50 protein-coding genes and 1 pseudogene (2 of these 51 only partly in view) are annotated in these 57671 nt (G+C 58.5%); 31 read left to right on the top strand and 20 right to left on the bottom strand.

The window, feature by feature from the left end:
• The 4 genes from lon to GFER_RS05200 all read left to right on the top strand — a co-directional run.
• On the top strand, positions 1-899 hold the 3' portion of the coding sequence (gene lon, locus GFER_RS05215) for an endopeptidase La (protein WP_052445979.1). It extends 1573 nt beyond the left edge of the window; only the last 899 of its 2472 coding nucleotides appear in the window; its start codon lies beyond the left edge, outside the window; the stop codon is at positions 897-899.
• Positions 900-1035: 136 nt separating this feature from the next.
• On the top strand, positions 1036-1263 hold the full coding sequence (locus GFER_RS05210) for a hypothetical protein (protein ID WP_040096672.1): 228 nt from the start codon (positions 1036-1038) through the stop codon (positions 1261-1263).
• Between the two features lie 64 nt (positions 1264-1327).
• On the top strand, positions 1328-2293 hold the full coding sequence (gene trpS / locus GFER_RS05205) for a tryptophan--tRNA ligase (protein ID WP_040096670.1): 966 nt from the start codon (positions 1328-1330) through the stop codon (positions 2291-2293).
• Positions 2294-2389: 96 nt separating this feature from the next.
• Positions 2390-2569, top strand: coding sequence for a hypothetical protein (locus GFER_RS05200; protein WP_040096668.1), 180 nt, complete (start codon positions 2390-2392; stop codon positions 2567-2569).
• Here GFER_RS05200 and GFER_RS05195 read toward each other — a convergent pair.
• On the bottom strand, positions 2557-2745 hold the full coding sequence (locus GFER_RS05195) for a hypothetical protein (protein WP_040096665.1): 189 nt from the start codon (positions 2743-2745) through the stop codon (positions 2557-2559). The two genes, GFER_RS05200 and GFER_RS05195, sit on opposite strands and share 13 nt — an antisense overlap.
• A gap of 30 nt (positions 2746-2775) precedes the next feature.
• Between GFER_RS05195 and GFER_RS05190 the strand changes: the two genes are divergently transcribed.
• The 5 genes from GFER_RS05190 to GFER_RS05170 all read left to right on the top strand — a co-directional run bounded on the left by GFER_RS05190 (position 2776) and on the right by GFER_RS05170 (position 7597).
• On the top strand, positions 2776-3045 hold the full coding sequence (locus GFER_RS05190) for a hypothetical protein (protein ID WP_040096662.1): 270 nt from the start codon (positions 2776-2778) through the stop codon (positions 3043-3045).
• Positions 3046-3655: 610 nt separating this feature from the next.
• Positions 3656-3922, top strand: coding sequence for a DUF485 domain-containing protein (locus GFER_RS05185; RefSeq protein ID WP_040096660.1), 267 nt, complete (start codon positions 3656-3658; stop codon positions 3920-3922).
• Between the two features lie 15 nt (positions 3923-3937).
• Positions 3938-5884, top strand: coding sequence for a sodium/solute symporter (locus GFER_RS05180; protein WP_040096658.1), 1947 nt, complete (start codon positions 3938-3940; stop codon positions 5882-5884).
• Positions 5885-5986: 102 nt separating this feature from the next.
• Positions 5987-6616 carry a hypothetical protein gene (locus GFER_RS05175; protein WP_040096656.1) on the top strand — a complete coding sequence of 210 codons (630 nt, stop codon included), beginning with the start codon at positions 5987-5989 and terminating at the stop codon, positions 6614-6616.
• Positions 6617-7072: 456 nt separating this feature from the next.
• A complete protein-coding gene (locus GFER_RS05170; protein ID WP_040096655.1) occupies positions 7073-7597 on the top strand; it encodes a chemotaxis protein CheW in 525 nt (174 codons plus the stop codon).
• Positions 7598-7661: 64 nt separating this feature from the next.
• On the opposite strand, the gene asnS is transcribed toward GFER_RS05170, so the two are convergent.
• On the bottom strand, positions 7662-9050 hold the full coding sequence (asnS, locus tag GFER_RS05165; protein ID WP_040097484.1) for an asparagine--tRNA ligase: 1389 nt from the start codon (positions 9048-9050) through the stop codon (positions 7662-7664).
• 192 nt (positions 9051-9242) lie between these two features.
• On the opposite strand from asnS, the gene GFER_RS17515 reads away from it, so the two are divergent.
• A complete protein-coding gene (locus GFER_RS17515; protein ID WP_052445978.1) occupies positions 9243-11360 on the top strand; it encodes an ATP-binding protein in 2118 nt (705 codons plus the stop codon).
• A gap of 54 nt (positions 11361-11414) precedes the next feature.
• On the opposite strand, the gene GFER_RS05155 is transcribed toward GFER_RS17515, so the two are convergent.
• The 7 genes and pseudogenes from GFER_RS05155 to GFER_RS19585 form a co-directional block, all read right to left on the bottom strand.
• Positions 11415-13001, bottom strand: coding sequence for a peptide chain release factor 3 (locus GFER_RS05155; protein WP_040096654.1), 1587 nt, complete (start codon positions 12999-13001; stop codon positions 11415-11417).
• A gap of 135 nt (positions 13002-13136) precedes the next feature.
• A complete protein-coding gene (locus tag GFER_RS19690) occupies positions 13137-13244 on the bottom strand; it encodes an RCKP-type rubredoxin-like domain-containing protein (RefSeq protein ID WP_412171494.1) in 108 nt (35 codons plus the stop codon).
• A gap of 91 nt (positions 13245-13335) precedes the next feature.
• Positions 13336-14196 (bottom strand): YitT family protein, encoded by an 861-nt coding sequence (locus GFER_RS05150; protein WP_040096652.1) that lies wholly within the window; start codon positions 14194-14196, stop codon positions 13336-13338.
• Between the two features lie 101 nt (positions 14197-14297).
• Positions 14298-15419 (bottom strand): osmoprotectant NAGGN system M42 family peptidase, encoded by a 1122-nt coding sequence (locus GFER_RS05145; protein ID WP_040096649.1) that lies wholly within the window; start codon positions 15417-15419, stop codon positions 14298-14300.
• Positions 15420-15453: 34 nt separating this feature from the next.
• Positions 15454-15945 (bottom strand): annotated as a pseudogene (locus tag GFER_RS05140) (N-acetylglutaminylglutamine synthetase); the annotation flags it as partial.
• 85 nt (positions 15946-16030) lie between these two features.
• Positions 16031-16561, bottom strand: a complete 531-nt coding sequence (locus GFER_RS18570) for a hypothetical protein (RefSeq protein ID WP_139172155.1) — start codon at positions 16559-16561, stop codon at positions 16031-16033.
• Positions 16558-17097 carry an RHS repeat-associated core domain-containing protein gene (locus GFER_RS19585; RefSeq protein WP_052445977.1) on the bottom strand — a complete coding sequence of 180 codons (540 nt, stop codon included), beginning with the start codon at positions 17095-17097 and terminating at the stop codon, positions 16558-16560. The genes GFER_RS18570 and GFER_RS19585 overlap by 4 nt, the downstream gene beginning before the upstream one ends.
• Positions 17098-17191: 94 nt before the next feature.
• On the opposite strand from GFER_RS19585, the gene GFER_RS05130 reads away from it, so the two are divergent.
• From GFER_RS05130 to GFER_RS05100, 8 genes are all read left to right on the top strand, one after another.
• The gene (locus tag GFER_RS05130; protein WP_040096645.1) at positions 17192-17386 is read left to right on the top strand and encodes a hypothetical protein; all 195 of its coding nucleotides are present in this window, start codon (positions 17192-17194) and stop codon (positions 17384-17386) included.
• A 188-nt stretch (positions 17387-17574) separates the two neighbouring features.
• On the top strand, positions 17575-18120 hold the full coding sequence (locus GFER_RS05125) for a hypothetical protein (protein ID WP_052445976.1): 546 nt from the start codon (positions 17575-17577) through the stop codon (positions 18118-18120).
• Positions 18117-18290: a hypothetical protein gene (locus GFER_RS18885; protein WP_153304555.1), complete on the top strand. Its 174-nt coding sequence runs from the start codon at positions 18117-18119 to the stop codon at positions 18288-18290. Before GFER_RS05125 ends, GFER_RS18885 begins: the two co-directional genes overlap by 4 nt.
• A 213-nt stretch (positions 18291-18503) precedes the next feature.
• Positions 18504-20003 (top strand): 4-alpha-glucanotransferase, encoded by a 1500-nt coding sequence (gene malQ / locus GFER_RS05120; protein ID WP_040096643.1) that lies wholly within the window; start codon positions 18504-18506, stop codon positions 20001-20003.
• Positions 20004-20284: 281 nt separating this feature from the next.
• The gene (gene gltB, locus GFER_RS05115; RefSeq protein ID WP_040096641.1) at positions 20285-24706 is read left to right on the top strand and encodes a glutamate synthase large subunit; all 4422 of its coding nucleotides are present in this window, start codon (positions 20285-20287) and stop codon (positions 24704-24706) included.
• A gap of 12 nt (positions 24707-24718) precedes the next feature.
• Positions 24719-26107 (top strand): glutamate synthase subunit beta, encoded by a 1389-nt coding sequence (locus tag GFER_RS05110; protein WP_040096639.1) that lies wholly within the window; start codon positions 24719-24721, stop codon positions 26105-26107.
• Between the two features lie 29 nt (positions 26108-26136).
• On the top strand, positions 26137-26787 hold the full coding sequence (gene trhA / locus GFER_RS05105; RefSeq protein ID WP_200889286.1) for a PAQR family membrane homeostasis protein TrhA: 651 nt from the start codon (positions 26137-26139) through the stop codon (positions 26785-26787).
• A gap of 134 nt (positions 26788-26921) precedes the next feature.
• Positions 26922-27422 carry a YqhA family protein gene (locus tag GFER_RS05100; RefSeq protein ID WP_040096636.1) on the top strand — a complete coding sequence of 167 codons (501 nt, stop codon included), beginning with the start codon at positions 26922-26924 and terminating at the stop codon, positions 27420-27422.
• 247 nt (positions 27423-27669) lie between these two features.
• Here GFER_RS05100 and pgaD read toward each other — a convergent pair whose 3' ends face one another.
• Genes pgaD through pgaA form a run of 4 tightly spaced genes read right to left on the bottom strand, consistent with a single transcriptional unit; the run spans position 27670 to position 33855 of the window.
• On the bottom strand, positions 27670-28119 hold the full coding sequence (pgaD, locus tag GFER_RS17505) for a poly-beta-1,6-N-acetyl-D-glucosamine biosynthesis protein PgaD (RefSeq protein WP_052445975.1): 450 nt from the start codon (positions 28117-28119) through the stop codon (positions 27670-27672).
• Positions 28116-29399 carry a poly-beta-1,6-N-acetyl-D-glucosamine synthase gene (gene pgaC, locus GFER_RS05090; RefSeq protein ID WP_052445974.1) on the bottom strand — a complete coding sequence of 428 codons (1284 nt, stop codon included), beginning with the start codon at positions 29397-29399 and terminating at the stop codon, positions 28116-28118. The genes pgaD and pgaC overlap by 4 nt, the downstream gene beginning before the upstream one ends.
• On the bottom strand, positions 29396-31327 hold the full coding sequence (gene pgaB / locus GFER_RS05085) for a poly-beta-1,6-N-acetyl-D-glucosamine N-deacetylase PgaB (RefSeq protein ID WP_200889285.1): 1932 nt from the start codon (positions 31325-31327) through the stop codon (positions 29396-29398). The genes pgaC and pgaB overlap by 4 nt, the downstream gene beginning before the upstream one ends.
• A gap of 2 nt (positions 31328-31329) precedes the next feature.
• The gene (gene pgaA / locus GFER_RS05080; protein ID WP_040096630.1) at positions 31330-33855 is read right to left on the bottom strand and encodes a poly-beta-1,6 N-acetyl-D-glucosamine export porin PgaA; all 2526 of its coding nucleotides are present in this window, start codon (positions 33853-33855) and stop codon (positions 31330-31332) included.
• 179 nt (positions 33856-34034) lie between these two features.
• Here pgaA and murB point away from each other — a divergent pair, with 179 nt between their 5' ends.
• The 3 genes from murB (at position 34035) to GFER_RS05065 (ending at position 37945) form a co-directional block, all read left to right on the top strand.
• A complete protein-coding gene (gene murB, locus GFER_RS05075; RefSeq protein ID WP_052445973.1) occupies positions 34035-35027 on the top strand; it encodes a UDP-N-acetylmuramate dehydrogenase in 993 nt (330 codons plus the stop codon).
• A gap of 288 nt (positions 35028-35315) precedes the next feature.
• A complete protein-coding gene (locus GFER_RS05070; RefSeq protein WP_040096628.1) occupies positions 35316-37064 on the top strand; it encodes a B12-binding domain-containing radical SAM protein in 1749 nt (582 codons plus the stop codon).
• Positions 37065-37150: 86 nt separating this feature from the next.
• Positions 37151-37945: a hypothetical protein gene (locus tag GFER_RS05065; RefSeq protein ID WP_040096625.1), complete on the top strand. Its 795-nt coding sequence runs from the start codon at positions 37151-37153 to the stop codon at positions 37943-37945.
• 133 nt (positions 37946-38078) lie between these two features.
• On the opposite strand, the gene GFER_RS05060 is transcribed toward GFER_RS05065, so the two are convergent.
• Positions 38079-38348, bottom strand: a complete 270-nt coding sequence (locus GFER_RS05060) for a hypothetical protein (RefSeq protein WP_040096623.1) — start codon at positions 38346-38348, stop codon at positions 38079-38081.
• Positions 38349-38418: 70 nt separating this feature from the next.
• The gene (locus GFER_RS05055; RefSeq protein ID WP_040096620.1) at positions 38419-38895 is read right to left on the bottom strand and encodes a hypothetical protein; all 477 of its coding nucleotides are present in this window, start codon (positions 38893-38895) and stop codon (positions 38419-38421) included.
• Positions 38896-39355: 460 nt separating this feature from the next.
• Here GFER_RS05055 and GFER_RS05050 point away from each other — a divergent pair, with 460 nt between their 5' ends.
• From GFER_RS05050 to GFER_RS05035, 4 genes are all read left to right on the top strand, one after another.
• Entirely contained in the window at positions 39356-39583 is a 228-nt protein-coding gene (locus GFER_RS05050; RefSeq protein ID WP_040096618.1) for a hypothetical protein, read from the top strand.
• 37 nt (positions 39584-39620) lie between these two features.
• Complete coding sequence (locus tag GFER_RS05045) at positions 39621-39854, top strand: hypothetical protein (protein ID WP_040096616.1); 234 nt, start codon at positions 39621-39623, stop codon at positions 39852-39854.
• Positions 39855-40514: 660 nt separating this feature from the next.
• Positions 40515-40742 (top strand): hypothetical protein, encoded by a 228-nt coding sequence (locus GFER_RS05040; RefSeq protein WP_040096614.1) that lies wholly within the window; start codon positions 40515-40517, stop codon positions 40740-40742.
• A 64-nt stretch (positions 40743-40806) separates the two neighbouring features.
• Positions 40807-41037, top strand: coding sequence for a hypothetical protein (locus GFER_RS05035; protein ID WP_040096612.1), 231 nt, complete (start codon positions 40807-40809; stop codon positions 41035-41037).
• 94 nt (positions 41038-41131) lie between these two features.
• Here the strand turns inward: GFER_RS05035 and GFER_RS05030 are convergent, their stop codons facing one another.
• Complete coding sequence (locus GFER_RS05030) at positions 41132-42169, bottom strand: GMP reductase (RefSeq protein WP_040096609.1); 1038 nt, start codon at positions 42167-42169, stop codon at positions 41132-41134.
• A 163-nt stretch (positions 42170-42332) separates the two neighbouring features.
• On the opposite strand from GFER_RS05030, the gene GFER_RS05025 reads away from it, so the two are divergent.
• A complete protein-coding gene (locus tag GFER_RS05025) occupies positions 42333-44486 on the top strand; it encodes a 3'-5' exonuclease (protein WP_040096607.1) in 2154 nt (717 codons plus the stop codon).
• Positions 44487-44525: 39 nt separating this feature from the next.
• Here GFER_RS05025 and GFER_RS05020 read toward each other — a convergent pair whose 3' ends face one another.
• The gene (locus tag GFER_RS05020) at positions 44526-44975 is read right to left on the bottom strand and encodes an NUDIX hydrolase (protein ID WP_040096605.1); all 450 of its coding nucleotides are present in this window, start codon (positions 44973-44975) and stop codon (positions 44526-44528) included.
• Between the two features lie 266 nt (positions 44976-45241).
• Here GFER_RS05020 and GFER_RS05015 point away from each other — a divergent pair, with 266 nt between their 5' ends.
• Positions 45242-46339: a phosphotransacetylase family protein gene (locus GFER_RS05015; protein ID WP_040096602.1), complete on the top strand. Its 1098-nt coding sequence runs from the start codon at positions 45242-45244 to the stop codon at positions 46337-46339.
• Between the two features lie 243 nt (positions 46340-46582).
• Here GFER_RS05015 and GFER_RS17500 read toward each other — a convergent pair whose 3' ends face one another.
• The 3 genes from GFER_RS17500 to GFER_RS17495 are packed head-to-tail and all read right to left on the bottom strand — an operon-like array spanning position 46583 to position 48833.
• Complete coding sequence (locus GFER_RS17500; protein ID WP_052445972.1) at positions 46583-47161, bottom strand: DUF2845 domain-containing protein; 579 nt, start codon at positions 47159-47161, stop codon at positions 46583-46585.
• Positions 47162-47201: 40 nt separating this feature from the next.
• Positions 47202-48437 carry a M48 family metallopeptidase gene (locus GFER_RS05000; RefSeq protein WP_040096600.1) on the bottom strand — a complete coding sequence of 412 codons (1236 nt, stop codon included), beginning with the start codon at positions 48435-48437 and terminating at the stop codon, positions 47202-47204.
• A 33-nt stretch (positions 48438-48470) separates the two neighbouring features.
• On the bottom strand, positions 48471-48833 hold the full coding sequence (locus GFER_RS17495) for a c-type cytochrome (RefSeq protein WP_161807382.1): 363 nt from the start codon (positions 48831-48833) through the stop codon (positions 48471-48473).
• A 596-nt stretch (positions 48834-49429) separates the two neighbouring features.
• Here GFER_RS17495 and GFER_RS04990 point away from each other — a divergent pair.
• The 4 genes in view from GFER_RS04990 to GFER_RS04975 are tightly spaced (at most 36 nt apart) and all read left to right on the top strand, a layout consistent with a single transcriptional unit that may run on beyond the window.
• On the top strand, positions 49430-50893 hold the full coding sequence (locus GFER_RS04990) for a circularly permuted type 2 ATP-grasp protein (protein WP_040096598.1): 1464 nt from the start codon (positions 49430-49432) through the stop codon (positions 50891-50893).
• Positions 50887-51867 carry an alpha-E domain-containing protein gene (locus GFER_RS04985; RefSeq protein ID WP_040096596.1) on the top strand — a complete coding sequence of 327 codons (981 nt, stop codon included), beginning with the start codon at positions 50887-50889 and terminating at the stop codon, positions 51865-51867. The genes GFER_RS04990 and GFER_RS04985 overlap by 7 nt, the downstream gene beginning before the upstream one ends.
• An 11-nt stretch (positions 51868-51878) precedes the next feature.
• Complete coding sequence (locus tag GFER_RS04980) at positions 51879-55250, top strand: transglutaminase family protein (RefSeq protein WP_040096593.1); 3372 nt, start codon at positions 51879-51881, stop codon at positions 55248-55250.
• Positions 55251-55286: 36 nt separating this feature from the next.
• A protein-coding gene (locus GFER_RS04975; RefSeq protein ID WP_235264004.1) for a circularly permuted type 2 ATP-grasp protein crosses the window boundary here: on the top strand, positions 55287-57671 show its 5' portion. It continues 186 nt past the right edge of the window; only the first 2385 of its 2571 coding nucleotides appear in the window; its start codon is at positions 55287-55289; its stop codon lies off the right edge, out of view.

The following is a 57671-nucleotide window of genomic DNA, read 5'->3' as shown; positions in this document are numbered from 1 at the left end:
TTCGTCTGTCGGGCTACATCAAGGAAGAAAAAGTTGAAATCGCCAAACGCTACCTGGTACCCAAGGCATTGAAAAATCACGGTCTTGAAAAGAGCCATGTGAGCGTGCGGCGCGATGCTCTGGAAAAAATCATTGAGGATTACGCCCGTGAAGCCGGGGTGCGTAACCTGGAAAACCGCATCAAAAAAATCATGCGCAAAGCCGCACGAGAATTCGCGGACGGCCATGAAGGCAGAATTACCGTCACGGCAAAGGAAATTGAAAAATTCCTGGGTAAACCAGTATTTGCTGCCGATGAAATTTTTTCCGATGTCCCAGGAGTCGTCACCGGCCTGGCCTGGACGAGTCAGGGCGGCGCCACCCTTCAGATCGAGGCCACCGCGGTGCCCAGCCAAAACAAGGGACTCAAGCAAACCGGACAGCTCGGCAATATCATGATCGAGAGTTCGGAGATTGCCTATTCCTACACGATGGCACACCTTGCCGATTATGGTGCGGCGGCGGATTTCTACGACAAGCATTTCGTGCATCTGCACGTCCCAGCGGGTGCCACGCCCAAGGACGGCCCTTCGGCCGGAGTCACCATGTCCACGGCGTTGCTGTCCATGATTATGGGCAAGCCGGTCATGGCCAAGCTCGGCATGACCGGTGAGCTCACCCTGACCGGACGCGTACTGCCCATCGGCGGGGTCAAGGAAAAGACCATCGCTGCCCGGCGCACCGGGCTCACCACCCTGATTTTCCCCGAAGGCAATCGCAAGGATTTCGAAGAACTTCCCGATTACCTGCAAGAAGGCTTGACGGTACACTTCGCACGGGAGTACAACGACGTCTACCAGGTGGCTTTTGGTGTGCCGGGGAAGGTAAAAAACAAAAAAAAGGCAGGTAAAAGCATTTAAAACGTTTTTACCGCAGAAGCCTCTAAGAACGCAGAGAGTAGACATCAACCATCTTTTTGGGTTTTTCTTTGCGTTCTCCGCGAACTCAGCGGTGAATTATTTTTTCGCCTTAAACAATCAAGGAGTATTTACGACAATGACCGTTGCCGAATTGAAACAAGCCGTGCTGGCCCTGAGCCGTGAAGAAAAGCAGGAACTGCTGCTCGAAATCCTGCCCGAGATTTCCCAGGAGGTCATGCAGGATCGCGCATTTCTCATGCAACTGCTGCCGGTGTTCATGAATCTGGTTAAGGACAGCGGCGTCGATCTGCAGCAACTCATGCAGTTTGCCATGATGATGAATGGCGGTCAGCCCCAGCGTTAAACACATCAAGGCACTCAACACCAAGGCACCCAGGAAAAGCTCCAGACACCAAGAGGGTCGGAACATGAGAATTCTCAGTGGCATTCAGCCTTCGGGCAGTCTGCACCTCGGCAACTACTTCGGCATGATGAAGAAGATGATCGCGTACCAGGAGAATGAAGATCTCTTCTGCTTTATCGCCAACTACCACGCCATGACTTCCGTCACCGACGGCAATGCGCTGGCGCGCGGCACCCTGGAAGCGGCGGCCAATTTTCTGGCTCTGGGGATGGATCCGGAGCGCAGCACTTTCTGGGTGCAGTCCGATGTACCCGAAGTGCAGGAACTCACTTGGGCGCTGTCCAACTTCACGCCCATGGGCCTGCTTGAGCGCTGTCACAGCTACAAGGACAAGGTCGCCAAGGGCATCGCCGCCAATCACGGCCTCTTTGCCTATCCTGTGCTGATGACCGCCGACATCCTCTTGTTCCAGAGCGATCGGGTGCCGGTGGGCAAGGATCAGAAACAGCACGTGGAAGTGGCGCGCGACATCGCTCTTAAATTCAACAATCAATATGGCGAAATTTTCACCGTTCCCGAAGCCGAGATCGACGACGAGGTCGCCACCGTTCCCGGCACGGACGGACAGAAGATGAGCAAGAGCTACGGCAACACCATCGATCTGTTTCTGGAGGAAAAAGCCCTGCGCAAGCAGATCATGCGCATCGTCACCGATTCAACACCGGTTGAAGCGCCCAAAGACCCCGATAGGTGCAATGTCTTCCAGATTTATCGCCTGTTCCTCGACAAGCAACAGCAGCAGGCGTTGCGCAAACGCTATGAAGCCGGCGGAATGGGCTACGGTGAGGTCAAGCAGGAACTCTTTGAAACCGTGCGGGATTTCTTCACCCCTTTCGCCGAACGCCGCCGCGAGTTGCTGGCCGACCTCGATGGTCTGCGCGCCACTCTGGCACGGGGCGCGGACAAGGCCCGCCAGGCCGGCGCTAAAACCCTGCGCAAGGTGAGAAAGAAAACCGGTCTGGCGTATTGACGCGCCTCGGCCTGCGGTGCATGCCGAACAGCGACCCGTGTGTTATAGTAGATGCGTGACGTCTTTTTTGCTCTTTACTCACTTGGGAGGTTCTCCATGAGCGTCTACCGCCGTTGGTTTTGCAGTTGCAGCGGAAAGCCCGAAGAACTGACCTACGACCAGGTTCTCGACGAAGAGATTCCAGGAGAGCCGGTGTGTGAGCGTTGCGGCGCGAGTCCCTCGTCAGATCCCAAACACACGATTTCTTTTCGCGACGACGACGATTACGACGGCTGAGACTCGGCATTGTTGCGCGTAAAGAACACAAACGCCATTGCCGGGCGGCGGCTGCCCTCGCGCAGGGCAAAATGGATCGTGTCAAACTGCCAGCCCTTGTCGCTCCATTCGTTGAGTATCCCCTCCAGGGACTCGTCGGTTACCGTGCTGGTTTCAACCACTTTGTAGCGCACCACAATCCATCCTCCTCTGAAAGTCTCCTTGCCATGGCCATTTCCGGAAGCCCCGCAAAGCTGGCGCGTGATATTGCGGACGGCTACCTGAGCCTCACGCCGCCGGTCCTTAAACAATACACTCCCGCCGAGCTCAAAACGATCCTAAACCACATCGCCCTGGTCGGTCGCGATCTGCGCCAGGAAAAAATTTCCATCGAGGATGTTCCGGCGATCAAAAATCGCAACATGAAACTGTCGCGGCTCAACCAGAACTCAACAGTCCTTCGCGCGTTCTGTAAAAAACATCGTATTCCCATCTAGAAGCAGCCGGAACACCTCGCAAGAAACCAGAAAAAACAACAATTCCACACAAATACAAGCCGTTAAATCCAACCCAAAATACGTTCAATCCCAAACTGAAAGCGCCTCGAACACCCCCCCCGCCGTTCAAACAAAAAAAATAGAATGGTTTTTTATCATATCGTACAACATTTTTTTGAAATTCTCGGGGAATAGCACAACAAATGGAATTTTTTGAAGAATTTGATTCAGAATATTTTTTTACTCTGCGAAACTCCTCGTTTCGCAAAAGTTTATTATTGACAGGTATTTAGAACGACGTATTATGTTTACGGTTTTTCACCCCAATATCTGGTCCTTTGTGCGCTTCATGTAGCCGCATGTCTGGTAAAAAAGAAAATATCGGTTTGCTTGCGGCATTTCCGCTTTCCGTGGAAATGCCGGCCAACAACACAAAGGAGGTGAGCAAAGGGAACGACTCGCAACAGATTCTGCAATCCATTTGAGGCGTCAGCCCCCCTCCCTCAGGAGGCTTTCGCCCATGACTTTGCTTTCTACTTTTTCGATTTTTATGAGATGCCCGTTTTTCAAGAGAGAGTGACCTCGATTCAAACCAAAGGAGCAACGCTTTATGGGACACGGACCCGCAGTCAAGCTTGGGAAAGACAACGCCGCAGGCTATAAAGCCAAAATCGGCATCACAATGTTTTTCGTCTATACCAGTATCTACTTCATCTTCGTCCTCATCAACATTACCAAACCCACCCTTATGCAGATCCAGGTATTCGGACTCAACCTGTCCGTGGTCTATGGTATCAGCCTGATCGTTGGCGCCTTTCTGTTGGCGCTCGTCTACAACCACTTCTGCACCCAGGCAGAAAATCGGTTGAATAAATAAGGGAGGGGTTTTCAAATGATATACGCACAATCACCTTTGGCCATCGGCCTGTTCGTTTCTTTTGTTCTGCTGGTTCTCGGCCTGTCCTTTTACATGGGCCGCAGAACGACTTCGTCTGACGGCTATTACGCCGCCGGCGGCAACGTACATTGGTTCACCAACGGTATCGCCTTTGCCGGCGACTACCTCTCCGCGGCCTCCTTCCTCGGCATCTGCGGCATGATCGCCGTATCCGGCTATGACGGCTGGATGTATTCCGTCGGTTACCTGGCGGGCTGGATGGTTGCGCTGTTCCTGGTGGCCGAACCCATGAAGCGCCTGGGCAAATATACCTTCACCGACGCTCTTGATTCCAAGTTCAACTCCAAGAGCATCCAGTTGATGGCCGCCATCAGCACCCTGGTGGTTTCCATCTTCTACCTGATTCCCCAAATGGTCGGGGCCGGCACCCTGGTCACGCCGCTTCTGGGCCTGCCCCATTATGCCGGGGTCATTATCGTCGGCGTAGTCGTAACGATCATCGTCGCCACCGCCGGCATGGCCTCCACCACCATGGTGCAGTTTCTCAAGGGCGGCCTGCTGTTGACCTTCTCCACTGTCTTGGTTATCGGGGTGTTGGTTCGCGGCTTTTCCGGCACTCCGGAGAATGACGGCAAAGCCTATCATGAATTCATTACCCTGCAGGCAACGGTTGCCGCGGATGGCCGCCTGCAACTTGATGACCCGGCCTACACCGCTCCGCCCAACTGGCACGACTCAGCCTTTGCAGAGGCCGGCATGGTCAAGTTGGCCAAAGACGGCGTCGAGACCATCTGGCACCTGCAAGCTGACGGACAGGGCGGCTACCTGCTTGAAGAAACCCTGTATCAGGTGGTACTCACCGACGGCACCCGCCTTTACAACGGGGCCCCCGCCACTGAAGGCCGCTTCTTTCCCGTCGGGCACATGAAAGAAATCAAAATGGATGGTGAAACGGTGCTCCAGACCGGCGCTGTCGGCCCCCTGGCCTACCTGCGGACCCTGCAGGACAGCACCATCGTACTCTGGGGCACCAGGCACGTGCGTACCGCCGAGGGCTACTACAGCATCTATTACCAAAAGCCGACTCCCGGCACACAGATTCTGCGTCCGGGCTTGCGCTTCACCGTCGACAACGCCACCGGGGCCGAGAAGTTCAACTTTTTCTCCCTCATGCTCGCACTGTTCTGCGGCACCGCAGCGCTGCCGCACATCCTCATCCGCTACTACACCGTGCCCAGCCAGGCCGCGGCACGCAAGTCGACGCTGGTTGCCATTGCCGCCATCGGCTTCTTCTACATCCTGACCCTGTTCATGGGTCTGGGCGCCATGACCAGCGGTGTCATCAACATCATGGACAACAACATGTCGGCGCCGCTGCTGGCCCTGTCCTTCGGGGTCTTTTTGTTCGCCATCATCTCGTCCATCGCCTTCGCTACCGTTCTCGGCACCGTTTCAGGCCTGATCGTAGCATCCTCGGGCGCGGTGGCTCATGACCTGATGGACAACTTCTTCGGCATGAAGATGAAGGACAAAACCAAGGTCCTGGCGGGCAAGCTTTCGGCCGTCTGTGTCGGCGCCATCGCCATCTACCTGGGTATCGTGTTTGAAGGCATGAACGTGAGCTTCCTGGTCGGTTGGGCCTTCGCCATCGCCGCCTCGGCCAACCTGCCGGCGATTCTCATGCTGCTGTTCTGGAAACGCACAACCGCCCAAGGCGTGGCCGCCTCCATCGGCGTGGGCATTGTCTCGGCACTGGGCCTGATCCTGCTTTCGCCCGACATGTACGTGCGTTACGGGCTGCTGCCTTCCGATGCACCCATTTCCTTCAACAGCCCGGCGGCGATTTCCATTCCCTTGAGCTTTATTACACTGGTGGTGGTCTCGCTTCTGACCAAGCGCGTCGAAGTGCCCGAGGAGGGAACCGAAGCCGCCAGCGCCTAAATCCGGCAGGCAGGCTTGTCAATAACACTTTTTTCATGACATAATTTTTGGGCCGCCCACGGGCGGCCCAATCCTTTTTCAGTTACGAAAGAGCTTATCCTCATGCGTCGATTCCGATTCACCTTGATTGCCGTATGCCTGGTTTTGCTTTACCTTGGCTACAATGATTCCAGCCTGACCCTGCGCAATCCAGAACCCTACGCGATCGATCTGGCAACACTCATCGAAGAAGGCGCGCCTCGCGAGTGGCTGCACGTCACCGGCGGCCGTGTGAATCTCGACGCGGCCATCTCCACTTCGGGTCAAGTCGAAATCAAAGCCCTACTCATTCCCCTGGTTCAACACCCCGACGACACGCGCTTTCACGTGCTGGTTGAAACCCGCGATCCCGCGCTGCTTGAGTTGCTGCACACCTATCATTTCCGCTTCGATAATGTCTTTGCCCAGGAGCGTTTTCGTCAGGAGCAGGCGCACATGTTCCACGCACCGCGCGAAGTGACCGGAATGCTTGCCGGAGGGCTTAAAGGGTCGAGCAACCGTGACAAACTCATGGAATTGGCGCAGCAGGTCGGGCTCGATGTTCCCGACGACGTGATCATGCTCAGCGAGGGGAAAGAACCTCCGCGCTATCGCGGATTTTTCTTTCTCGCCATGGGCCTGGCCGGGCTTGTCAAGGCCGGCCTGATGTTCAGAACACCCAGTGCGCCGCCGACGGACCCCATGCACTCCTGACCCCTGTGCGCAGCAAAGGCTCCTGATTTTGCAACTATTCCGCGGCAACGTCCGAGAATACCGCAGGGTGCGGCGGTTGAGTGCTGCGGCAAATGTTTGAGCCGCAGGTGAGTTTTTGCCGCACGCGATGCCGCCGTACCCTGCGGTACATGCTGAACAGTTACACGATTCAATTNACCGCAGGGTGCGGCGGTTGAGTGCTGCGGCAAATGTTTGAGCCGCAGGTGAGTTTTTGCCGCACGCGATGCCGCCGTACCCTGCGGTACATGCTGAACAGTTACATGATTTTTAAGTCTCGCCTCCCAAGCTATCCATGGTTTTTCCCTTGACCTATGCCCTCTTTGCAATTATATTGCTTTAATTGAAGGCATCTTACAAAAAAATCCTGTTGCCCTTGGAGCAAAATTCCGACAATCCCTGTCCAAGGTTTCAGGAGAGGCAAAAAAGGAGACAGCCATGACGCAAGCACAGGACCGACTGGCTCTGAACAGCCATCTGGGGGAAGACGAGGACACTCAGAAAGGCAAGTTTCTGACCTTTCACCTGGCCGATGAGGACTACGGCATTGAAATCCGTTTTGTCACCGAGATCATCGGCATCCAGAAGATTACCGAAGTGCCCGACATGCCCGAGTTCGTCAAAGGCGTGATAAACCTGCGCGGCAAGGTCATTCCGGTCATGGACGTGCGCATGCGCTTCCTGATGCCGCCGCGCGAATACAACGACCGCACGTGCATCATCGTGGTCAACGTCAACGGCACCGCAGTCGGTTTGGTTGTGGATGAAGTCAGTGAGGTTGCCGACATCCCCGAAGATCAGATCGAGCCGCCGCCGCGTTCCAGCCGGGCAGCCGCCAGTCGCTACATTCAGGGCATGGGCAAGATTGGGCAGGAAGTCAAGATTCTCCTCGACGTCAACCACCTGCTCTATGATGAACAGGCGTTGCAAGGCGTCGGGGCGCAGGGCGCGGAACTTTTTTAAGTGACAAGAGAAGATTGATTAAGTGGCATGGCAAGGGCCGCGCGGTGCGCGGCCCTTGCTGCGTTCAGAACCGGGCGTTGCCGGGAGTACGGGGAAAGGGAATGACGTCGCGGATATTGGTCATTCCGGTGACATACATGAGCAGACGCTCAAAGCCCAGACCAAAACCCGCATGGGGGCACGTGCCCCAACGCCGCAGGTCAAGGAACCACCCCAGGCTCTCGGGAGCGATGCCGGCCTCGCGCATGCGTTGCGCGAGGACATCGAGGCGCTCTTCGCGCTGCGAGCCACCGATGATCTCTCCGACGCGCGGCACCAGGCAGTCCATGGCAGCAACGGTTTTGCCATCGTCATTGAGGCGCATATAGAAGGCCTTGATGTCCTTGGGATAGTCGGTAACGAACAGTGGCCCCTTGACGACCTGCTCGCTGAGAAAACGTTCGTGCTCCGACTGCAGATCGGATCCCCAGACGGGGGAAAATTCGAATGTCCGACCCGAAGCCTGTAATTCCTTGATGGCGTCCGTGTAGGTCAACTGCTGAAACTCGGCATCCGCCAGGGACCCAAGCTTTTCGATCAACCCCTTCTCAACAAAATTATCGAAAAACTTCAGATCTTCCGAGCAATTATCCAAAGCGTAACGACACAAATATTGAATAAAGTCAGCGGCAAGCCGGCAATCGGCGGCTAGATCGGCAAAAGCCATCTCCGGCTCGATCATCCAGAATTCGGCGGCATGACGACTGGTATTGGAATTCTCGGCGCGAAAGGTCGGCCCGAAGGTGTAGATGTCGCTGAACGCACAGGCAAAGGCTTCACCCTGCAACTGTCCGCTGACCGTCAATCCGGTGCGTTCCCCAAAAAAATCCCGAGTCCAGTCAACGGCTCCGTCCAGGCGTGGAGGATCGATAGGATCGAGGGTGCTGACCCGAAACATCTCCCCCGCTCCCTCGCAATCATTGGCGGTGATGATGGGCGTTTGCACATACAGAAAGCCGCGTTCCTGGAAAAAGCGGTGAATAGCGAAGGACAAAGCCGAGCGCACGCGAAAGACCGCCCCGAAAGTATTGGAGCGCAGACGCAAATGGGCAATGGAGCGCAGGTACTCAAACCCGTGCCGCTTTTTCTGCAAAGGGTAATCCGCATCCGCGGCACCGAGAACTCTCAGTTCATGGGCATGCAATTCCCACGGCTGCCCCGCTGCGGGGGAGGCCACCAATTCTCCGCGCGCCTCGACACAGGCACCGGTTCCAAGGTTGGTGGATTCAGCATATCCAGGCAGGTCCGTATCGACGACAATCTGTAAACTTTCCAGACAGGACCCATCGTTGAGCGCGACAAAGGTCAGATTCTTGGTACGGCGCACGGTACGCACCCAGCCCTTGACCAGCAGCGGGCCAGGGGGAACCTCACCGCTTAATGCTCGATTTATACGCGTACGCCCCTGCGTCATCGGCACCTCTTCCATCAGCTACCCCTCTTTCTGAAGCCTCAAAACGATACGGCTTACAAGATAAATTTCGACGTTTGCGCGCCTGCCCCTTGCCGCAGCCGCGCCGCCTGCTAAATTTGAAGAAAGCGAGAAATTTCCGTCAACCTCTCACAGACCTCTACGGCTGCGGCCGTGGCATGAGAAAGATAACCCATGGGCCAGCCTTCGCATTATGCCATAAAGGGTCTGCGCAAAAAAATTCTTCTATCATCCGTAATCTACACTCTCGCCGCCCTGCTCATCATTTCACTGCTGAGCATCATTCCTCTTATCAACTGGATGCGGGGTTCCGCCGAAAGACACCTGATTCACGCCGCGGAAATTCGCTCCCTGGCGGTTGAGGAATATTTGGCACGCATGGTGGAAATCACCCGGCAGATCAATTCGCGCAGCGCTGCCCGCCAATATCTTGCGCACCACCTCGCTGAGCGTCTGCCTTTCGAGCAGGTAAGCAGTGCCACCAGAGCCATTCTCAAGGATGCATTGGCCACGTCCATCGAGGCGGTCGGCATCACCCGCACCGACCGCGATGGTCGCGTAATAGCCGAGGTCGGCCAGGTTGTTCCCGTCGAAATTCTGCCTATCCTGGGTGGTGCGATTCCACATATCCAGATTCTGGATCCGATCCTGCTTGAAGATCAGCTCTTTCTGGTGGTGAGGGGAACAATCTTTGACGATACTCAGCAGCCGCTGGGCTACGACCTCGTCATGTTCACCACGACAAATCTGCAACGCATCCTCTGGAACCCGACTGCTCTGGGCATCAGCGGCGAGAGTTTTCTGGCGCGTCAGACTGAGAACACTACGGTTCTTTTCTTTCCAAGCCATCGCGGCAAGGATGAAATCTACAACCTGCGCCTAGACGATTCCCACCTGCAAGCGGCCATATCCAGGGCGACTTCCGGCGAGACGGGTGACATGCGCATCCCCGCCGATGGGAGCGCCGGCAAGAGGGTTGTGGCATTCGCTCCTGTCTCTGGCTCGGATTGGGCGCTGCTTGTTACCAAAGAGCAGCAGGAACTCATGGCTCCGGTGCGCAAACAGGTTTTCACCGTCGCCGGCCTCGTGTTGCTGCTGACCGCGCTGGCCACCCTGGGCATGCTCGTTCTGTTGCGGCCCATGACCGGCCGGGTCATGGTCTTTGCGGAGGAACTCGACAATCTCAACCGCGATCTCAAGCAGGAGATCAGTGAGCGCAAAAAAGCCGAAATCAGTCTTTTGCGCAGCCAGCGGGAATGGGAACGAACCTTTGAAGCAATAACCGACGCTGTTGCCATCCGCGACATCCAGGGAAATCTTCTCAAAATGAACCATGCCACCGCCCAGCTTCTCCAGGAGCTTGCGCCCGGGGAAAAAGCGGAGACGGGGTGCCGGAGACTGTTCGGCTTTGACAAACCACCGCCTGAGTGCCTGTTCTGTCGCATGGTCGCGGAGAAGGAGGCGCAGTGTGGCGAGCGACATTTAGCCGAAGTCGATCGTTGGTTTCACGTTGCCTGTTACCCCCTGTTTGACGATGACAATACCCTTTGGGGTGGCGTCCTCGTCGCTCAGGATGTCAGCGAGCAGAAAAAAATGGAGCGCATCAAGGATGAAATGATTTCCTCGGTCAGCCACGAAATGCGCACACCCTTGACCGCCATGCTCGGTTTTGTCGAATTTATGCTGGAGAATCCCGTCGAGCGCGCACAGCAGATCGATTACCTGCAGACGATTTATCGTGAAACCGAGCGCCTCAACGAACTGGTCAGCAACTTTCTCGATCTGCAACGCCTTCAGGCCCAGGTCGAGAGCTACCACTTCAAGAAACTCGACATCTGTTCCCTGCTGCACGAAACTGCGCACCTTTTCAAGGTAACCTCGAAAAAGCATCAGGTCAACATCCAGTGCCCCGAGCAGCTGCCGAAGGTGCAGGTCGACGAGAAACGGCTCATGCAAGCCCTGAAAAATCTGCTCTCCAATGCCATAAAATATTCACCGGAGGGCGGCAACGTCATGCTCAGCGCGCAGGTCGAAAAGGAGCGTATCGTTATTTCAGTGCAAGATCAGGGAATGGGCATCCCCAGTCAAATGCGCGAGCGGATATTTGAGCGTTTTTATCGGGTCGACGAAAGCGACAGACGCATGCCCGGCGGCATCGGCCTGGGATTGAGTCTGGTACGAGAAGTCATCAAGTCCCATGGCGGAGAGGTGTGGGTGGAAAGCGAGACCGGTGTCGGCAGCACCTTTTATTTCAGCCTGCCGCTGGAGGGAAGCAAAGCGCAAGGGAACTGAGAAAAGACCGAAGAATGAAAAAGCCTGTGGCTCCCTACTCCCTTGCGCCTGATTTTATGCATGTTCGCGGGTTTTCAGGAACTCAACACCGGGCCACTGTTCGGCAACGTAATTGAGGCGCCATTCACTTGAAGCCAGGTAGGTGAGATTTTCTTCGGAATCCCAGGCGAGATTGGTCTGGTTCCTTTTTTCAAACTCTTCGAGCTTCTTGCGATCCTCGCACGCCACCCAACGGGCGGTGGCATAATCGACACCCTCATAAACGGCGTCGACGCCGTACTCATCCTTGAGTCGCGCCATCGTCACATCGAACTGCAGCACACCGACCGCGCCGAGGATGAAATCACTGCCGAACAACGACCGAAACACCTGCACCGCGCCCTCCTCGGAGAGTTGCAACAGGCCTTTCTGCAACTGTTTCGCCTTGAGGGGATTTTTCAGGCGCACCCGGCGGAAATGCTCAGGTGCAAAGCTGGGAATGCCCGTGAACTTGAGGGGTTCCTTGTCGCTGAAGGTGTCGCCGACCTTAATGGTGCCGTGATTGTGAATACCAATGATGTCGCCGGGGTAGGCCTCTTCCACGTTGGCCCGGTCCTGGGCCATGAAGATGGTTGCATTGGACAGATTGACGTCCTTGCCGATGCGGTGATGGCGCACCTTCATGCCACGGGTGAACTTACCCGAACAGACGCGCAGAAAGGCGATGCGGTCGCGGTGCGCAGGGTCCATGTTTGCCTGGATCTTGAAGACAAAGCCGCTGAACTGATCTTCATAGGGAGAGACCTCACGGGTTTCCGTCGCTCGCGGTCCTGGTGCCGGGGCGATTTCGACAAAGGCATTGAGCATTTCGCGCACACCGAAATTGTTGACCGCGCTGCCGAAAAACACCGGTGTCTGATTGCCCTTGAGATACTCCTCAAGTTCAAAGGGATTGGCCGCGCCTTCCAGCAGTTCGATATCGGCGCGCAATTCGTCGGCCTGATCGCCGAGCAGTTCGTCGAGGCGCGGGTCATTGAGATCGTGGATCGTAACGACGCCACGACCGAGGCGCTCCTCGCCGGGGGTAAAAAGGTTGAGCTCCTTTTTGTAGAGATTGTAGGTGCCCTTAAAGCGTTTGCCCATGCCGATGGGCCAGGACAGGGGCGCACATTCAATCTGCAGGGTTTCTTCGATGTCGGCGAGCAGGTCTAGGGGTTCGCGGCCTTCGCGGTCAAGCTTGTTGATAAAGGTGATGATGGGGGTATTGCGCATGCGGCATACCTCCATCAGTTTGCGTGTCTGGGTTTCGACACCCTTGGCACTGTCGATGACCATGACGGCGCTGTCAACAGCAGTCAGAACGCGATAGGTGTCTTCGGAAAAATCCTGGTGACCGGGGGTATCGAGGAGATTGATCTCGAAATCCCGGTAATTGAACTTCATCACCGAACTGGTCACGGAGATGCCGCGTTCCTGCTCCACCGCCATCCAGTCACTGGTGGCGTGACGCGAGGCTTTGCGCGCCTTGATGGCACCAGCCATCTGAATGGCGCCGCCAAACAGAAGCAATTTCTCGGTGAGGGTGGTTTTGCCGGCATCGGGGTGACTGATGATGCCGAAGGTGCGACGACGTTCGATTTCGTTCTGATTGTGCTTTTTCACTGCTGACTTTTCCTTGCTTTGAGCTTTGTTGAATTTCCGACACAAAAACAACGGGCCGGAAAACCGGCCCGTCGGGTCATATCTATAATTTTAGTCTGGTTGGCGGCCGACGGTCAACCTTGGAACAGCCACAACTCAATCTTTCTTGACAAACACCGTCTGTTCGTTGCATTTGGCACATTTCTTTGGTTTACAGCGACCTTCGCGCTCGGTTTTGCACTTTTCACACTGCCAGACAGCCATGGGTTTATCTCCTTTTCTGAAGAATGATTGAAGACAAAACTTGTCGCATTTTGCCTTCTGCCCGCGCACCTGTCAAGAAAAAGCCTGCGTTTTAATAGATTTTACGCCGCGAAAAGGTCGATCCGATGACGTTGAAGGTATTTTCAACAATGAACAGCGCATGCGGATCGGTGGTGAAGGCGATCTCTTCCAGCCGTTTGAGCTGGATGTTGTTGGTCACCACCATGAGCACCCGCCGCGGCTCTTTCTTGAAAGCTCCCATGCCTTCAAGAAAAGTGGCGCCGACCTTGAGCTTGGCCATGACCTTGTCGGCGATTTCCGGGCTGCGGGTGGAAATGATAAGGCAGAGTTTACGCTGATTGAACATGGACAGACAGTATTCGACAGCGACCGAAGCGACGAAGGCGGCAATCAGCGAGGCGATCACCAGATCATTGTCAAGATGCGCGAAACTGAAGGAAAACAGCACAAAGTTGAAGGCGAAGTAGGTCTTTCCGACACCAATATTGTAGCGCTGATTAAGGATCACCGCCACCACGTCAAGCCCGCCGTTGGACCCCAGCGAGCGCAGCACCATGCCCGCGCCCGAACCGGCGACGACGCCGAAGCAGACCGCCGCGTAAAGCTGGTTCTGGATATCGATGCGGAAATCCACCAGCATGTAAGCCAGGGAGATGACCAGCATGGAGACGAAGCTGTAACCGAGAAAGCGGCGGGTGATCAGCAGAAAGCCAAGGATGAACATGGGCACGTTGAACAACAGATACCAGAAACCGGCGTTGAGAAATCCGGTCTGATATTCAAAGAGGGCCGCAACCCCGAACAGTCCGCTCGGCACAAAGCCATGATCGGCGGCAATTGCCTTGAAACCCACGGCCTGAATAAATGACCCGACGGTGATCAGGCACAGGTTCCAGAACAGGGAGTATCTGAATTCGCGATGTTTTCCCACTGAACAACCTCCTGAAGCTTGCGGCCCTCACGGGCAGACACAGAAGCGACACAGAAAACATATCCGCCCGTTCTGTGTCAACCCAATTCCGGCCGGCGCGCTCAACGCCGTTCGAGGGCGTCGCCCTGATACGGAAATCCCTGCAAAGCGCCGAGTTCATCGCGGTCGCGCAGAAAGGTGGGATCGCTCTGCACGTAGAGGCTGAGCAGTTCGGCCAAAGAGCGCAGAGCATTGAGATGGGTGCGTTCGTAGCCGTGCGAGCCGTCGACACCGAAGCAGATGAGCGCGGTGCGGATGTCGTTGCCGGCCTCCACCGCCGAGGCGCTGTCGCAGCGATAATGGCGAAAAACGTCGCGCTGATGGAGGATTTCGAACTCACCGCACAAGCCGAGCAACTTATGTGTCAAGTGGTAGTCAAAGGGGCCGCTTGAATCCATCATTGCCACGGTCACTCCCGATTCACGGGAATTCTGCCCGGGAGCGGGAGTGGCATTGTCGATGCTGACCATCTCGGCCACGTCGCGGTGCAGCACCGCCGAAGCGCCCGAGCCGGTTTCCTCGGAAATAGTGAAAAGCAGATGGCAGTCCACGGGCAACTCGACTCCGCCGTGTACCACTGCGGCAGCCGCAGCCAGCAGGGTGGCAACGCCGGCCTTGTTGTCCAGGTGGCGCGCGTTGATAAAACCGTTGACCAGTTCGGGGCAGGCATCAAAGGCCACAAAGTCGCCAACGTTAAAACCCTGTCGCGCAAGATCAAGCCGATTGTTGCAGATGGCATCGACGCGCACCTCGACCTGGCTCCAGGCCACCGGCTGCTGATCGACCTCTTCGTTGAAGGTATGTCCCGAGGCCTTCAAGGGCAGCACCGTGCCGCGAAAGCATCCATGGTCGGTGAAAATGCTCACCCGCGCACCTTCGGCAAAACGGCTTGACCAGTGACCGATGGGCACAATTTCCAGACGGCCGTTTTCCTTCAGTGCCTTGACCATGGCACCGGTGGTATCCAGATGCACGACCAGGGCGCGGTCGGGACTGCGCTGACGACCCTGGAGGTCGGCGCGGATCGCTCCGCGCCGGGTCAGTTCAAAAGGAATGCCGAGGCGCTCGAGCTCTTGACCGACATGGTGTACCACCTGATCGGTATAACCTGTGGGGCTGGCGATTTTGAGCAGATCCACCAGGGTTTGCGAAAGATAATCGAGATCAATGGGAAGTCTTTGCATGAAAACTCACTGGCGCTGGGGAGCCCCTGTCCTCTCAACGCACCGTCTGCGGGAAAAGCAGATCGATGAAACGCTGGGCGGTGGGCGCCGGTTCGTGATTGGCCAATCCGGGCCGTTCATTGGCTTCGATGATGACATATTCGGACGAATCGACACCCTGTGGCACGATGAAATCAAGCCCCACCACCGGGATATCGAGAGCCCGAGCGGCGGCAACGGCAGCCTGCTTGAGCGCGGGATGCACCCGGGGGGTCAGGTCGTGAATGGTCGCCCCGGTATGCAGATTGGCGGTGTCGCGCACGTTGAGCAGCGTCTGGGCAGGCAGCACGTCGTCCAAAGTGTAGCCGGAAGCGGCGACGCAACGCTCGGTTTCAGCGTCCAGAGGAATGCTGCTTTCGCCACCGGTGGCCGCTGCTCGGCGGCGGCTTTGCTTTTCGATCAATTGGCGCACCGTATGATGCCCATTGCCCACCACGCAGGGCGGCCGTCGCACCGCGGCTGCAACAACCGCGAAATCGATGAGGACGAACTAAAGTCTTTTTTATCAATGCCCCTCAGATGGAGAAAAACTCCAAGCCAATGATAGCGCTGAAAAGGTCTGTGCAACGTAACTATTTCAGAGCCTCCGATTCATGCTCGAAAGTTATATTACCGAGCAGTTTAACAAAGATTTTTTCAAGACTTTCCCTGTTTTCGGCTCTAACTTCGTTAGAATTAACAAGAATGTTCTGTTCATAAAGCCAAGCAAACAGATAATAAAAATCTGGCTCTTTTTTACAGAGGAACCCTGCATGTGATTTCAATAATATACCTTCTAACCTAAACAATGTCCCATCACGCATATTACAATAATCACTTGCAACACTATTTATGTCTTTCCTTGGAAGATGGTCATTTTTACGTATGTTTAAACCAATATTAGAGTGTATCGTATTATCTTTTGGCCTAACTATTAGAATTGAATCATCTTTGACTTCCAAGTAAAACCATGGCTTTGGAAGATCCACTGTTATGCCGGCATGTGTAATTTCGCCTCCTCTAATTACACGAAACAGTTTTGGCCATATTGCATCACCAAAAATTGCTATAAGTATGGCTACAAAGATCAGGAAAATGCAAAGCCCTTTAATCAATACTTTCATTTGTTGACCGCGCCCCCAATTGCTGTAGTACCCCCGCCCAAAATCCATTCTATGGGCTTTACTGGTACTAACCCGCTTCCTGTCGTGCCTGGGACAATCATTGGAATTTCGGCGCCCGACAATCCAGCCTCTACAACCGCTCGGCCCCTGTTCTGATACGCATCAACAAACCCTTCAATATCATCATTTTGAAAACAGTTAGCCATATCCCTAGTTTCGTCCCTGGCCCGATACGCATCATCAAAAAATTTATCCAAAGCTTTTTTGGCCTCATTCAATATAATCAGAGAACCTGTTATCCCTCCTGCTATTAAAAGAAATTTTTCACCTTCAGGGTCAATATAATTGATAGGATTATTTTTAACATAAGCATAAACATTATAATCCCCCCCACCTAAACCAATCGGATCGCGACTAATGAATCGTCCCTCCATCGGGTCATAGTAACGGGCCCTGTTATGGTTCGATATGGGGTCGGACCAAAGTAACCGACTGAAATAAAAAATAAATTGCACAAAAAAGACCTCAAAAACCACCTTATAGCTCGATTTTTGGGGGCAAAATCGGGCTTATGGTTAGGTTCTGCAATCGGTATGAAGAAAGGTTCACAAAGAGTGGGTACAGGCCTCGTTGCACACCAATGACCTGGGGCGCAACGAGGCCTGGAGCCAAAGCCTTGCTGTCGGTAGCGAGGCGTTTGTTCTCGGGACACAGGAAAGGCTCGGCGTGCGCGGCAAAAACCGCAACATTGACGGAAATGATGATTTTTTCGTTCTGCGTGAACCAGAAGAAAGTTATGGCGACGATTTCACCCCGAAAAATTAGCCTACAAGGGTGAAATAGGCTTATTTTTGGGCCTGTTTTGCTTAAATATCAAGGGGTTGCCTTGGTCCGACCCCGCAAAGCATGCTGATACGCGGAAGACCTGACAAAACCCTCATCTTTAGGGTAGACTGCACCCACTGAATTTTTGCCGCAGTCGTCACGTTCTCACACTCTCCCGGGATTTTTTCATGCTTGGTTGGTTTGGCGCGCTCTGGGGCCTGGGCGCAATTACTGCTCTTCTCGCAAGTGCCGTCGTGCGCCTTGGCAAGGTCGGCGCGGCTGCTTTTGAGCTTCCTTTTTCCTGGTTTCACTGGCTGAGTTTGGCAGCGGTACTGGTGCTCATGGCTTATTCCGAAGGCTATCGCGGCTTCCAGCGTGGCTTTTCGCCCCGCGTGGCGGCGCGCGCACGGTACCTGCGTGATCACCCCGAGCCCCTGCATGTATTGCTCGCGCCCTTGTTCTGCATGGGCTTTATTCATGCGAGCCGCCGGCGCAAGCTGACTTCGCTGATTCTGACCAGCGCCATTATTCTGCTCATCGTCCTGGTGCGGTTGCTGCCCCAACCCTGGCGCGGCATCGTCGATCTGGGCGTTGTGGTCGGCCTGGGCTGGGGTGTCGTTTCATTGCTGGCGTTCTCTGCGCTGGCCTTCGGCGGCCGCCCCCCGGCCACCGATCCGGAACTACCGGGCGCGGAATCGAGATCTCAACCTTCATCACCGCATAGCGCACCATGATTATTCTGCTTTCCATTCCTTTTGGTCTATTGTTTGCCGCACTGGCGCTGCTCTGTTATCGGCACCGACAGCCGAAGCATGCTCTGATTTTCGCTTTGTTGTCCTGCCTGGCCCTGGCAACGGGGTTTATTTCGGCCTGGGCATCTTACTGGCTGGCCGCAGCCCTCTGAGCAAAGTCTGATCCATGAATTGATGAAACCGGGTTGACGCAACCAATCCATCCCTTTCAATTTGGCCGGGCTCTGCCATAATGAAGAGTGGCAGCTATGCGGCTTATCGCTGCAACGCTCCATCGCGCCGCAGGCGAATTCATTCCGCAAACGATGCCGCCGCAGCCTAAACAGGTACAAAAAGTGTTCACATCATCCAAGGGAGGATTTGCTATGAGCTTGACCCGTTCCAGCGGCATCCTGCTGCACCCGACCTCATTACCGGGGCCCGGCCCCATCGGCTCCCTCGGTCGCGAAGCCTATGCCTTCATCGATTTTCTCGCCGAGACCGGCCAGAGCATTTGGCAGATTCTGCCCTTGAACCCCACAGGGTACGGCGATTCACCCTACAGCGCTTTTTCCGCTTTTGCAGGTAATCCCCTGCTAATCTCCCTGCCTGAACTGGTCGCCTGGGGCGATCTCGAACAAAGCGAGCTGCCGCCCGCCGACCCGGGCAATCCGCAGCGGGTCGACTTCGGTCGTGCCCATCAGGAAAAAGAAGGGCTGCTGCGGCAGGCGGCGGAGAGATTCCGCACCCAGGCATCACCCCAGCGGCGCCAGGCGTTTGAAGAGTTCTGCACGGAGCAGGGCTACTGGCTGCACGACTACGTTCTGTTTCGCGCCCTGCGCGAGCGCTATGAGGACCGCAGCTGGAACCTCTGGCCGCAGGATCTGCGCCATCGCGATGCACAAGCACTTGAAAAGGCACGCCAGGATCTGCAACAGGATCTCTTCTGGCGCCTGTACGCGCAGTTCGCCTTTTTTTCTCAATGGTTCGCGCTTAAGGATTACGCCAATGAGCAGGGGGTGCGGATCTTCGGCGACATTCCCATCTTCGTCGCCTTTGACTCGGTGGATGTCTGGGCCAACCAGGGGCTTTTTCACCTTGATGACGAGGGCAACCCGACCCTTGTCGCCGGGGTGCCGCCCGATTACTTCAGCGCCACCGGCCAGCGCTGGGGCAATCCCCTTTATCGCTGGGAGCGCATGGCCGCGCAAGGCTACTCCTGGTGGATCGCACGTTTTCGCTGGAATCTGATTCAGACCGATCTGGTGCGCATCGATCATTTCCGTGGCTTTGAAGCCTGCTGGGCGATTCCCGCAGAGGAAAAAACCGCCATCAACGGCGAATGGATGGATGGGCCCGGCGACGGCATCTTCCAGGCTCTCGAACAGGCCTTGGGCGAGGTGCCCATCATCGCCGAAGATCTCGGCCTCATCACTGCCGAGGTTGAAGCCCTGCGCGACCGCTTCGGCTTTCCCGGCATGAAGGTTCTGCACTTCGCCTTCGGCGACGGCCCCGACAATCCCTATCTGCCCCACAATCTGGAACGCAATAGTGTGGTCTACACCGGCACCCACGACAACAACACCACCCTGGGCTGGTGGCAGGAGCTGAGTAAAAAGGATAAAGACGCCGTGCGCGCTTATCTCGGCCATGGCGCCCAGGACATGCCCTGGGATCTTAATCGCACAGCCATGGCCGCCGTCTCGAATCTATGCATTCTGCCCATGCAGGACATCCTCGGCCTCGGCGCCGACGGCCGCATGAACCTGCCCGGCGAAGGCACGGGCAACTGGGACTGGCGCTACCAGGAAGATCAACTCACCAACAGCGTCGTGCAACGCCTCAAGGAGATGACTCACCTCTATGGTCGAGCTACCGCATCCTGAGTGGACACCGCCCTCTCTGCCGCGCCCTTGGTGTGAGCTAGGCGTGGTGCCTTTTACGGCGGGTGTGATATAAAAATAATGCGTGACGGTTCAACACGCACCACAGGCCGCTGCAGCATCGTTTGCGGTGAGAACTCCTCTGCGGCTCAAGCATTGGCCGCGGCACGCAACTTCCATGGCCTGCGGCGCGACTGAGCTGTTACAAAATATTTTCTGATTTTTCTCCCTGCATGTTTAATCCGCCGCCCTTCTGGTCGGCCCTGCCCATAAAAAGTGAGCCGATGAATCTCGCCGAACGTTTCAAGGATGCCTGCGGCTTTGGTCTGCTGGCGCACATCAAAAATCAACCCAGCCACGCACTGGTGGAAGACGCTGTCAAGGCTCTGGCGCGCATGATGCACCGCGGCGCGGTCGCCGCCGACGGCAAGACCGGCGACGGCAGCGGCCTGCTCTGCGCCATGCCGCAGCGCTTCATGCGCCGCGTCGCTGAAGAGCAAGGCGTCTCCCTGCCCGAACAGTTCGCCGTGGCCATGCTCTTTCTCAACGATGAAGAACGCCAGTTGTCCGTGTTCCGCGAAGAGTGCGAGAAAAACGACCTACAGGTGCTTCTGGTGCGCGAGGTTCCGGTGGACACCGAAGCCCTGGGCGAATACGCCCTGCGCCTCATGCCCGCCATCCGCCAGGCCTTCGTCGTACCGGCGGCGCTGGTCGCCACGCGGCGCTTCGACGCCCTGCTCTACCTGACCCGCAAGCAGGTGGAACGGCGACTTGGCGAGGATCGCGATTTCTACATTCCCTCTTTTTCGCGGCGCACCCTGTCCTATAAGGGGCTGGTCATGCCGGCGCACATTCGCACGTTGTATCCCGATCTGCAGCAGGGCGATTTTGAAAGCTCCTTTGTCCTCTTTCATCAGCGCTTCTCCACCAATACACTGCCCCAATGGCGTCTGGCGCAACCGTTGCGCGCTCTGGCGCACAACGGTGAAATCAATTCCCTGCAGGCCAATCGCTTCAACGCCCGCCATAAATTCAACGACGCCCACAGTCCGGTATTCTCCGACGAAGAACTGGCGCAACTCTTTCCAATTCTCGAAGAAGGCGGCAGCGACAGCGCCAGCCTCGACAATATGTTCGAGTTTCTCCTCGCCAACGGCGTCGACTTCTTCAAAGCGATTCGCGCCCTGATTCCGCCGCCGCGCCACAACGTAGCGCACATGCCCTCGCGCCTACGCTCCTTCTACGAATATCTGTCCTCGGCGTACGAACCCTGGGACGGCCCGGCGGCGGTGAGCGTCACCGACGGCCGCTACGTGGGCTGCATTCTCGATCGCAACGGGCTGCGCCCGGCCAAATACGTCATCACCACCGATGATCGCCTGCTCATCGCCAGCGAATATGGTGTTCTCGATCTGCCGTCGGAAAAGATCCGCGAACGCGGTCGTTTGCAAAGCGGCCAGATGATGGCCGTCGATCTCGAACAGGGGCAGATTTTTTATACCCGCGACATTGATCGCTACCTCATGGATTCGCAGCCCTACAGCGAATGGCTCACCGCCCACACCTATTACCTGCAGGAATTCATCGAACACCAGTTCGACGATTTGAGCGATTGCGAAATCCCCGACCTGCCCCTGCGCCAACGCAGCTTCAACCTGACGCACGAAACCCTCGACATCAACATCCGCCCCATGCTCGAGGCAGGCAAGGAACCGACGGGATCCATGGGCGACGATACACCCATGGCGGCCTTTTCCAGCGAACGACGTAATTTCAGTGATTTCTTCCGTCAGAAGTTCGCCCAGGTCACCAACCCGCCCATCGATCCCTATCGCGAAAAGGCGGTGATGTCGGCCACCATTGGTTTCGGCGAACTCGGCAACCCACTTATCGAGTCCGCCGAGCGCGCCCGGCGCCTCAAAAGCATCTCGCCGATCCTCTCGCGCGACATCTTCGAAGCGCTGCTGTCTTTCGGCGATCCCAAGCGGCCGCGTTATGAGAAGGCCTACTTTTACCGCATTTTTCCCACCACCTTTGTGACGGATCTCAAGAGCAGCCTGGAGGCGTTGGGCGAAACCATCGTCGCCGCCGTGCGCAGCGAAGGGGTGCGCATCATCGTGCTCGACGACCGCGGTGTCGACGCCGAAAACAAGGCCATGCCCATGGCTATGGCGGTGGGCTTCGTCAATCAGAAACTGCTGCGCGAGGGCCTGCGCAACCGCATCAACCTCGTCGCCGTCAGCGGCGAAGTGACCGACCCTCACAGCGCCTGCGTGCTGCTCGGCATCGGGGCCATGGCCGTTTACCCCTGGCTGCTCTATGCCACCGGTTATGACCTGTGCCGCGAAAAAGGAATGTCGCCGCGCGAAACCCGCCGTTCGCTCAAAAACCTCTACGGCGCCATGACCAAGGGCGTACTCAAAATCATGTCGAAGATGGGGATCAGCACCGTCGCCAGCTATCGCAACGCGGCGCTGTTCGACATCATCGGCCTCTCGCGCGACATTGTCGCGGACTGCTTTCCCCACACCACGCTCCATCTGCCGGGGCTCGATTATGCCGCCATTGAGGAGCGCATCACGCACGCCCACCGCGATGTTTTTCAGCGCAGTTGGATGGCCCCCATCTACCCGCTGCGTATCGGCAGCCTCTTCCAGGACAACGCCGCCAGCGAATATCACGACTTCGGTTCGCGCACAATTGTGGCCATGCATCAGTTCGCCGCAAGCCTCGAGCGCACGGATTATCTTAAATTCCGAGGCCTCATCGAAGAGCGGGGCTTGCGTTTCATCCGCGACTTTTTCACATGGAATGGAACCGGAAAACCGATTCCCCTTTCCGAGGTCGAACCCCTGGAAGCCATCACGCGCCGTTTCGACTCGGCCGCCATGTCCCTGGGTTCTATCTCACCGGAGTGCCACGAGGCCCTGGCCGAGGCCATGAACCTTCTTGGCGGTTGCTCCAACAGCGGCGAGGGCGGCGAAGACCCGGCACGCTACGACACCACGCGCAACAGCAAGATTAAGCAGATCGCCTCGGGCCGCTTCGGGGTTACCCCCGCCTACCTGCGTAGCGCCACCCAGATCCAGATCAAAGTCGCGCAGGGAGCCAAGCCCGGTGAAGGGGGCCAATTGCCCGGCGAAAAGGTCACGCCGCTCATCGCCACTCTGCGCTACACCATGCCCGGGGTGACGCTGATCTCGCCGCCGCCTCATCACGACATCTATTCCATCGAAGACCTGGCGCAGCTCATCTTCGACCTCAAACAGGTCAACCCGGCAGCCGAAATCAGCGTCAAGCTGGTTTCCAGCGACGGGGTCGGCACCATCGCCGCCGGGGTCGCCAAATGCTATGCCGATCGCATCATCATTTCAGGGTGCGATGGCGGTACCGGCGCCGCGCCGCAGACCTCCATCAAACACGCCGGAAATCCCTGGGAACTTGGGCTCGCCGAGGCGCACAACACCCTCAAGGCCAACAACCTGCGCGAACTTGTGGCCCTGCAGACCGACGGCGGTCTCAAAACCGGCGCCGATGTGGTCAAGGCAGCCATGCTCGGCGCCGAATCCTATGGCTTCGGGACTGCTCTGCTGGTCATGCTCGGCTGCAAGATGCTGCGCGTGTGCCACCTCAACCGTTGCTCGGTGGGGGTAGCCACCCAGGACGAGATGCTGCGCGGCCATTATGTCGGCACAGTGGACAAGGTCGTCGCCTATCTGCGCAACGTCGCCGAGGATGTCCGCGAAATACTCGCCCAACTGGGTTTCCACAGCCTTGAGGAGGTCATCGGGCGCAGCGACCTGTTGCGCGTCGTGGACGCAGCGGCCGCCGCATCCTTCGATTTCAGCCAGGTACTGCAACGGATCGAGGGCGTCGATGTCCGGCGCCGCCGCAATGTTCCCTTCGACGACAATGCTTTTGAAAAAGGTGTGTTGCAGGAAGTTCTCCCGGCGATTCGCGATGCGCGGGCCGAGGTCGTGGTGGAACGCCGCATCCGCAATACCAACCGCAGCTTCGGCGCCCTGATTAGCGGCGAGATAGCGCATTATTACGGCAATGCCGGGCTGCCGCGCGACTCCATCATGCTCAACCTCGAAGGTGCTGCCGGTCAGTCCCTCGGCGCGTTTCTGCTTCCCGGGGTGAACATTCACCTCGACGGAGTGGCCAACGACTATGTCGGCAAGGGCATGCACGGCGGGCGCATCGTCATCATTCCCGGCATCTACCAGGAAGGCGCCGCCGCCATCGGCAACACCTGTCTTTATGGCGCCACCGGCGGCAAACTGTTCGTCGCGGGAAGCGCGGGGGAACGCTTCGCGGTGCGCAATTCGGGGGCGCTGGCCGTGGTGGAGGGTACCGGCGACCATGCCTGCGAATACATGACCGGCGGCACCGTGGTGATTCTCGGCGAAACGGGCATCAATTTCGGTGCCGGCATGACCGGCGGAGCGGCCTTCGTCTACGACCGAAAGAAAAACTTCATCGATAAAATCAATCGCGAGCTGGTCGAAGCACGGCGCATCGACATCGACGACGACAGCGAGGGCAAGATCTATCTGAAAAAGATCATCCACAGCTACCACAACCATACGCGCAGCCCCAAAGCGCAGTGCATTCTCGACAATTTCCGCGAGGAGCTGGCTTATTTCTGGATGGTGACGCCCAAGGACATGAAGGCGCCGTTGAATCCCAAAGAAGGGGATTAAGGACTGAATCTTATGCAGAATTTCATCAACACCAACCGCCAGGAGCAGGCCAAGGAACAGGCCCCCGCGCGGATTCAAAGCTTCGACGAGATCTACCGCTTCTACACCCGCTCGCAGGCAGCGGCCCAGGCCGAGCGCTGCATCCAATGCGGCGACCCCTTCTGCGCCGCCTTGGGCTGCCCCCTGGGCAACGCCATTCCACAATGGCTGGGGGCGATTGCCGAGCGTGACCTGAAAAAGGCTTTTCTGCTCTCCAATGAGACCTCGCCCTTTCCCGAAGTGCTGGGGCGCATCTGCCCCCACACGCATGTGTGCGAAGGCGCCTGCACCCTCAACGACGGCTACGGCGCCATCACCATCGGCGCCATCGAAGCCTCCATCAGCGATCTGGGCTTTGCCGCAGGCTACGAGCTGCCTTTTCCCGGCGTGACCCGCCCGCAGAAGGTGGCGGTGGTCGGTTCGGGCCCGGCGGGCATGTCCTGCGCTCATTTTCTGCTGCGCGCCGGCATCGGCGTCGAAATGTTCGAGCGTTCGTCCGAACCCGGGGGCCTGCTTAGCCTGGGCATTCCTAATTTCAAACTGGACAAACAGACTGTGCGGCGGCGCTTCGACATCCTGCAAAAGGCCGGTCTCAAGCTGCATCTTGAGCAGGAGGTGGGACGCGATGTGAATTTTTCCGAACTAACGGAGAATTTCGACGCGGTGTTTCTCGGCGTGGGTGCCACGGGCGGCCGCCTGCCGCGCCTGGCCCACGAGCGCCACGGCAGCGTGTTTCTGGCCATGGAATTTCTTACGGAGGTACAGAGCCGCCTGCTGGGGCGCAAAATGCATCGGCGTTTCGACGTGCGCGGCAAGCGCGTGGTGGTGGTGGGCGGCGGCGACACCGCCATGGACTGCGTACGCACCGCCATCCGCGAGGGGGCCGAGACCGTGACCTGCGTGTATCGCCGCGACGAGGCCAACATGCCCGGCAGTGAAAAAGAGTACCACAACGCCGTCGAGGAAGGCGTGCTCTTCTACTTTCACCGCGCGCCGACCAAGATCATCGTCGACAATGACGGCCGCCTCACCGGCGTCGAGGTATTGCAGACCTGTCTGGCCGATCCCGGCCCGGACGGACGCCGCCAGGTCAAGGAGGTGCCCTGCTCGGAGCACTGCATCGTTGCCGACACTCTGATCCTGGCCCTGGGCTTCGATGTGGAAGACTTCGGTTTTCTGCACAAGGCCGGCATCCAGACCCGTCACCGCCGCCTGTTCGTCGACCGTGATACGGGTCGCACGTCCCATCCCAAGGTTTTTGCCGGCGGCGACTGCCATCGCGGCGCCGATCTGGCCGTGACCGCCGCCGCCGATGGACGCCGCGCGGCCTTTGCCATCATGGAACAGTTGCTAAGCGAATGAGGGCGGGGTTTATCTGCTAAAATTTATCTATGGATCCGCGTTATTATCGCATCAACCAGATCGCCAATACGCTTGCGCCCGGCGTCGGCTTTATGTTGAGCATTCCCGGGCTGGCGCTGCTGCTGACGGCGGCGGCGCGGCATGGAGATCTCTGGCATGTGGTAAGCAGCGCCGTCTACGGCGTGTCGTTGGTGATTTCCTACGCCACCTTCACCCTCTACCACATCTTTAAATACCATCAACGCTGGGGACATCTGTTCAAGGTTCTCGACCATTCGGTCATCTACCTGCTCATCGCCGGCACCTATACACCCTTCACCCTGGTGTTTCTGCGCGGCAATTGGGGCTGGACGCTGTTCGGCGCGATCTGGGGTCTGACTCTGGCCGGGATTCTGTTCAAAATCTTTTTCGTATACCGCTTCAAGATTCTCGCCCCCCTGCTCTACCTGGCCATGAGCTGGCTGATCATTCTGGCCATCAAACCCGCGTTGGCACTGGTTCCGACGCAGGCTCTTCATCTTCTTCTCGCCGGTGGTCTCGCCTACAGCTTCGGGCTGATCTTCTACGCCTGGAAAGCCCTGCTGTTCCACCACGCCATCTGGCACCTGTTCGTCTTTTCCGGCAGCCTGCTGCACTACCTGGCGGTGCTCTGGCATGTCATTCCCGCGCCGACGCTCTGAGTATCATGCCAAGACATAAAAACAGGGATGGGCAGGATTGACAGGATCAAACCCCTTGGCTCCTAATGTATACCTTTACATCCCCCCTCCGATCCGGATTAAAATCTCCGACGCTTATACACACTGGAGGTTTCATGATCAAAAAGGTCCTTGCCGGTAGCCGTTATCTCATCCTCATCGCCGTTTTCGGCTCCTTCCTCGCGGCCACCGCTCTTCTGGTCTACGGCGGGATTGAGGTTGTCGTCCTCATCAAGGAGGCCATCGCGTATGGGGAAGTTTCCCAAAAGGGGGCCAAGTCCCTCGCACTGGCCTTTATTGAGATGGTTGACCTTTTCCTGCTTGGGACCGTTTTCTACATTGTTGCTCTCGGGCTCTACGAGCTGTTTATCGATGACAGCCTGGTTCTGCCGGCCTGGCTCGAAATCCGTGACCTCGACGGCCTTAAGAACAAGCTGGTCGGGGTCGTCGTCGTCGTCCTCGCTGTTACATTCCTCGGCCAGGTCGTCACCTGGGATGGTGAGCGCGACCTGCTCGGGCTTGGGGTCGGCATTGCCGTTGTAATTGCGGCGTTAACCTGGTTTCTCGGACTGAAGGGGAAAAAGGGGAACGGTGGGAAGAAATATCTGGAAGAATGATGGGCTTCGGTGACCTTTAAGCGGATAAGACCGCTGGATGTTTCCAAATATGAAGAACCCAGCCGTTGCAAAAAATCCCGCGCCGACGCTCTGAGCAGTATGCCCAGGACATAAAAACAGGGATGGACAGGATAGACAGGATAGACAGGATAGACAGGATGGACAGGATGATAGACCCAAAAACCCAGGGGTTTTATCCTGTTCATCCTGTCAATCCCGTCAAAAAGCTTTTAGCGATTTTCAAGCCTTATCTCGAATCAGCGCCTCCCACCTCGGGTCTCCCCAGTTCATCATGATGCATGACAATGCGTCGGCTCGCCTGCCAGCGCTGTACGCAAATCTCGGGCACATCGAAAAATTCCGCGAGTTCCCGGGGCGTCACCGGTTCGGGCTGGTGGTTGCGCCGCTCGTTGTGGCGAAAACGCAGCAGGTTGTAGCTGGCCCAGCCGATGAGCGCGATGCCCATGAGCACAACGACCACCACATAAAACAGCGGCACCCGCATGAGTCCGGCCAGCCCTTGGTTTTGCAGGAGGGTGTGGGAGAGCAGTTGCCCGCCCACAAACCAAGCACCCAGAGTCAACAGCGGGCGCAGCAGCAACCCGAGAATCACCCAGAACACACCGGTCAGGATGCCCTGGCTGTAGCGCTGAACGCGATTGGCGCCGCGGCGATTTTCAATGATCGGCGGCTTCATGACGCACCCTCTCTTTCGGCGACACCCCGGTCGGGACTGATCCACAAAGCGCGGCGCCCGCGCTTTTTGAACAGGGCCCTGGGCAACCCGACGATGGAGGTCGTCAGGCTGATCAGCCAGAAGGCCAGGGGATACCAGATCATCCAGTAATAGGTGCGCCCCAGGCCTTTTTCGTAGCGCGAATCGATGGTCAGACTCACCGCGAATTGCAGTAGACAGGTCAGACCGAGCACCACCCCCGGCCAGTGGGGAATCATGGAGGGCGGCTCGAGATATTCGGGCAGGGGCATGAAATAACTGCTCGCCCAGAGAACTGCCACCGCCAGCATGCTGTAACTCCATACGATGCTGATGGCGAATTCGGCCGCCACCGGCCACATGCGCCGCTTTTTCCAGTGAAATATCTCGTTCAGGTTGGCGAACAGCACCTCATAGCCGCCCTGCGCCCAGCGCAGCCGCTGCTTCCACAATCCACTCAGGGTCTCGGGCATGAGAATCCAGCACAGGGCGTTGGGCTCGAAACGAATATCCCAGTAATTGAGCTGAAGTTTCCAGCTGATGTCGATATCTTCCGTCACCTTATCGAGGCTCCAGAACCCTACCTGATGCAGCGCCTTCTTGCGAAAGCCCGACACCACGCCGGAGACTGTAAAAATGCGGCCGTAAACACGTTGGGCGCGCTTTATCATGCCGATGATGGCAGAAAATTCGCCCACCTGGACTTTGCCGAGCAGCGTCGAGCGGGTGCGGATGCGCGGGTTGCCGGTCACCGCACCGACCCGCGCGCCGTGCACGAAGTGACTCATGACCCAGGTGGTGGCATGAGGTTCAAGCAGGGCGTCGCCGTCGATGCACATCAGAAACTCGTGGGGCGAGGTCAGGGCCGCCATGCGCAAGCCCATGGCCTTGCCCTGATTCTGCGCGAAATGCAGGACGCGCAACTGCGGGTGCAGGGTGGCCAATTCATCGAGGATCGCCCCCGTATCGTCCTTACTGCCGTCGTTGACGGCGATGATTTCAAAGTTGGGATAGACCTGCGCCAGCAGCGCGGCGATGGTTTCGCGCACGTTATCGCCTTCGTTGTGGCAGGGCACCACCAGCGACACCCCTGGATAGGAGGGCAGCTCAGGCGGGTTTTCATAGGTGCCCTGGGCGCGCTCGCGACGCCAATAATAGTAAACGGCGCCGATCATCCAGAGATAGGCCATGAACAGCGGGTAGAAGAAAAGAAAGGCGAACAACCCGCCACGCACATATGCCAGAGAGTCAATGATTGTCATGGCAGATAGGGATAGGTGCGAAGCGACATGAGCGGCCGCAGTTCTTCGACACCTGGCTGGTTGTTGAAGAAATCATCAGGATAATAGCCATAGTGTTTGGCCCCCTCGCGCGCCAGCAGGCGCATGTATTGCGCCAGTACGCTGCTGGGCACCGGCGCGTTGTCGTGCCGCCAGTCAACGCTTTGCAGCTCGAATACCACCTTGTCCAGGGCGCCCGGCGTCTCCGCAATGCGCCGCACCAGCTCCGTCAGCCAGGCCTCGGGATCTTCGGCACCCTCCATGTAGGGCATGGCCATGATCGCGGTGTAGTCGTAGTGTTCGAGAAAGCGCGGCAGGCTTTGCGCAAACCAGCTCTCGCTCGCCCTCTCCAGAACCGGCAGGGCAAAGAGATTGCGCGCGGTCTTGAGATCCGGGCGCCAGTCACGAACGCGTTGCGCCAGCCGCCCGGTAAATGTGTGCAGAGTTTGCATCTTCAAGCGCGTCCAGCGGCGCTGCAAAGCAGGGTCGGCGCGGATGGCGCCGATATCTTCCGGCAGGCCGGCCGCGGCGTAAGCGGCCAGGGCCGCGGGGTGTGCGTCCTCGAAGTCCGACAGCAGGGCGTCGTCGTGAAACAAAATTCCAGAAAACGCCGCATGCGTGGCGAGATCCTCGTAGATTTCCTCCACCAGGCGCAGGGCGTCAGGCGCAAAGGGCGACAAGCGCCGGTATTGCTCGGGGTCGGGCGCCGCGGGTCCGTCGGCCTGCCAGCTCTGCACCTGATCCCGTGTCTCGCCGAGAGTGAAGGCGAGCACCGGCATCCAGGCGTACACCTTGACGCCGGTACGGGTTTGCAGCTGCCAGGCCACGCGGTTGAAGAGATCGGCCCGCACGGGCAGATGGCGGTTGGGGAAATACAGGGCATCGGCCACCCCGTCGCCGTCGGGGTCGGCAAAGGCCTGCAAATAAACGGTGTTGACGCCCATTTGCAGAACGCGATCGAGGAGCAGGCCGAGATTGGTTTCCTGCTGCGCGGGATCGGGATCGTAGACGTAATCCAGATCGACATGCATCACCCGCACCGGTTCGGGACGCTGCCACAGGGGGTTGTGCATCTGCCAGACAAAGTTCGCCAGGGGCGGATCGTTCATCAACAGCACACGTCGCACCGCGCCGAGTTCCTTGGGATCATTGGGCCCGGTGTCGAGGGTGAGGGCGATGGGCATGCCGAATTCCGCCGCCAGATCCTGAGCCAGGCGGTTGTATTTGCCGTAGGGCCAGACCATGACGCGCGGCCGCGCGCCGAGGTGTTTTTCGAACAAGGCGGCGTTGTGCGCGAAATCCGCGCGCAGGCGCGCCTCGTAGGCGGCAGCGCTTTCATAGCGGTCCCGCTCCGCGTCATAGCGGCGCGCCGTCATGGCCGGCTGCTCATTGCCCTGGGGGTTGGCCAATACGCCGTGGTGCAGGTCGTAGCTGTGCGAGGCAATCTCCACCAGCCCCGAGGCGGCGACTTCACGCAGTTGTTCCCAGCTCATGAAACGCTCGCGCGGCACCTGCTTGTCGCCGTAGTCCACCAGGCTGCCTTCCGGAACTTCCGTCCAGCCGCCCACGACCGCCAGCACCGCCGGAAATTCAAAAGCTTTGAGCAGGGGAAAGACCTTGGTGTAAAAGCTGGTATAGCCATCATCGAAAGTCAGCATCACGGTCTTGTCCGGCAAGGGGTGCTCAGCCTGTTGGGCACGCAGCAGATCGTCGATGCTCAGGACGCGATAGCCGTTTTCTTCCAGCCAGCTGAATTGGGCGATGAGGCTGTCGAGGGTCACGGACATGCCGTCGGGATCATCGAGGCTGCGCTGCACGTCGTGGTAGCACAGCACGATAAAATCGCCGGCGCGCGCGGGCACCGCCAGAGCCAGACCGATAAACACCCAAGCGAGAATCAGGTTGCGCATGATCATAGTCTCCATCCCAGCCGCAGATAATACTCCGTGCCCGTTTCGCCTTGTCCGTCGTAGGCCCGGCGGCTGAGCACCGCGCCGTAAGCCAACTGGAAGCGTTCATCCCTTTGCCAGTTGTGTTCGTAGAGCAGGGACGCCGTCGGTCGGGTGCCGAAATCCTGCTGCCCGTAAATCCCCGCGGAAACCGCCAGGCGATGGCCGAAAGTGCGGCTGTAGCGCCGATAGAGCAGCCAGTCGTTGTCGAGGGTGAGGGCCGCGTAGAGATCCTGCGCGGGACTGAAATAGGGGACATCGCTGCGGCTGTTGCGCGAAACGCCCAGATCCACTTGGCCGTCGAGTTTGTACATGGGGCGCGTGATGAGGCGCTGACGCGCGTAGCCGCTCAGGCGGGTGCGCTGGTTGCCGTCGCTGAAATCCATGAATTGTCCGCCCAGACCGAGCCGGCGCAGCTCACTGAAGCGATAATCCACTCCCAGACTCGCCGCGTCGGCATGCACGCCGTTGCGCAGGGCGCGCAGGGGCGTGTCCTGGCTGAACAGCTCCAGGCTGAAGGGCAGCGACCAATGATCATCGGGATGCCAGGTGCCGGCCAGGGCCAGGCCGGGATCACCGCCGTCACTGTGGTTGATACTCAATGCGGCGGTACCGATGAATTCCCGGCCGCGATATTCCAGGCCGCCGCCGTAGCGCTGGTAGGTGCCGCGCCCTTCGGGAAAATCGCCGCGACTCCAGAAAGCGTCGGCAAACAAACGGTAATGAGTCAAAAAGGGTGAAGAAAACAGGGTGCTGCCCAGGCGCAATTCCTGCTCGCCGGGGCCGGCGCCGCTGCTGTCGGCAACCGAGGCAAAGGCGCGCAGCTCGCGCATGCGATGGAGATCCCAACGGTGCTGCAGGCGCTGGATCTGAAGATTTTCCGGCGCGCGTGCGTAAAGAGCGGCGATCTCGGCCTCGGCGAGATCGTATTCATGCAGTTGCAGTCGGGTGTCGGCCAGCCCTGCCTGCAAGCCCAGGTGATCGGATTTGATGCGCAGACCGTCTTCATAGGTTTGCTGCGCGCGCCGCGGCCAGCCACGCATGACGTACACATTGCCCAACTCGCGCAGCAGATCAGGATTGCGTGGCGCGCGGGCCTGCATCCATTCGAAGCGTTTTTGTCCTTCGCGAAAATCGTGGGCGAAAACGCGGGCCAGGGCAGCGGCGACATCGGCATCAAGACGCTCGGGATTGGCGGCGGGCAGATTGCTGCCGCCCGGCGCGAGCCACACCGGCTGCTCGGCCTGAAGCGCGTCGACCAGAGCATAGGCCGAGGTAAAATCATTGAGTTCGATATAGGCGTAGAACAGAGCCAGGCGGGTGTCGTTGTCCCCTTCGCCCGCGTTGAGCACTTGCAGATAAAGATCGCGCGCCTGCTCCGGCTGTTGCAGGTACAAAAAGGCATCGCCCGCCGCTTCCAGGGCATAACCCGGGATGGGAGCATCCACGGCAATAAGTTCCTGATACTGCGCAACCGCGTCCGCCATCAGCACCCGGTCGCGCAGGGCGACCAAGCGATCATAGCGGCTCTGCAGGGCAAAAGGCTGCGCGGCGGGGCGGGTCTCGTCAAGGGCTTCCAGGTTGTCGGCGATGCGGGTGAGCGCCTCGTCGGTTTGCACAAAACGCAGGCTTTCCGCGGGCGGCGGCAGAGCGCCCCAGCGCACCTCGTGCGAGGCCTGATCAGTGTGTAGCCGCTGCCATTCCTCATCACTCAGCAGGTGTGGTTGCTGCGCGGCAAAATGGCGCGCGCGGTGGGCCGCACCCAGGATGGCCAGTGCGAAAATACGTCCGCGCAAGGCCGTTTCATCGGCGGGATCATGTTCCAGAAGCTGCTGACTTAGATCCAGCACGCTGAGAAAATCGCCCTGTAATTCCGCCACATATATACCCAGGTGCAACGGCCAGCGTTCCTCGGGATACGCGCGGCGCAACACCTCCAGCTGCCGTTGCGCTTGCGCAAAGTGCCCCGCTTCGGCCAGGGCATAGACCTCGCCTTTAGCGAAATCCACATGGCCGGGAAACCGCTCCCGCGCTCCGGCATAGAGATCGGCGGCGGCATCGAAACGCCGGGTGTTGCGCAGCGCCTTGCCCACGGCTTCCAGCACATAGGCCGGCGCTTGCTCCAGCGCAAGGCTTTCGGAGAGCACCACCACCTCGATGTCGTACTCCGCCCAGCCAAGCACCGTCAGGTAATCATAAAGAAGGCCAGGGTTCGACGGGTTCGCCGCATAGAGATCGCCAAAAATCCGCAACGCCTCGTCGAGACGATCTTCGCGCGCCAGGCGCACGGCTTGCTGGTGCGCTTGGGTAAAATCCCGCAGGACGACCTCATCGCCAAGAGTCTGCGCGATATTCTCGCCCGCACCTTTGATCCGCGCAGGACCGCCGTTGCGGTCCGCCTGCGCTTGAAGCAGGCCCGAATCCCAACGTGCGTGCAGTCCCTGCGGCAGCAGAAAAAAAATCAAGGCGGCAAGGCATAATCGAATCATTGCAGGTCATCTCCCATTGCGCTGAAGCCTCTCCGTAAAGCCAATTCATGATACCACACAAATCTTAATTTATTTTTATCTTTTTTTGCGACAATTACAAGGAAATAAAAGACCTTGCATCGTAGAAAAAAGGCTGCTACGAATCTGGCACCAGACTCTTTTGCCTTCAGGATGCCGGCATGACCACAGCTTCAGACATCACTCTCCCCGCCCTGCTTGGCCAACTCAGTGAACTCGACGTCGGCGCGGTCAAGGCGCGCGCACCCCTGGCGCACCACTGCAGCTGGCGCATCGGCGGACCCGCCGATCTGCTGGTCGAGCCCGAGTCGGCCATGCAGGTGGCGCGTCTGGTGGGCTTTGCCCGTGAGCATGAAATTCCGCTGCTGGTCATCGGCCAGGGCACCAACCTGCTCTTCGACGACGCGGGCCTGCGCGGCATCGTCCTGAAGGTGGGCGCGCGCATGGCGCAGCTGAGCATTCACGGCAACCGCATCCTGGCCGAGGCCGGGGTCTGGGTGCCGCAACTCGCCCGACAGGCCGCCAGAAACGGCCTGACAGGGCTGGAACACATCATCGGGATTCCAGGAACGCTGGGGGGATTGGTGCTGATGAACGGCGGCAGTCACCGCCGGGGCATCGGCGACAATGTGCGCCGGGTGTGGGTGATCGACCGCGCGGGAGAACTGCAGGTCCTCAGCCACGCGCAATGCGCCTTTTCCTACCGACACAGCGCCCTGCAGGACAGCGGCGCTGTGGTAGTGCGCGCCGAACTGGAATGTTCAACGGGTGACCCGCGCGCGATCCGCCGCGCCATGGTCTGCGACCTGCGCGAACGCCGCCGCAAATTTCCGCGCAAGGAGCCCAACTGCGGCTCGGTGTTTCTCAGCACTGCCGAAATGCATGCAAGCGTCGGCCCGCCCGGCAAAATCATCGAAGAGGCAGGCCTCAAGGGCACGCGCATCGGCAACGCCGAAGTCTCACTCCATCACGCCAACTTCATCGTCAATCGCGGCGGCGCCAGCGCCGCCGAAGTGCTGGCTCTCATTGCCCACATCCGCCGGGAAGTACATGAGCGCATCGGTTTTGAGTTGCGCTGCGAAGTGCGCTACGTCGACCCGCAGGGCCGGATCATGCCGGCCGATCAGGCGCCCCAGGTCCGCTCTTCACTCTAAGCAGGGACCATAAAATACCCCTCATCTTTCCGACCCCACCCCCCCCACTGCCAAGCCAGCCACAAAAATTCATTAACACAGGTTGCATCCGGACAAATTTCTGGTAAATAAAATCCAGCCACACTTGCACCATTTTTGCTTGTTTTTTAATTGGTTAAATGCGCAAAACTTACCACAAAGCGCAAATAGGCAACCGTTCAACAGGCAGAGTAAAAACGTCATCAATCAAAAACATTTCTTATCGCCGGACTCGCGGCCGTTACGCCGGCCCCTGACAAGGAGAAACGCATGAAGGTTGCCCTGATCGGAGCGGAACTGGAAGAAAACCTCGGTCTGCGCTACATGGCCACATCCCTGGAAGCAGCCGGACACGAGGCACTGATTCTGCCCTTCAACGAAGAGGCGGACATCGCCCAGGTGGTCCGCCGGATTCAAGAAGAACAGCCCCAGATCGCCGGGCTCTCCATGGTCTTCACCGGCCGCGCGCGCGAGTTCTGCCGCCTCGCTGAAGCCTTGCGGAGCGCCGGCTTTGCCGGGCACCTCACCGCCGGCGGTCACTTTGCCGCCCTTAACTGCCGGCAGTTGCTCGAAGATTTTTCCGCCTTCGACTCTGTGGCCCTGGGCGAAGGCGAGGAGCTGATCTGCGCGCTGGCCGCTCAGCTTGACGATCTCTCCGGCCTCCCCGGCTTCTGTTACCGCGCTGCCGACGGCAGCATCGCCGTCAACCCCGGCAAAGGCAATCCGGACAACCTCGACGCCCTGCCCTTTCCGCGCCGCACCGAATTTCATGAATACTTCGGCCAGCCCATCGCCAGCATCCTCTCCAGCCGCGGCTGCTGGCGCGAGTGCGCCTTCTGCAGCATCGACGCCTGGTACCGCAGCGGCGGGGGGCGCAAGTTCCGCATCCGCAGCGTCGAAAACATCGTCGCCGAAATGACGCGCCTCTACCATGAGCATGGCATCCGCATCTTCAACTTTCAGGACGACAATTTCTTTCTCCCCGATCCCAAACAAGCCCTCGCCCGCTTCCAGGCCCTGCGCGACGGCCTGCGCGTCAACGGGGTCGAGAAAATCGCCATCGCCGTCAAGGCGCGCCCCGACAGCATTAACCGCGAGGCCCTCGACGTGCTCGACGAGCTGGGCATCTTCCGGGTCTTTCTCGGCGTGGAAAACGCCTCGCAACGCGGGCTGGACAACCTCAACCGCAAAAACACCGTGGCGCAGATCGAAAACGCCCTGCGCATCCTCAACGACTACGACCTGCACGTGGCCTACAACCTGCTGATGTTCGAGCCCGACACCAACATGGAGGATATCCACATCAACCTGCGCTTCATGGAGCGCCACGTCGACAATCCCTTCAATTTCTGCCGCGCCGAGGCCTACGCCTATACCGGCCTGGAGAAAAAGCTGCGCGACGACGGGATCCTCGCCGGCGACTATTTCGGTTTCGACTACCGCATCAAGGACGCGCGGGTGGAATGCTTCCACAAGATCGCCAACTACGCTTTTTTCGATCGCAACTTCAGTGATTACGGCCTGCACTACTTCAACATGGAGGTCGATTTCTCCTACCTGCTGCTGCGCCGCTTCTTTGCGGACAGAATCAGCGAGGAACTGCGCGCCGAAGTGCGCGCCTTCATCAAGGAGACCAACATCGACACCTACCGCCACTTGTGTCGCATCTACGACCTGGTGCAGGCCATCGACCCTGCAGACCGCCTTGCGGTCAATGACGCCATGCGCAGTCTGCGCCGCAGCGTCGATGAGCGCGGCGTCGCCCTGCGCGCCCAGGGCGAGCGCATCCTGGCCCGCCTGCAGGCGACTTACGAAGGACATACGGCACCCGTACACACCCCGGTAGCCTACGGCGAGCAAAACCTCGCCTCGCTGCTTGATGGTCTGTTACTGCGCAGCGGCGAGGAGGCCGAAGCGGACTACTCTTTCGAGACCGACGGCGCCTTCAATTTCTTCGGCGCCCTCAAACGGCCAATCCCTTATGACCAATTCAAGAGCCGGTTGGATAACAACCGCTAGAAAGGAGCATTCGGCAGACAGGTTCAGGATGGAAACATTGGGAAAAAAACGTTTTGTTGCTTTACCCGCCACAGGGAGGAAAAATCATGGCAAAGTTTCGCGATTGGGTCGAGCCGGCGCATCCGGCGGTCATGCAGCGGTATGAGGATCTGACCAGCATTTTCCGTTTTCTGCGCGAGGATGTGCAACTCGAGGTCGACAAGGCTTTTGATCGCATTTCGCGCCAGATCGGCTTCGTTGTCACCACCTCGCTGCCGGTCACGCTGAGCGTCGGCGATTCCGGCAAGATCGAGGGCCTGGAGCTGGCCGCCGAGAATCTCAAGGGAACGCTGTTCGAGCGTGAATTCGCGGCAATTTTCAAGCGTTTGGCGGGCAAGAGCATCGGCAAGAGCCGCGTTGCCGCCGGCAGTTACGCGATCGTCTTTCTGTGGATCGACGCTCTGAAACTCAAACTCAAGCACGATTGGGTGGAACCCGCACACTTCCGCCAGATCCGCCCCGAACTGTTCGCCGATCTCGCCAAATTGCGCCCCGGCGTGCGTGAACCGGCCCACTGGTTCAACGGCGCAGCGATTCTGGCCGGCGAGGAAGAGGTGCTGATTTCCGTCATCGACGAAGTCTACCCGGAACTCAAACTGGCCGACCGTCTGGCCGTCAGCCGCATGGACAGCCGCAAGCTGATCCCCGGAGTGCGCGAACCAGCCCATTTCCATCAACACCTGGAAGGGCTTGCTGCCGAGGAACGCATCGATCCACGCAAACTCATCCCCGGAGTGCGCGAACCGGCCCACTTCCGCAAGATCACCGACCTCTTCGAAGACCCGAGCAAGCTGCAGGCCCTTGCCGAACTGGCCAGCCTGCTGCGCAAGCTGGGCTTCTAAACCTGAAGGCGGCCCGCACTCTCCTGGCATTCGAGAGTATGCGGGCCGCCTTCATCGTCACAGAATTGTCGTTATGCAACTGCACCGCTCAACCGCCACGCCCTGCGGCGCACACTGAACGCTTACACCGAATTTACGATTCGCGATCGAGGGGGGTTACGTCCTTCCCGCAAAATTCACACTGCGTCGCATCATAATCGATGATCTTCTCGCAGTGGGGACAATAGCGACGGCCATAATGCAGCAGATTCTTCTCCGCCGGCTTGAGCATGAGGGAGTGGAAGATGGCAAACACAAAGAGCGCCGTCCCATACAGCCACCAGAGCAGAAAATTGTAGCCCTTGGCCATGGCGATATAGGCGGGGAGCATTCCCAACAGCATCAACACGATGATCCATTCCATCAGAAATGCCCTTTCCGGGGATTGCGACCCCGTGCCTTCGACGGTAAACACATTTCGCTTCCCCCGGCTTTCAAGCCAGGCGTAACCGCTGCAGGGAAGCGCGCGCCCGGCCGACACCGCGATCCGGGTTGACTTCCAGTTCCAAAAGCCGCACCCCTGAAAGTTCGACCCTGAAATCCTCAACCTCGCGGGTCGCACCCGTGGGACTGAAAGTGAACTGTTGCCGAACGATTTCAGTCCAACTATGTCCCTCGTCCGCCGACCAGCGCAGTACGAACTCCTGGCTGCGCTCAGCCTCTTCTTCCTGAAACTCCAGAAAAATCCGCGTCAGGGCAAGGGGCGTGGCAAAGCGCAGGCGAACTCTCTGCACCCCGGGGGCCGCCGCCTGCCAACCGCTGGACATTTCGGGAAGCAGGGCACCCTCGATGGGATGGGCCGGGTCTTCCGAGGTGATTTCAACGTCGGCCAATTCTTCCAGATCAAGCCACCGCACCTCGTTAAGTATCTCTTCGGCGCTCTGTTCGTCGTCGATGATTCGTTTGCGCATGAAGACTCCTTGAACTCAAAAAAAAGAATGGGTTAACACGAAAAAAACTATCTATTCACCTCTTAGTATAAGGCGAATTGCAGCAGATGCCATCACCTTCGGCTGTTTTGGAAATTCGCTGCAAGGGCGCGCACCACATCCTTTCATCCTCCATAGGTGAATTTTTTCCCTATCCAGCGCACATTCTCTTCATACACTTTGACGATCAGCGATTTTCTATCGCAAGTTTAACTACTTGCAAAACGAAATCAGACCCGGGGGCGGTTTTGCGCTACGCAAAGGTACAAAAATCGCGAAGATTCATCCTCTGACGCCCGATCAACGTCGCACCCTGGGCGCACAGGGCTTTCATATACAATTCAGAACCTTAGGGACGTATACAGAGCCTCCCTCAAACTTGGTACGGCAAATGCTATCTAAGAGACCATAATCACTGGACAACGTGCCGATGGAGGATGCCATGAAAAAGTTGCAATGGATATTGATCGCTCTGCTGACCTATGCCGGACAGGCTCTTGCAAGTTCCGCCGAATCACAGGCGCAACCGGGGTTGCTCATCTGGATCTTCTGCACTTTTGGCGCCCTGATTCTGGCCACCCAGCTAATTCCCGGAATGCTGCTGCTCGGTGCGGCGTTCAAAGGATTGTTCGGGGCCGCACCGGCAACCCGCAACTCCTCCCGTTCGTAAACGCAGGAAAAAGACATTTCAAAGAAGGAGACCTACCATGAAATCCAAAGTCATTGCTGCCCTCGTTATGGTTCTCGGCCTGACCTCGCCCGCTCTCGCCGCCGGCCAGCGCACCGATCACAGCGGGATCGTCGTCTGGACCTTCCTTGGCTTCTGCGCCCTGATCGTCGTCGCCCAACTGCTGCCTGCGGTTCTGGCCATGCTGGGCCTGGTGAAAGGGGTGGCACAGAGCAGCCAAGAAAAAACAGTGGAACAGCACGCCAAAAAGTAGTCAAAAAAAAGAGGCTCGTCGCCTGGTCAACGGCGAACTCCCCCATTTTCAACAAACTTGGAAATGGGGGTTTTTTTTATGGAAGTTGACCAAAGTCAAGGCAGATCCCTACTCCATGGGAGATATACTGATCTTCATGCAAAATCACCCCGGGAGAGAATCCTCATGCTCACTTTCAGTGAACTCGTCGTCACTCTGGTCATCTGGGCCCTGCTGGCCACCGGCCTGTTCTTCGGGCTGCGCGCCGCCTGGCGGCGCCGCAAATCCTGCAAATAAACAGATGGCGCACTATTCAGCGGCACTGCCCCATAGCGCCGCAGGCCGTGGCGCCTGCTGAACAATTATCAGGGGCGATATCCCATAAATTCTACAGTTATTCGCCGCATAACTCCTGTATACACCCGCCAAAAAAACATTTTCAATATAATTTACAAGCACTTAAGCAAAAAACAGATCAACAGGATGCCAATATGGCAAGGCGCTCCTGTATAAAAACTTTATTTTCACCTGCCCCCTCCAGCCCCTCTCCAAGCGCACACAGAAGACAAATTATTCTAGCAATCTCGGAGGCTTACAGCTTTCCTCCCAACCTTATCAAAGATTGGCACGACTGATGCTCTATAAAAAGTCAAACAAAACACAACTGCACAGGAGGCAATTATGAAAACCATGCTTATGACTCTGACGACTCTGTTGATCTCGGCCGGCTCTGCGCTGGCGGCCCCCGGCAGTGCCAATCCTGAAACCGCCGGACTGGCGGTGTGGATCTTTTTCGGCTTCTTCGGCCTGATCGTGGCGACGCAATTTATTCCCGGTATGATCCTGCTCGGCGCGATGCTCAAAGGGCTTTTTACCCAACCATCGACCGTGCAAAAAATTAACAGCTAAAGCCGCAGTTCACTTGCCGCTGCCTGCTTGGGCAGGCAGCGCACCAGAAAAAAGGAGAACCCCCATGAAAGCCACTCTGTTTGCCGCCCTCGCCATCCTGCTCAGCATCGCTTCCCCCGCATTTGCCGCCGCCGGCACCCAAGGACACAGCGGTATTCTGGTCTGGGCTTTCATCGGATTTTTCGCCCTGATCGTGGTGGCACAACTGGTTCCGGCCTTCGTCATTCTCTTCGCCGCGGTCAAAGGACTGTTCCAAGGTCGCGAGGCGAGCGAAATTAAGGTACGCAACCACTAAACAACCAGAACGAACTCCCCCTTGGCAGAACAAATTCGGCGAGGAAGCCAACCGCTTCCTCGCCATTTTTTTTTGTCCCCGCCCAACTGCAACGCTACTGAAAAACTTTGCTCTCCTGTTCGAGAACGCGGATGAAGGTGGTGCGTTTGGTCAACTCCTTGAGAGCCCCGGCGCCGACATAGGTGCAAGCCGAGCGCAATCCGCCGAGGATGTCCTTGACTGTCGTGTTAAGGGGGCCACGATAAGGAACCTCAACTGTCTTGCCTTCGGATGAGCGGTATTCGGCGACCCCACCGGAATGCATTTCCATGGCGGTTGCGGAACTCATGCCGTAGAAAAGCTTGTAGGTCTGCCCGCCGCGCTCGACCACCTCGCCGCCGCTTTCGTCATGACCGGCGAACATGCCGCCAAGCATGACAAAATCGGCGCCGCCGCCGAAGGCCTTGGCGACATCACCGGCACTGCCGCAGCCGCCATCGGAAATGATGCGGCCGCCGAGTCCGTGAGCGGCGTCGGCGCACTCGATCACGGCAGAGAGCTGCGGATAGCCGACTCCGGTTTTGACCCGCGTTGTGCATACCGAGCCGGGGCCGATACCGACCTTGACGATGTCGGCGCCGGAGAGCAGCAATTCCTCGACCATCTCGCCGGTCACCACATTACCCGCCACAATGGTCTTGTCGGGCCAGGTGTCACGCACCCTGCCCACGAAATCAACAAAAGCCTCGGCGTAGCCGTTGGCAACATCGATGCAGATGAAGCGCAGCCCAGGTGCTATCGCCAGGATTTCTCGAACTTTGGCGTAATCCTCGTCGGCCGTCCCGGTACTCACCATGATGCGCTCAAAGATGTCGTCGTCGCGCTCAGCGAGAAAGGCTTGCCAAGCCGCAAGACTGTAATGTTTGTGGATGGCGGTGAGCATGCCGAAGCCCGCCAGCACCTCGGCGGCCTCGAAGGTGCCCACCGTGTCCATGTTGGCCGCGATGACCGGCACTCCGGTCCATTGCCGCTTGCTGTGCATGAAGGTGAAGGTGCGCTCCAGAGCCACTTGCGCGCGACTTTTGAGGGTCGAACGCTTAGGCCGAATGAGAACGTCCTTGAATCCCAGTTTAAGATCTGCCTCGATGCGCATGATCTGCTCCTTTCCGGTAAAAAGTTTTGCCTTGCGGCAGCGGCTCATGGACGGAGCGCGGCGTTGCGTTTATGATTAAAAAAAGCTGTCGTATAACTGTTCAGCATGCGCTGAAAAGTTATACGACAAATTTGCATCTTTGCATATTCATTGTCCGAGGCCTATGAAACCTTCACTGAAATACTGGCTTTTTATCCTGGCCATCGTCAACCTGGTCTTCGGGGTGATTATGGCCGGCGTTCTCGGCGCCTGGTTCAATCTCGCCCCCGATGAGCGAGCCTTCGTTCAGGGCCTGGCGGACAAGATCCTGCCGTTCCCAATCCTGGGGGCCTTCATTCTGGTCGGCGCCATCGGCGCCCTGGTGAGCCTGCTGTTTCACTACTACATCATTCCCACTCTGCAACTGGCCGAAGAGACGCGTCTGATCACCCGCGCAAACTCTTCCCATCGCATTGCTCCCCGCGGGGCTCGCGAACTGGTCTACCTCACCGAGGTGATCAACGAGTCCGCGGAAGCCTACGCGCGACTCAAAACCGAAGTCGAAGAGAATATCCGCGCCGCGCGCGCCGACCTTGACCAGGAACGCAACCGCCTGGCGGCCCTGATGTCGGAAATGCCCGCGGGCGTGCTGGTGTGCAACACCGATGGACAGATTCTGCTCTACAACGCGCAAGCGCAAAAACTGCTGCACGTCTCCCAGGAGCTGGCAAGCGAACAGCAGGCCGGGCTGATCGGATTGGGGCGCTCGATCTTCGGCGTCCTCAACCGCGAACCCATTGTTCACGCCTTGAAAATGCTGCAGGCCGCTCTGGAACAGGAGCAGGAGCTGCCCAACTCGGGCCTTTTGATGACCCTGGCGGATGGGCGCTGTCTGCGGGTCAACATGGCGCCGGTCCTCAACAATCGCAGCCAGAGCCGAGAGATTTCAGGATTTGTACTCACCCTGGAAGACATGACCGCGCAAATCGAGGCCGACACCCGCCGCGACATGCTGATCCAGTCCCTGACCGAGGGCATCCAGAGCGCGCTGGGCGAGATCCGCCAATCAATCACCACCATTCTCGGGGATCCCCAGCTCAGGCCCGAACAGCTCACAAAAAATCGCGCCACCATTGATCGCGCCTCGCAGGAATTGCAGCAGCAGTTGGCCGAGGCGCGGAAGAACTACGCCCGCCATCTGCACGCCTTGAGTAAGGTGGAATATGTGCTGGCGGAAAATCTCCTGGAAATCCTGCGTAAAAATATAAGTCAGCGCTTCGCCATTGAAGTGCAGGGCGAAGCACCTGCCGATCTGTGGCTGCGCCTGGACAGCTATTCACTGGTGCAGGCCGTGTCGCATCTAGCCGGTCTGCTCAAAAAGCAGAAAAGCATGGGAGCTTTTCATATTCGCATCGAAGGCGGCAAATCAGCATCGGCGGTCATGAGCATCGGCTGGCCAGACGCCTGCCTTGATCAGGCATTCATCAGCGACTGGATTCGCGCGCCTCTGATCACCGACGCCCAGGGCAAGTTGTTGAGCTTCAGTGAAGTTGTCGCCAGACACGGCGGCGAAGTCCACATCGACGCAACCCAACCCCATGCCTGCCACGAGGTACGCATCGACCTGCCGGTGGACAGCACTGCCGAGCGCCGCGACCCCGGTGGCATGCCGCAGGAATCGCGCCCGGTCTATTACGAATTCGATCTGTTCCAGCAGCGGGGGCTGGAAGAGCTTGCCGATCAGCCTCTGAGAAAATTGACTTATGTGGTGTTCGACACCGAGACGACCGGCTTGCGCCCGGCAGAAGGCGACGAAATCATTCAGATCGGCGCGGTGCGCGTTGTCAACGGCCGTATCCTTACCGGTGAAACCATCGACCAACTCATCGACCCGCAACGCTCGGTGCCGGTCGAGTCCGTGGAGATTCACGGCATCCGCCCCGAATTGCTGGACGGACAACCGACCATCGAGAAGGTTTTGCCCCATTTTCACCGCTTTGCCGAAGGTGCCGTGCTGGTCGCTCACAATGCCGCCTTCGACATGCGTTTTCTGCAACTCAAGGAAAGAGCCGCCGCAGTGGCCTTCGAGAATCCGGTGCTCGACACCCTGCTGCTCAGTTCGGTGGTCCATCCTCACCAGCAGGGCCATTCCCTCGACCATATCGCCAAGCTGCTCAACCTCACCATCGTCGGACGTCATACCGCCCTGGGCGATGCCCTGGTGACCGCCGAGGTGCTGCTCAAACTGATTCCCCTGCTGGAGAGCAAAGGGATTTTCACGCTCAAAGATGCGCTGCAGGCTTCGGTCAAATCGCCCTTTGCCAAGATGAGTTTTTAGGTTTTTATTGGTCCTTGGTCACGGTCCATTTGTCATTGGTCACAGGCCTGTTTCACCTTGCACGGTGAAGGGGTTGGTGCTGTAAGCGCTGAAAAGTGTGTGACCATCGAAGGTGAGCAGGGTCGCCAGGCGGTGGTGGTTGACCGGGTGACTCACTTGCGCAAGGGCCGCTTGGGGGGAAAACCAGGCCAGTTCGGGCGTTTCTTCACTGGGCCTCAAGGTGCCACTCCGGTAATCGGCGATGAAGCTGAAAATCACCGCCGCCGGGGGCGAGGTCTTGGAAAACACCGCAGCGAGGGGTCCCGGCGTGATTTCGACGCCGCTCTCCTCGCGCACCTCGCGATGCAGGGCCTCAAGCAATCCTTCGCCCTCCTCGACCCGGCCTTGGGGAATTTCCCAGCCGCGCCGGTGATGGCGAATCAGCAAAATCCGGCTGTCGGCATTGCGCACCAAGGCACCGACCACCACAACATGTTTGGGTTGGATCATCCGAGCATTCCTTTAAAAATGCGAACTGTTCGGCATGCGCCGCAGGCTGCGGCGGCATCGCTTGCGGTGAAAACTCGCCTGCGGCTCAAACATTCACCGCGGCACTCAACCACCACGGCCTGCGGCGCGATTGGGCCTTGCAGCTCAAAAGTCACCTTCGCATAAGGTATACCAGGTGGCGAGAAGCCTGCTCTCCTGTTAGGCTGTATGAGAAAAAGATTCAGCGCAACGCAATGCCTCAAGCCACCGTTTCAGGAGCAACACCCATGACGCAAAAAATCTTCATCGCGGCAACCGGACAGAACAGCGGCAAATCCACCACCAGCCTCTCGCTGCTGCACCTGGCACAAAAAACCGGGCGCCGCATCGGCTTCATCAAACCCCTGGGTCCCAAGCCGGCGGTCCTCAACGGTCTCGACGTCGACAAGGATGCCGCCCTCATGGCCCAGGTTTTCAGCCTGGAGGCACAACTGGCCTGCATGTCGCCGGTGGTGGTGAAGCCTGGCGATACCAAAAAGGCCCTCGACGGCCACCTGCGTCCCGCGGATCTCGAGGACAAAATCCTGACCGCCTGCGCCGAACTGGAAAAAAATTGTGATTTCATCGTCATCGAAGGCTCCGGCCACCCTGGAGTAGGCTCAGTTCTGGGGCTCTCCAACGCACGCATTGCCCGCCTGCTGGACGCCCCGGTGCTCATGGTCACCGGCGGCGGGATCGGCAATGTGGTGGACTCCGTCAACCTGAACCTCGCCTTGTTCGAGAAGGAAGGCGCCGATATGCGCGCCATCCTGGTCAACAAGATCATCTCGGAGAAGCGCGAAGCCACTCTCGATTACCTGCGCCGTGCCTTTGCCCGGGAGCCCCTGAAGGTGCTCGGCGGCTTCAATTACCAACCGGTGCTGGCCAACCCCACCCTGCGCCGCATCGCGCGGGTACTCAATCTGCCTTTGCACGGCGACCCCGATGCCGGAGCGCGTATCGTACACCATATCCATATCGGAGCGGCCTCAACCCAGCGGGTGGTGGAGTTGCTGCACGATGACACGCTGCTGGTGGTGACCAGCAGTCGCGACGAACTCCTGGTCACCATGGCCAATCTCTATCAGATACCCGAATACCGCAGCCGCATCGTCGGCCTGGTGATCCCCGGCACCGCCCCGCTGAGCAAAATCACCCAGCAGATTCTCGACCGCAGCAACATCCCCTACCTGCGCGACGGCAACACGCATACCACCGCCATGTACCAGATCATCAACGAGGACGTCTCGAAAACCACCGCGGAGGACGTGGAGAAGATCGATCTGATCCGCGCCCTGGCGGAAAAGCGCATTGATTTCGAGGAGTTGGTCACGCTCTACAGCTGAGCATCAGGTAACTGTTCAGCATGCACCGCAGGGTACGTCGGCAGCGCGTGCGGCAAAAACTCACCTGCGGCTCAAACATTTGCCGCAGCACTCAACCGCCGCACCCTGCGGTACTCTCGGACGTTGCCGCTGAATAGTTACNCGCGTGCGGCAAAAACTCACCTGCGGCTCAAACATTTGCCGCAGCACTCAACCGCCGCACCCTGCGGTACTCTCGGACGTTGCCGCTGAATAGTTACAGCATCAGAAACCGTAGCCGCCGGTTTCAATCTGCCGCAGGCGGCCGTTTTCAAAGATCAGATGCAGTAAAAAACGCCGCGGTCCGAAATTGTAGGTCCACTCATCCACGCGAATGGTACTGCGCAGCGCCCGGTGGGGGTCGACTGCGCGCAACAGCTCGTCCTCGCGACTGTCGCTGTAAGCGGGAGCACCGCACTTGCGGATGACCTCGATCTTGGTGTCACCCACACGCAGGGTGCGTCCATCACGACAGGCATCAACTGCCATGGTGGCACGATCTCCAGTCGTAATATCGGTCAGCCGTCCGTTGCGGAAACGCAGCAGGTAAAGCAGGCGGTGGGGACCGAAATCGTAAATCCACTCCTCCACCACCACGCTGCGCCGTTCCAAAGTATCGAAGAAGCGCCGTTCGAAGACATCGTCCTGCCAACGCTCCTGCCACACGGGCTCCCCGCACTTGGCCAGCACTTCAATCTTGTGATCGCCGGTGTTCACCAAACGGCCGTCACAACGCAGGGCCCAAGCCGGAGCGGCAGCCAGTATCAGCAGGGCCACAAATGATGTAAGGAAAAGTTTCGTCATGCCTCAATTCCCTTTTGCCCTGATCTTAGCATGATCCGGCTCAGGTTCGCTGCTGCAGGGTCCGCACCCGCTCGACCACCGGCGGATGGGAATAATAAAAGGCGGCGTACCAGGGATGGGGATGGAGGTTGGCGAGGTTTTCCCGCGACAGCTTGACCAGGCCAGCAGCCAGGGCCTGGGGATCGCCGCTGAGCTCGCAGGCAAAGCGATCAGCCTGGTCTTCATCGCGGCGCGACAGCCAGCTTGAGAATGGCGTGAGGGGAAAACCCACCAGGGTCGCCAGCAACGACAGAATCATCAATTGAGCGAAAAATGAAACCTCTTCCAGCCCCAGAAGTCCGGGCAGAACACCGGCCGTGATAAGGTGATGGGCGAGAAACAGGCCGACCAGGGCGATCAATTGAGCCGTTGCCAGCCGCTTGAACACATGGTGCTTTTTCCAGTGGCCGACCTCGTGGGCGAGAACGGCGAGGATTTCGTCGTGGGTCATCTGTTCGAGCAGAGTGTCGAACAGCACGATGCGTTTGACCCGCCCGATACCGGTGAAATAGGCGTTGGAATGACGGCTGCGGCGCGAGGCATCGACCTGAAACACCCGGCTGACCTTAAGGCCGGCCTTCTCCATCAGGCTGCGGATGCGCTCCTCCAGGCCTTCTTCACGGATCGGTTCGAATTTGAAAAACAGCGGTTCGATCACATAGGGAGAGAGGTACAGGAGAAACAGACTGAACAGGGCAAAGAATCCCCACACCCACAACCACCACCAGTCCGGACTCGCCGCGACCAGCCACAACGCCCCACCCAGCAACAAGCCTGTCAGCACCAGGGAGAGAAGCGCGCCCTTGAGCAGGTCGGACAGCCACAGGCGCCAAGTCAGGGTATTAAAACCATAACGCTCCTCGATCACGAAATGGCGATAGAGACTGAAGGGCAGATCAAGCAATGCCCGCACCAGACCCAGGCCGAGAAAAAACAGCAAACCGCTGAGGATGAAAGATTCGGCGACTCCACCAATCCAGCCATCATAGATTGCCAGCAATCCGCCGAAGAGAAACAGCGCCAACAGAAGATTACCCAAGAGCGACTCGATCAGCGCAACGCGGTTTCTGTCTCGGGTGTAAGCCGAGGTACGCGCGAGCAGATCGGCGTCGATCCCACCTGAAAATTCAGGTGGGATTCTATGCCCATGGCGCCGAAGGTGGCGAATATTGAGCCATGACAACAGGTATTCAATACTCAGAACGGCGACAAAGGCCGCCAGCAAAATCCATTTCATCGCAAACATCCTAGGGCAGATCCGGCCACGGGGTCATTGGCCGAGGCTCAGGACATAAAGGGTCACCGCTTCGAGTTCTTCGTCGGACAAAGCATGATGAAAAAACGGCATGCCGCCGGGCCGTCCGTCACGGATGCTCATTTTGACCGCTTCAGGAGTACGTCCATAATCAAAATCTGCGCGCTGCAGGGAAGGCCCCGGCCGGGTGCCGCGCCCACTGCCCCGGGTACCGTGGCAAACCGCGCACATGCGATTGAACACCTCCTCGCCAATTTTGAGAAGATCCGCGTCTTGCGTCGCATCAACCTCCCCGACCACCTCGGCTTGCCGGTTCTGCGTCGGGACTCTCTCGGTGAGTTCGGGGCGTTCCTGACATCCCCCCAGGACCAACAACACCCCCAAAACCAGGGACAGGAGAGAGCCTGTTTTTAAAAGGGATCTGAACCTAAATATTTTCCACATCACATTCCTCCAGATAGTACGGATCGGGATCCGGCCTGATTGGTTAGGGTAATATTTTTTCAAGGTTACCATTTGAAACCCGTTGGGAACCAGTCATAGAAATTTTTTTTTGCACTTTTTTATACGCACAACTTGCTGTGCCTGAACTCCTTGGACCGGCAACCTTCCCCACCCAACCCGACATAGCCAAGCTTTGCCCTTCTTTTGTGCATACCTGGGCTTGACAGGCGCTTTTTTATGCGCCTCAGGGTCAGAAACCACCAAGTCCGCCCGGTGTCGATACGATCCTTTCACCGCCAGGACCTCTCAAACAGAACGGGACCACTGCTCAGGCAACGAACTGAAAATATGATAAAATGCCCCATTAAAAGGATTAAGTTTCGGCAGCGCTCGGCACGCCGGCATCACCCCTAGTTGATCAATGTGAAAGACAGAGAATAGGCCCTGCGGGGACAGGGCTCCCTTTTTGCACTGTTTGATGATTCAATGCTGCTTCGATTCTATTTCTAAAATGGCAGGGAGGGCGGGCGATGCGTTTTGCAGATTACGATACGGGTGGTTTTTTCGACGAAATGTTCGATGCCGATGGGCGACCGCGACCCGGCAACGAGGCGGTGGTCAACCGTTTCAGCGAACTCTCTCTTGAGGAACTCAAAACGCGCCAGGAGGCGGCGGAAAAAGCCCTGCTGAAGATGGGCATCACCTTCAGCGTCTATGGCGACGAGCAGGGCACGGAACGGATCTTTCCCTTCGACATTGTCCCGCGCATCATTCCCAACGCCGAATGGGTGAGCATGGAGGCCGGCCTCAAGCAGCGGATTCAAGCCCTCAACCTGTTCATCGACGATGTTTACCACGAGCAGAAAATCATCAAAGAGGGGCTTATCCCCGAAGATATGATCCGCTCGGCGAGCGGGTTTCGCCAAGAATGCATGGGGCTCAATCCCCCCGGCGGCGTATGGTGCCACATCACCGGCACCGATCTGGTGCGCGGCGGTGACGGACAGTTTTACGTGCTGGAGGACAACCTGCGCTGTCCTTCAGGGGTATCCTATGTACTGGAAAACCGCGTGGTGATGAAGCGCAGCTTCCCGCGCGCGTTCGACGCGGCCCGTGTCATCCCGGTTTCCGACTACCCGAACCGTCTGCTGGAGCTATTGCAGGGCCTCGCGCCACAGCGCGGCGCCAAGCCGGTGGTCGCGGTCTGGACTCCCGGCATCTATAACTCAGCCTACTTTGAACACTCGTTTCTTGCCCAGCAGATGGGTATCGAGCTGGTTGAAGGGCGCGATCTGGTCACGATCGACGACCGGGTGATGATGCGCACCACCAGCGGCCTCAAGCCCATCGATGTCCTCTACCGGCGGATCGACGACGACTTCATCGATCCGCAGGTGTTTCGCTCAGATTCCATGCTGGGAGTCCCCGGGCTGATGCGCGCCTATCGCGCCGGCCGCCTGGCGCTGGCCAACGCCCCCGGCACCGGGGTGGCCGACGACAAGGCCATCTACGCCTACGTCCCGCAGATGATCCGCTTTTATCTCGACCAGGATCCGATTCTCAACAACGTGGAAACCTATCTGTGCCGGCGCGAAAAAGATCTGCAGCATGTGCTGACCAATCTTGACAAGCTGGTCGTCAAAAAGGTTGGCGAATCGGGTGGCTACGGCATGTTGGTCGGCCCCCACGCCAGCCTTCGCGAACGGACCGCGTACGCCGAACAGATTCGCGCCAATCCGCGCAACTTCATTGCCCAGCCGACTCTGTCCCTGTCGCGGGTGCCGACCCTCATCGACGATCATTTCGAGGGACGCCATGTGGATCTGCGCCCCTACATCCTTTACGGAAAGGAGATTTACATCATGCCCGGCGGTCTGACCCGGGTGGCCCTCAAGAAGGGCTCGCTGGTGGTCAATTCCAGCCAGGGTGGAGGAAGCAAAGACACCTGGGTGCTGGCGGGAGATGTCCAGGGACAAAGGGGGAGCGCATGCTGAGCCGGGTAGGTGAATCGATATACTGGATGGCGCGCTACATCGAGCGGGCCGAGAATGTGGCGCGAATTGTGGACGCCAACTACCACATGATTCTCGATCTGCCGTCGAATGTTGATGAGCAATGGGAGCCGCTGGTCGTGACGACCGGCGACGACGACTTGTTCAAAAAGTATCACGATGGATTCACCCGCGAAAATGTTGTGCATTTTCTCACCTTCGATCCGCGCAATCCCAACTCGATCCTTTCCTGCCTGCAAGCCGCGCGCGAGAATGCCAAGTCGGTGCGCGAGTGGATCAGCTCCGACATGTGGCAGCAGGTCAACAGCTTTTATCTGATGCTCAAGGACGCTTCGCGGCGCAACGGCTCCATCGAATTGCCCCACGAGTTTTTCGTTGAGACCATGTTGGCCAGCCATCTGTTTACCGGCCTCTCGGAAAATACCATGACGCACGGCGAGGGCTGGGAATTCGCCCGACTCGGCCGCATGCTCGAGCGTGCCGACAAGACGGCGCGCATTATCGATGTCAAGTACTTCATCCTGTTGCCTTCCGTTGAATATGTCGGCATGCCCTACGACCACATCATGTGGGCGGCTCTTCTGCGTTCGGCCAGCGCTTTTGAAATGTACCGCAAACGCTATGGCCAGATCGCCCCCGACCAGATCATCGAATTCATGCTCCTCGACGCGGCCTTTCCGCGGGCCATTCACCACTGCCTGATTACGGCCGAACAGGCGCTGCGCAACATTTCCGGCACCAAGCGCGGCCTCTTCACCAACCCGGCGGAGAAAGCCCTGGGCCGGCTGCTGGCGGATTTCGACTATACTCAACTTGAAGAGATCAAGATCTTTGGCCTGCATGAGTTCATCGACAGCCTGCAGACTCGGCTCAACCAGATCGGCAGCGCAATCCACGAGAGTTTTTTCGCCATCCCCGTGGCCCCCGCGGCCATTCAATCCCAGAGCAGGGAGTAGCGGTAACTGCCATGTCCATTCGCGTCTGCTGCAGCCATGTCACACACTACCTGTTTGATCGCCCCGTTAATTTGTCTCCGCACGTTCTGCGCCTGCGACCGGCACCGCATTCGCGCACGCCGGTTCGCGCTTATGCCCTGCGCATATCGCCGCAGGAGCATTTTCTTAACTGGCAGCAGGATCCCTTCGGCAACTACCTCGCGCGCCTGGTCTTTCCAAACCCCTGTCGCGAACTGAAGATCGAGGTCGAGGTGACGGCGGATCTGACCGTCATCAATCCCTTCGATTTTTTCATCGAGGAGTACGCCGACAACTTTCCCTTTACCTATGAGTCACGGCTGCGTAAGGAGCTGGCCCCCTACTTCGAAGTCGACGAGAACGGGCCGCTGCTACAGGCATGGCTCAACGATGTCTCCCGCGACAAGGAGCCCATGGTCGATTTTCTGGTGGCCCTCAATCGCCGGGTGCAGGAGACCGTCAAGTATTCAGTGCGCATGGAGCCCGGGGTGCAGACCTGCGAGGAGACTCTTCGGATGGCCGTCGGTTCATGCCGCGATTCGGCTTGGCTGCTGGTGCAGATTCTGCGTCACCTGGGACTGGCCGCCCGCTTTGTCTCCGGCTACCTGATCCAGTTAACTGCCGACGAAAAATCCCTCGACGGCCCCTCCGGACCGGAGGCCGATTTCACCGACCTGCACGCCTGGGCCGAAGTCTATATTCCCGGTGCCGGCTGGATCGGCCTCGATCCGACCTCGGGGCTTTTTGCCGGCGAAGGGCACATTCCCCTGGCCTGCACGCCGCATCCCGCCAGCGCCGCCCCGGTGACCGGTGCCAGCGACCCCTGCGAGGTGAGCTTCGCGTTTTCCAACCAGGTAACGCGCATTCACGAGGATCCACGGGTCACCAAGCCCTACAGCGACGCGCAGTGGGCGCGTATCGACGCCCTGGGCGAACAGGTCGACACGGAGCTGCTCTCCAAGGATGTACGACTGACCATGGGCGGCGAGCCGACCTTTGTGTCCATCGACGACATGGAGGGTCCCGAGTGGAACACGCAGGCCGATGGGCCGCATAAACGACAATTGGCCAATGAGCTGCTGTGCCGCCTGCGCGAAGCCTTCGGTCCCGGCGGGCTGCTGCACTTCGGTCAAGGCAAGTGGTATCCGGGAGAGCCTCTGCCGCGCTGGTCCTACGGCTGTTTCTGGCGCAAGGACGGAGTGCCGGTGTGGCGCAATCCCAAACTCCTCGCCGATATCGATGGGGATTATGGCATGACCCTCAAAGACGCCGGGCGCTTCATCCACCACCTGGCCAATGCCTTGCGCGTCGATACCAGATATGTGGTGGCCGGCTTCGAGGACAGCTTCTATTACCTGTGGAGAGAAGGCACGCTGCCGAGCAACATCGATCCGCTCCAGGCCGACCTTAAAGACTCCCTGGAGCGCCGTTACCTGGCGCAACTCCTCGAACGGGGCCTCGAGGTACCAAGCGGCTTTGTTCTGCCGCTCCGGTGGGATTCCAGTGAACAGAGCTGGCATAGCGGTCCTTGGGAATTCCGGCGCGGCCGTATGTATCTGGTCCCCGGGGGTTCCGCCATGGGGCTGCGGCTGCCCCTGGATTCCCTGCCCTGGAAGGCGCCGGACAAGCGCGAGAATCTTGCGCACCAGGATCAGTTCAGCCCCCTGCCGCCTCTTGCCGACTACCACGGAGAGATCGCGCAGCGTTTTCATCGCGTCGAGCCCCCTCAGCAGCAAGACGCTCCGCCTTGTGCCGATGAGCCGGACGCGCCGTTGGTAGATGTACCGCATACCGCTCTGTGCGTCGAGGTACGCGACGGGCGGCTGTATGTTTTCATGCCCCCAATCACTATCCTTGAGCACTATCTCGACGTCGTCGCGGCGGTCGAAACGACCGCCGCCGAGTTGTCCCTGCCGGTGGTCGTCGAAGGCTATGAGCCACCCCGCGACTATCGCCTGGAGCGGCTGCTGGTCACCCCCGACCCCGGTGTCATCGAAGTCAACATCCACCCGGCCGCCACCTGGCGCGATCTGGTCAAGAACACCACGATTCTCTACGAGCAAGCCCGCCAGAGCCGTCTGGGCACCGAAAAATTCATGCTCGACGGTCGTCATACGGGCACCGGCGGCGGCAATCACATCACCATCGGCGGACCCACTCCGGGTGACAGCCCGGTGCTGCGTCGCCCTGATCTGCTGCGCAGCCTGATCACCTACTGGCAGCATCATCCGGGGCTCTCCTACCTGTTCTCAGGAATGTTCATCGGCCCGACCAGCCAGGCGCCACGAGTCGATGAAGCGCGCAACGATGCTCTTTACGAACTCGAGATCGCCTTTCAGCAGATGCCGCAGGGCGAAGTACCCGCGCCCTGGCTGGTTGACCGCCTGCTGCGCAACCTGCTCATCGACATGACCGGCAACACCCACCGTGCCGAGTTCTGCATCGACAAACTCTACTCGCCCGACAGCCCGTCGGGCCGACTGGGGCTGGTGGAAATGCGCGCTTTTGAAATGCCCCCGCACGCGCGCATGAGCCTGGTGCAGAACCTGCTGCTGCGCACCCTCATCGCCTGGTTCTGGAAACAGCCTTACACCCACGACCTGGTGCGCTGGGGGACCGAACTGCACGATCGCTTTCTGCTACCGCACTTTGTCCGTGAAGACATGCGACAGGTTGTCGCCGATCTCAAGCGCGCGGGCTATCCGTTTGACCTGCAATGGTTTGAGCCTTTCCTCGAATTTCGTTTTCCGCACTTCGGCTCCGTCCAGATCGACGACATGGAACTCGAACTGCGCTTTGCCATTGAACCCTGGCATGTGCTCGGCGAGGAAATGGGCAGCCAGGGAACGGCGCGCTTCGTCGATTCCTCGGTGGAGCGTCTGCAACTGCGCATCACCGGCCTCACCGAGCCACGTCACGCGGTGGTGTGCAACGGTCGGCGCTTGGCTTTGCGCGGCACCGGGCGCCAGGGCGAGTACGTGGTCGGGGTGCGCTACCGCGCCTGGCAGCCCCCTTCGGCCCTGCATCCGACCATCAAACCCCATTCGCCCCTGGTCTTCAAAGTCATCGACACCTGGAGTGGCCTCTCCATCGGCGGTTGCACCTATCACGTCTCCCATCCGGGCGGCCGCAGCTATGATGTCTTCCCCGTCAATGCCTTTGAGGCCGAAGCCCGGCGCATCACCCGGTTCTGGGATCTCGGCGCGACCTCGGGCGTGGTTGTGGCGCCGCCTGATTTCGTCGGCAGCGGCAGCGGCATTTTTACGCCTGAAGCCGGTCCGGTTCAGGCCATGACGCCACCGGCGGAAGAGCCGAACAGCGAATTTCCCTATACGGTGGATTTGCGCCGCAGCCCTGCCGTATAATCGGCCGCCTCATGACTCCAGCCCAAGGAAACTAACGTGTTGCGGCCAGACAAAACAACCTCGGCATCCATTGCCCAGCATTATGCGACGCGCCTCGACGGCTATGACGAAATGCATAGCGGCGCGGGGCGGCTGCTGCCGCACTGGAAAACCCTCATGCGTGAAATCGAGCAACTCGGTCGAGAGGGGTTGACTCTGCGTCACCGCGAAGCGCAACGGCTGCTGCGCGAAAACGGCGTCACCTTCAACGTCATCAACGGGCCGCTCGGCACGTCCCGCCCCTGGCAGCTCGACCCGCTGCCGCTGCTCATCAGCACCGACGAATGGACAGCCATCGAATCCGGCATGGTGCAGCGCGCCGAACTGCTCAATCTGATTCTCGCCGATCTCTATGGCCCGCAGAAACTGCTGCATGAGGGGCTGCTGCCACCCGAGCTGATTTTCGGCCATAGTGGTTTCCAGCGCTGCTGCGCCGGGCTTCCGGCATTCGCCCAGCGCCCCCTGGTTTTTTGCGCCATCAATCTGGTGCGCGGTCCAGACGGACGCATGTGGGTCCTTGACGACCGTGCCCAGTCCCCCTCCGGTGCCGGCTATGCCCTTGAAAACCGCATGGTGATGACGCGCATTGCCCCGGCGCTTTTCCGCAAAAGCCATGTCAAGCGTTTGGCCGGTTTCTTTCAGCTTTTTCGCGAACGCCTCGCCGCTCTCGCGCCGCAGAACCGTGAAAACCCCCGTGTCGTTCTACTGACTCCCGGCCCCTTCAGCCAGACCTATTTCGAGCACGCCTATCTGGCCGATTATCTCGGCTACACCCTGGTTCAGGGGGATGATCTGAGTGTGCGCGACGGGCGCGTCTGGCTCAAAACTTTGGAGGGTCTGCACCAGGTCGATGTCATCCTGCGCCGCCTCGATGATGCCTATTGCGATCCTCTGGAGTTGCGCGAGGATTCACGCCTCGGCATTACCGGTCTGGTTCAGGCCTCGCGCCTCGGTCAGGTTGCAGTCGCCAATCCGCTGGGCAGCGCCATCCTCGAAAATCCCGGGTTGATGCCCTTTCTCCCAGGGATCGCCCGATATTTCTTCAATGAAGACCTCCAACTCCCTGCGGTGGCTACCTGGTGGTGCGGCCAGGAACCTGAGCGCCGTTTTGTTCTGGATAACCTCGACAAGCTGGTCATTAAGCCGATCCATCGCTCGCGCGGCTATCGCGCTATTTTCGGCGCCCAGCTGAGTACTGCCGAGCGGTCAGCTCTGCGCGAACGCATCCTGCACAAGCCACACCTTTATATCGGCCAGGAAATGATCAGTTTTTCCACGGCGCCCTCGCTGGCCGCGGGTGCGGTCGAACCCCGCCACGCCATATTGCGCGCTTTTCTGGTCGGCGGCGAGGGGGGTTACGTCGCCATGCCGGGCGGCCTGACGCGCATCGCCGCGACAGCGGGCGAGCTGGTGGTGTCAAATAAAACGGGCGGCGGCAGCAAAGACACCTGGGTCCTATCCAAAGAGCCGGTCCGCTATGTCAGTCTCTGGCAGCAACCGAAAAACGACCAGGTATTGCCGTTTTGCGCCGAACCGCTGCCGAGCCGTACAGCCGACAACCTTTTCTGGGCAGGGCGCTACGTGGAGCGTGCCGAGGGCACGGCCCGCTTATTGCGAGCGATTTTGGCGCTGCGCCGCGAGCAGCGTGACGCCGACCGCGACCTGATGCAACCCTATCTCCACAGCTTGCTGCGGGCGTTGACTCAGGTGACCGGAACCTATCCGGGGTTTGTCGGCGAAGGGGCCAAGGAACTCTTGAAAAACCCCCGCGCAGAACTCAGTGCCCTGATGCTGGATACCGGGCGGGCGGGGAGTCTGGCTGCGGTGCTTCATTCTTTCAGCCAGGTGGCATCGACCGTTCGCGACCACTGGCCGGTTGAGATCTGGCGGATCATCGATGCGATTCTCTCGGACTGGTTCGATGACGAGCAGCCGGGGCCGTTGAACTATCGCATGCAGGACCGCCTCGATCATCTGATCATGCAACTTATGGCCTTCAGCGGCCTGGTCGCCGAGAGCATGCCCCGCGAATCGGGCTGGCTGCTCCTCGACTTGGGCCGGCGATTGGAGCGTGGTCTGGGCCTCATTTCCCTGCTGCGCGCAACCCTGGTGCCTCATCTGGATGAAGCCGTGCAGCGCCAGCTCATGGAAACCCTTCTCGGCATCTGTGACAGCCTCAACACCTTTCGCCGACGCTATCGCTCCTACATGCATCTGCCCACGGTGCTTGAACTCCTGCTCATGGACGAAGAGCATCCCCGCTCGCTGGCTTACCAGTTCGCTCAACTGCGACAACACGTTGCCGACCTGCCCCGCGACCGCCGCCGAGAATGTTTCGGCGAAGATAAGCGTTGCCTGCTGGAAGCCTATAGCCGGTTGCGC

It is taken from the genome of Geoalkalibacter ferrihydriticus DSM 17813 (assembly GCF_000820505.1).
Taxonomy (GTDB): domain Bacteria; phylum Desulfobacterota; class Desulfuromonadia; order Desulfuromonadales; family Geoalkalibacteraceae; genus Geoalkalibacter; species Geoalkalibacter ferrihydriticus.
This window is presented reverse-complemented; position numbering and strand designations above follow the sequence as displayed.

Coding starts and splice junctions, on each gene's coding strand:
- GFER_RS05000 (WP_040096600.1), bottom strand. CDS start 48,437: ATGAAATGGATTTTGCTGGCGGCCTTTGTCGCCGTTCTGAGTATTGAA.
- GFER_RS05145 (WP_040096649.1), bottom strand. CDS start 15,419: ATGCAAAGACTTCCCATTGATCTCGATTATCTTTCGCAAACCCTGGTG.
- GFER_RS05030 (WP_040096609.1), bottom strand. CDS start 42,169: ATGCGCATCGAGGCAGATCTTAAACTGGGATTCAAGGACGTTCTCATT.
- trhA (WP_200889286.1), top strand. CDS start 26,137: ATGGATCCGCGTTATTATCGCATCAACCAGATCGCCAATACGCTTGCG.
- GFER_RS05210 (WP_040096672.1), top strand. CDS start 1,036: ATGACCGTTGCCGAATTGAAACAAGCCGTGCTGGCCCTGAGCCGTGAA.
- GFER_RS05015 (WP_040096602.1), top strand. CDS start 45,242: ATGACGCAAAAAATCTTCATCGCGGCAACCGGACAGAACAGCGGCAAA.
- GFER_RS05185 (WP_040096660.1), top strand. CDS start 3,656: ATGGGACACGGACCCGCAGTCAAGCTTGGGAAAGACAACGCCGCAGGC.
- GFER_RS05050 (WP_040096618.1), top strand. CDS start 39,356: ATGAAAAAGTTGCAATGGATATTGATCGCTCTGCTGACCTATGCCGGA.
- GFER_RS05040 (WP_040096614.1), top strand. CDS start 40,515: ATGAAAACCATGCTTATGACTCTGACGACTCTGTTGATCTCGGCCGGC.
- GFER_RS18570 (WP_139172155.1), bottom strand. CDS start 16,561: ATGAAAGTATTGATTAAAGGGCTTTGCATTTTCCTGATCTTTGTAGCC.
- GFER_RS05055 (WP_040096620.1), bottom strand. CDS start 38,895: ATGCGCAAACGAATCATCGACGACGAACAGAGCGCCGAAGAGATACTT.
- GFER_RS04990 (WP_040096598.1), top strand. CDS start 49,430: ATGCGTTTTGCAGATTACGATACGGGTGGTTTTTTCGACGAAATGTTC.
- asnS (WP_040097484.1), bottom strand. CDS start 9,050: ATGACGCAGGGGCGTACGCGTATAAATCGAGCATTAAGCGGTGAGGTT.
- GFER_RS05175 (WP_040096656.1), top strand. CDS start 5,987: ATGCGTCGATTCCGATTCACCTTGATTGCCGTATGCCTGGTTTTGCTT.
- GFER_RS04980 (WP_040096593.1), top strand. CDS start 51,879: ATGTCCATTCGCGTCTGCTGCAGCCATGTCACACACTACCTGTTTGAT.
- GFER_RS05125 (WP_052445976.1), top strand. CDS start 17,575: ATGCTTGGTTGGTTTGGCGCGCTCTGGGGCCTGGGCGCAATTACTGCT.
- GFER_RS05110 (WP_040096639.1), top strand. CDS start 24,719: ATGCAGAATTTCATCAACACCAACCGCCAGGAGCAGGCCAAGGAACAG.
- pgaC (WP_052445974.1), bottom strand. CDS start 29,399: ATGACAATCATTGACTCTCTGGCATATGTGCGTGGCGGGTTGTTCGCC.
- GFER_RS18885 (WP_153304555.1), top strand. CDS start 18,117: ATGATTATTCTGCTTTCCATTCCTTTTGGTCTATTGTTTGCCGCACTG.
- murB (WP_052445973.1), top strand. CDS start 34,035: ATGACCACAGCTTCAGACATCACTCTCCCCGCCCTGCTTGGCCAACTC.
- GFER_RS05045 (WP_040096616.1), top strand. CDS start 39,621: ATGAAATCCAAAGTCATTGCTGCCCTCGTTATGGTTCTCGGCCTGACC.
- GFER_RS05020 (WP_040096605.1), bottom strand. CDS start 44,975: ATGATCCAACCCAAACATGTTGTGGTGGTCGGTGCCTTGGTGCGCAAT.
- GFER_RS19690 (WP_412171494.1), bottom strand. CDS start 13,244: ATGGCTGTCTGGCAGTGTGAAAAGTGCAAAACCGAGCGCGAAGGTCGC.
- GFER_RS05070 (WP_040096628.1), top strand. CDS start 35,316: ATGAAGGTTGCCCTGATCGGAGCGGAACTGGAAGAAAACCTCGGTCTG.
- gltB (WP_040096641.1), top strand. CDS start 20,285: ATGAATCTCGCCGAACGTTTCAAGGATGCCTGCGGCTTTGGTCTGCTG.
- GFER_RS17515 (WP_052445978.1), top strand. CDS start 9,243: ATGGGCCAGCCTTCGCATTATGCCATAAAGGGTCTGCGCAAAAAAATT.
- GFER_RS05100 (WP_040096636.1), top strand. CDS start 26,922: ATGATCAAAAAGGTCCTTGCCGGTAGCCGTTATCTCATCCTCATCGCC.
- pgaB (WP_200889285.1), bottom strand. CDS start 31,327: ATGCGCAACCTGATTCTCGCTTGGGTGTTTATCGGTCTGGCTCTGGCG.
- GFER_RS05190 (WP_040096662.1), top strand. CDS start 2,776: ATGGCCATTTCCGGAAGCCCCGCAAAGCTGGCGCGTGATATTGCGGAC.
- GFER_RS05200 (WP_040096668.1), top strand. CDS start 2,390: ATGAGCGTCTACCGCCGTTGGTTTTGCAGTTGCAGCGGAAAGCCCGAA.
- trpS (WP_040096670.1), top strand. CDS start 1,328: ATGAGAATTCTCAGTGGCATTCAGCCTTCGGGCAGTCTGCACCTCGGC.
- GFER_RS05180 (WP_040096658.1), top strand. CDS start 3,938: ATGATATACGCACAATCACCTTTGGCCATCGGCCTGTTCGTTTCTTTT.
- pgaA (WP_040096630.1), bottom strand. CDS start 33,855: ATGATTCGATTATGCCTTGCCGCCTTGATTTTTTTTCTGCTGCCGCAG.
- GFER_RS17500 (WP_052445972.1), bottom strand. CDS start 47,161: ATGACGAAACTTTTCCTTACATCATTTGTGGCCCTGCTGATACTGGCT.
- GFER_RS05025 (WP_040096607.1), top strand. CDS start 42,333: ATGAAACCTTCACTGAAATACTGGCTTTTTATCCTGGCCATCGTCAAC.
- GFER_RS05060 (WP_040096623.1), bottom strand. CDS start 38,348: ATGGAATGGATCATCGTGTTGATGCTGTTGGGAATGCTCCCCGCCTAT.
- GFER_RS05065 (WP_040096625.1), top strand. CDS start 37,151: ATGGCAAAGTTTCGCGATTGGGTCGAGCCGGCGCATCCGGCGGTCATG.
- GFER_RS05035 (WP_040096612.1), top strand. CDS start 40,807: ATGAAAGCCACTCTGTTTGCCGCCCTCGCCATCCTGCTCAGCATCGCT.
- GFER_RS04985 (WP_040096596.1), top strand. CDS start 50,887: ATGCTGAGCCGGGTAGGTGAATCGATATACTGGATGGCGCGCTACATC.
- malQ (WP_040096643.1), top strand. CDS start 18,504: ATGAGCTTGACCCGTTCCAGCGGCATCCTGCTGCACCCGACCTCATTA.
- GFER_RS05170 (WP_040096655.1), top strand. CDS start 7,073: ATGACGCAAGCACAGGACCGACTGGCTCTGAACAGCCATCTGGGGGAA.
- pgaD (WP_052445975.1), bottom strand. CDS start 28,119: ATGAAGCCGCCGATCATTGAAAATCGCCGCGGCGCCAATCGCGTTCAG.